At 59.7% G+C, this 56,330-nt stretch carries 55 protein-coding genes and 5 pseudogenes (1 of these 60 only partly in view); 27 read left to right on the plus strand and 33 right to left on the minus strand.

Annotated features, from left to right (window positions below):
• From LB559_RS05750 to ampH (LB559_RS05760), 3 genes are all read left to right on the plus strand, one after another.
• Positions 1-533: the end of a M23 family metallopeptidase gene (locus LB559_RS05750; RefSeq protein ID WP_224673411.1), read on the plus strand. Its footprint begins 607 nt before the window's first position; 533 of the gene's 1,140 nt are visible here — the last part of the coding sequence; its start codon lies off the left edge, out of view; it ends in the stop codon at positions 531-533.
• Positions 534-594: 61 nt separating this feature from the next.
• Entirely contained in the window at positions 595-1,743 is a 1,149-nt protein-coding gene (gene ampH, locus LB559_RS05755; protein WP_224673412.1) for a D-alanyl-D-alanine-carboxypeptidase/endopeptidase AmpH, read from the plus strand.
• Between the two features lie 45 nt (positions 1,744-1,788).
• Complete coding sequence (ampH, locus tag LB559_RS05760; RefSeq protein WP_224673414.1) at positions 1,789-2,946, plus strand: D-alanyl-D-alanine-carboxypeptidase/endopeptidase AmpH; 1,158 nt, start codon at positions 1,789-1,791, stop codon at positions 2,944-2,946.
• 27 nt (positions 2,947-2,973) lie between these two features.
• Here the strand turns inward: ampH (LB559_RS05760) and LB559_RS05765 are convergent, their stop codons facing one another.
• Together LB559_RS05765 and LB559_RS05770 are read right to left on the minus strand one after the other, a co-directional pair.
• Positions 2,974-4,689: a ShlB/FhaC/HecB family hemolysin secretion/activation protein gene (locus LB559_RS05765; protein WP_224673416.1), complete on the minus strand. Its 1,716-nt coding sequence runs from the start codon at positions 4,687-4,689 to the stop codon at positions 2,974-2,976.
• Positions 4,690-4,798: 109 nt separating this feature from the next.
• Entirely contained in the window at positions 4,799-6,961 is a 2,163-nt protein-coding gene (locus tag LB559_RS05770; protein WP_224673418.1) for a serine hydrolase, read from the minus strand.
• Between the two features lie 474 nt (positions 6,962-7,435).
• Here LB559_RS05770 and LB559_RS05775 point away from each other — a divergent pair.
• The 5 genes and pseudogenes from LB559_RS05775 to LB559_RS05795 all read left to right on the plus strand — a co-directional run.
• A pseudogene (locus LB559_RS05775) lies at positions 7,436-7,697 on the plus strand (ATP-dependent DNA ligase); the annotation flags it as partial.
• A gap of 683 nt (positions 7,698-8,380) precedes the next feature.
• Positions 8,381-8,830: a hypothetical protein gene (locus tag LB559_RS05780; RefSeq protein ID WP_224673656.1), complete on the plus strand. Its 450-nt coding sequence runs from the start codon at positions 8,381-8,383 to the stop codon at positions 8,828-8,830.
• A gap of 148 nt (positions 8,831-8,978) precedes the next feature.
• Positions 8,979-10,127 (plus strand): alpha/beta hydrolase family esterase, encoded by a 1,149-nt coding sequence (locus LB559_RS05785; RefSeq protein ID WP_224673420.1) that lies wholly within the window; start codon positions 8,979-8,981, stop codon positions 10,125-10,127.
• Positions 10,128-10,329: 202 nt separating this feature from the next.
• The gene (locus LB559_RS32835; protein WP_263498974.1) at positions 10,330-10,470 is read left to right on the plus strand and encodes a hypothetical protein; all 141 of its coding nucleotides are present in this window, start codon (positions 10,330-10,332) and stop codon (positions 10,468-10,470) included.
• 12 nt (positions 10,471-10,482) lie between these two features.
• Positions 10,483-10,701 (plus strand): hypothetical protein, encoded by a 219-nt coding sequence (locus LB559_RS05795; RefSeq protein ID WP_224673424.1) that lies wholly within the window; start codon positions 10,483-10,485, stop codon positions 10,699-10,701.
• 780 nt (positions 10,702-11,481) lie between these two features.
• On the opposite strand, the gene LB559_RS05800 is transcribed toward LB559_RS05795, so the two are convergent.
• Both LB559_RS05800 and LB559_RS05805 read right to left on the minus strand, forming a co-directional pair.
• Entirely contained in the window at positions 11,482-11,745 is a 264-nt protein-coding gene (locus LB559_RS05800; protein WP_013525235.1) for a hypothetical protein, read from the minus strand.
• Positions 11,746-11,868: 123 nt separating this feature from the next.
• Positions 11,869-12,060 carry a hypothetical protein gene (locus LB559_RS05805; RefSeq protein WP_063170631.1) on the minus strand — a complete coding sequence of 64 codons (192 nt, stop codon included), beginning with the start codon at positions 12,058-12,060 and terminating at the stop codon, positions 11,869-11,871.
• Positions 12,061-12,549: 489 nt separating this feature from the next.
• Between LB559_RS05805 and LB559_RS05810 the strand changes: the two genes are divergently transcribed.
• Positions 12,550-12,774, plus strand: coding sequence for a hypothetical protein (locus tag LB559_RS05810; protein WP_127369446.1), 225 nt, complete (start codon positions 12,550-12,552; stop codon positions 12,772-12,774).
• A gap of 171 nt (positions 12,775-12,945) precedes the next feature.
• Positions 12,946-13,164 (plus strand): glycosyl hydrolase 108 family protein, encoded by a 219-nt coding sequence (locus LB559_RS32995; protein ID WP_318014154.1) that lies wholly within the window; start codon positions 12,946-12,948, stop codon positions 13,162-13,164.
• Between the two features lie 150 nt (positions 13,165-13,314).
• On the opposite strand, the gene LB559_RS33075 is transcribed toward LB559_RS32995, so the two are convergent.
• From LB559_RS33075 to LB559_RS05830, 3 genes are all read right to left on the minus strand, one after another.
• Positions 13,315-13,590, minus strand: coding sequence for a cyclic nucleotide-binding domain-containing protein (locus tag LB559_RS33075; RefSeq protein ID WP_338039908.1), 276 nt, complete (start codon positions 13,588-13,590; stop codon positions 13,315-13,317).
• A 3-nt stretch (positions 13,591-13,593) separates the two neighbouring features.
• Positions 13,594-13,818: a hypothetical protein gene (locus LB559_RS05825; protein ID WP_063173946.1), complete on the minus strand. Its 225-nt coding sequence runs from the start codon at positions 13,816-13,818 to the stop codon at positions 13,594-13,596.
• 143 nt (positions 13,819-13,961) lie between these two features.
• Entirely contained in the window at positions 13,962-14,531 is a 570-nt protein-coding gene (locus LB559_RS05830) for a hypothetical protein (protein WP_224673426.1), read from the minus strand.
• 160 nt (positions 14,532-14,691) lie between these two features.
• Here LB559_RS05830 and LB559_RS05835 point away from each other — a divergent pair, with 160 nt between their 5' ends.
• Together LB559_RS05835 and LB559_RS05840 are read left to right on the plus strand one after the other, a co-directional pair.
• Positions 14,692-15,054 (plus strand): hypothetical protein, encoded by a 363-nt coding sequence (locus LB559_RS05835; protein ID WP_224673646.1) that lies wholly within the window; start codon positions 14,692-14,694, stop codon positions 15,052-15,054.
• 124 nt (positions 15,055-15,178) lie between these two features.
• Positions 15,179-15,520 carry a hypothetical protein gene (locus LB559_RS05840; RefSeq protein WP_224673428.1) on the plus strand — a complete coding sequence of 114 codons (342 nt, stop codon included), beginning with the start codon at positions 15,179-15,181 and terminating at the stop codon, positions 15,518-15,520.
• Here the strand turns inward: LB559_RS05840 and LB559_RS05845 are convergent.
• Positions 15,514-15,789 (minus strand): hypothetical protein, encoded by a 276-nt coding sequence (locus LB559_RS05845; RefSeq protein ID WP_224673437.1) that lies wholly within the window; start codon positions 15,787-15,789, stop codon positions 15,514-15,516. The genes LB559_RS05840 and LB559_RS05845 overlap by 7 nt on opposite strands.
• A 458-nt stretch (positions 15,790-16,247) precedes the next feature.
• On the opposite strand from LB559_RS05845, the gene LB559_RS05850 reads away from it, so the two are divergent.
• Complete coding sequence (locus LB559_RS05850) at positions 16,248-17,114, plus strand: RNA ligase family protein (protein ID WP_224673438.1); 867 nt, start codon at positions 16,248-16,250, stop codon at positions 17,112-17,114.
• A 68-nt stretch (positions 17,115-17,182) separates the two neighbouring features.
• Positions 17,183-17,338: a hypothetical protein gene (locus LB559_RS05855; RefSeq protein ID WP_224673440.1), complete on the plus strand. Its 156-nt coding sequence runs from the start codon at positions 17,183-17,185 to the stop codon at positions 17,336-17,338.
• 328 nt (positions 17,339-17,666) lie between these two features.
• Here LB559_RS05855 and LB559_RS33000 read toward each other — a convergent pair whose 3' ends face one another.
• Together LB559_RS33000 and LB559_RS05865 are read right to left on the minus strand one after the other, a co-directional pair.
• Entirely contained in the window at positions 17,667-17,912 is a 246-nt protein-coding gene (locus tag LB559_RS33000) for a hypothetical protein (protein ID WP_013525243.1), read from the minus strand.
• A gap of 9 nt (positions 17,913-17,921) precedes the next feature.
• The gene (locus LB559_RS05865; RefSeq protein ID WP_013525244.1) at positions 17,922-18,155 is read right to left on the minus strand and encodes a hypothetical protein; all 234 of its coding nucleotides are present in this window, start codon (positions 18,153-18,155) and stop codon (positions 17,922-17,924) included.
• 76 nt (positions 18,156-18,231) lie between these two features.
• On the opposite strand from LB559_RS05865, the pseudogene LB559_RS05870 reads away from it, so the two are divergent.
• The 3 genes and pseudogenes from LB559_RS05870 to LB559_RS05880 all read left to right on the plus strand — a co-directional run bounded on the left by LB559_RS05870 (position 18,232) and on the right by LB559_RS05880 (position 20,061).
• Positions 18,232-18,950, plus strand: a pseudogene (locus LB559_RS05870) (SOS response-associated peptidase).
• A 67-nt stretch (positions 18,951-19,017) separates the two neighbouring features.
• Positions 19,018-19,260, plus strand: a complete 243-nt coding sequence (locus tag LB559_RS05875) for a hypothetical protein (RefSeq protein ID WP_013533304.1) — start codon at positions 19,018-19,020, stop codon at positions 19,258-19,260.
• Between the two features lie 516 nt (positions 19,261-19,776).
• Positions 19,777-20,061, plus strand: coding sequence for a hypothetical protein (locus tag LB559_RS05880; protein WP_224673442.1), 285 nt, complete (start codon positions 19,777-19,779; stop codon positions 20,059-20,061).
• A 95-nt stretch (positions 20,062-20,156) separates the two neighbouring features.
• Here LB559_RS05880 and LB559_RS05885 read toward each other — a convergent pair whose 3' ends face one another.
• Complete coding sequence (locus tag LB559_RS05885) at positions 20,157-20,447, minus strand: hypothetical protein (protein WP_224673443.1); 291 nt, start codon at positions 20,445-20,447, stop codon at positions 20,157-20,159.
• A gap of 512 nt (positions 20,448-20,959) precedes the next feature.
• On the opposite strand from LB559_RS05885, the gene LB559_RS05890 reads away from it, so the two are divergent.
• From LB559_RS05890 to LB559_RS05905, 4 genes are all read left to right on the plus strand, one after another.
• Complete coding sequence (locus LB559_RS05890; protein WP_224673446.1) at positions 20,960-21,463, plus strand: DUF488 domain-containing protein; 504 nt, start codon at positions 20,960-20,962, stop codon at positions 21,461-21,463.
• Positions 21,366-22,370, plus strand: a complete 1,005-nt coding sequence (locus LB559_RS05895; protein WP_224673449.1) for an alpha/beta fold hydrolase — start codon at positions 21,366-21,368, stop codon at positions 22,368-22,370. Before LB559_RS05890 ends, LB559_RS05895 begins: the two co-directional genes overlap by 98 nt.
• Positions 22,371-22,410: 40 nt before the next feature.
• Entirely contained in the window at positions 22,411-22,941 is a 531-nt protein-coding gene (locus LB559_RS05900; protein ID WP_224673458.1) for a DUF1003 domain-containing protein, read from the plus strand.
• A gap of 965 nt (positions 22,942-23,906) precedes the next feature.
• Complete coding sequence (locus tag LB559_RS05905) at positions 23,907-27,296, plus strand: DEAD/DEAH box helicase (RefSeq protein ID WP_224673477.1); 3,390 nt, start codon at positions 23,907-23,909, stop codon at positions 27,294-27,296.
• Positions 27,297-27,372: 76 nt separating this feature from the next.
• Here LB559_RS05905 and cyoD read toward each other — a convergent pair whose 3' ends face one another.
• From cyoD to LB559_RS05960, 11 genes are all read right to left on the minus strand, one after another.
• Positions 27,373-27,783 (minus strand): cytochrome o ubiquinol oxidase subunit IV, encoded by a 411-nt coding sequence (cyoD, locus tag LB559_RS05910; RefSeq protein WP_013525252.1) that lies wholly within the window; start codon positions 27,781-27,783, stop codon positions 27,373-27,375.
• The gene (locus LB559_RS05915) at positions 27,780-28,466 is read right to left on the minus strand and encodes a cytochrome (ubi)quinol oxidase subunit III (protein WP_082826763.1); all 687 of its coding nucleotides are present in this window, start codon (positions 28,464-28,466) and stop codon (positions 27,780-27,782) included. Before LB559_RS05915 ends, cyoD begins: the two co-directional genes overlap by 4 nt.
• Positions 28,463-30,466: a cytochrome o ubiquinol oxidase subunit I gene (gene cyoB / locus LB559_RS05920; protein WP_224673647.1), complete on the minus strand. Its 2,004-nt coding sequence runs from the start codon at positions 30,464-30,466 to the stop codon at positions 28,463-28,465. Before cyoB ends, LB559_RS05915 begins: the two co-directional genes overlap by 4 nt.
• 2 nt (positions 30,467-30,468) lie before the next feature.
• A complete protein-coding gene (cyoA, locus tag LB559_RS05925) occupies positions 30,469-31,491 on the minus strand; it encodes a ubiquinol oxidase subunit II (RefSeq protein WP_224673479.1) in 1,023 nt (340 codons plus the stop codon).
• 519 nt (positions 31,492-32,010) lie between these two features.
• A complete protein-coding gene (locus LB559_RS05930; RefSeq protein WP_224673490.1) occupies positions 32,011-32,880 on the minus strand; it encodes an MBL fold metallo-hydrolase in 870 nt (289 codons plus the stop codon).
• 522 nt (positions 32,881-33,402) lie between these two features.
• Positions 33,403-35,034, minus strand: coding sequence for an ABC transporter ATP-binding protein (locus tag LB559_RS05935; RefSeq protein WP_224673493.1), 1,632 nt, complete (start codon positions 35,032-35,034; stop codon positions 33,403-33,405).
• Positions 35,024-35,803, minus strand: a complete 780-nt coding sequence (locus LB559_RS05940) for an ABC transporter permease (protein ID WP_395316769.1) — start codon at positions 35,801-35,803, stop codon at positions 35,024-35,026. The genes LB559_RS05935 and LB559_RS05940 overlap by 11 nt, the downstream gene beginning before the upstream one ends.
• A 101-nt stretch (positions 35,804-35,904) precedes the next feature.
• Complete coding sequence (locus LB559_RS05945) at positions 35,905-36,951, minus strand: ABC transporter permease (protein ID WP_063173936.1); 1,047 nt, start codon at positions 36,949-36,951, stop codon at positions 35,905-35,907.
• 88 nt (positions 36,952-37,039) lie between these two features.
• The gene (locus LB559_RS05950; RefSeq protein ID WP_224673495.1) at positions 37,040-38,647 is read right to left on the minus strand and encodes an ABC transporter substrate-binding protein; all 1,608 of its coding nucleotides are present in this window, start codon (positions 38,645-38,647) and stop codon (positions 37,040-37,042) included.
• 120 nt (positions 38,648-38,767) lie between these two features.
• On the minus strand, positions 38,768-39,121 hold the full coding sequence (locus tag LB559_RS05955; RefSeq protein ID WP_023809364.1) for a Rieske (2Fe-2S) protein: 354 nt from the start codon (positions 39,119-39,121) through the stop codon (positions 38,768-38,770).
• An 11-nt stretch (positions 39,122-39,132) separates the two neighbouring features.
• Positions 39,133-40,215, minus strand: a complete 1,083-nt coding sequence (locus tag LB559_RS05960; protein WP_023809365.1) for an amidohydrolase family protein — start codon at positions 40,213-40,215, stop codon at positions 39,133-39,135.
• A 134-nt stretch (positions 40,216-40,349) separates the two neighbouring features.
• Here LB559_RS05960 and LB559_RS05965 point away from each other — a divergent pair, with 134 nt between their 5' ends.
• The 3 genes and pseudogenes from LB559_RS05965 to LB559_RS05975 form a co-directional block, all read left to right on the plus strand.
• Positions 40,350-41,207: a LysR family transcriptional regulator gene (locus tag LB559_RS05965; protein WP_224673497.1), complete on the plus strand. Its 858-nt coding sequence runs from the start codon at positions 40,350-40,352 to the stop codon at positions 41,205-41,207.
• A 205-nt stretch (positions 41,208-41,412) separates the two neighbouring features.
• The gene (locus LB559_RS05970; protein WP_318014156.1) at positions 41,413-42,369 is read left to right on the plus strand and encodes a hybrid-cluster NAD(P)-dependent oxidoreductase; all 957 of its coding nucleotides are present in this window, start codon (positions 41,413-41,415) and stop codon (positions 42,367-42,369) included.
• Positions 42,370-42,591: 222 nt separating this feature from the next.
• Positions 42,592-42,768: pseudogene (locus LB559_RS05975) on the plus strand (peroxidase); the annotation flags it as partial.
• Between the two features lie 323 nt (positions 42,769-43,091).
• Here LB559_RS05975 and LB559_RS05980 read toward each other — a convergent pair.
• The 8 genes from LB559_RS05980 to LB559_RS33080 all read right to left on the minus strand — a co-directional run bounded on the left by LB559_RS05980 (position 43,092) and on the right by LB559_RS33080 (position 48,560).
• The gene (locus LB559_RS05980) at positions 43,092-43,595 is read right to left on the minus strand and encodes a DoxX family protein (RefSeq protein ID WP_224673499.1); all 504 of its coding nucleotides are present in this window, start codon (positions 43,593-43,595) and stop codon (positions 43,092-43,094) included.
• Between the two features lie 55 nt (positions 43,596-43,650).
• On the minus strand, positions 43,651-44,130 hold the full coding sequence (locus LB559_RS05985) for a tetratricopeptide repeat protein (protein ID WP_027162031.1): 480 nt from the start codon (positions 44,128-44,130) through the stop codon (positions 43,651-43,653).
• A gap of 28 nt (positions 44,131-44,158) precedes the next feature.
• Positions 44,159-45,130: an MBL fold metallo-hydrolase gene (locus LB559_RS05990; protein ID WP_027162032.1), complete on the minus strand. Its 972-nt coding sequence runs from the start codon at positions 45,128-45,130 to the stop codon at positions 44,159-44,161.
• A gap of 94 nt (positions 45,131-45,224) precedes the next feature.
• Entirely contained in the window at positions 45,225-45,452 is a 228-nt protein-coding gene (locus LB559_RS05995; RefSeq protein WP_127385793.1) for a DUF680 domain-containing protein, read from the minus strand.
• A gap of 59 nt (positions 45,453-45,511) precedes the next feature.
• Positions 45,512-45,757 (minus strand): DUF680 domain-containing protein, encoded by a 246-nt coding sequence (locus LB559_RS06000; protein ID WP_127385792.1) that lies wholly within the window; start codon positions 45,755-45,757, stop codon positions 45,512-45,514.
• Positions 45,758-46,038: 281 nt separating this feature from the next.
• Complete coding sequence (locus tag LB559_RS06005) at positions 46,039-46,881, minus strand: anti-sigma factor family protein (RefSeq protein WP_127366928.1); 843 nt, start codon at positions 46,879-46,881, stop codon at positions 46,039-46,041.
• A complete protein-coding gene (locus LB559_RS06010) occupies positions 46,878-47,420 on the minus strand; it encodes a sigma-70 family RNA polymerase sigma factor (RefSeq protein ID WP_027162036.1) in 543 nt (180 codons plus the stop codon). Before LB559_RS06010 ends, LB559_RS06005 begins: the two co-directional genes overlap by 4 nt.
• A gap of 726 nt (positions 47,421-48,146) precedes the next feature.
• Positions 48,147-48,560: a GNAT family N-acetyltransferase gene (locus LB559_RS33080; protein ID WP_164768090.1), complete on the minus strand. Its 414-nt coding sequence runs from the start codon at positions 48,558-48,560 to the stop codon at positions 48,147-48,149.
• 132 nt (positions 48,561-48,692) lie between these two features.
• Between LB559_RS33080 and LB559_RS06020 the strand changes: the two are divergent.
• Together LB559_RS06020 and LB559_RS06025 are read left to right on the plus strand one after the other, a co-directional pair.
• Positions 48,693-49,056 (plus strand): annotated as a pseudogene (locus LB559_RS06020) (saccharopine dehydrogenase C-terminal domain-containing protein); the annotation flags it as partial.
• A 779-nt stretch (positions 49,057-49,835) separates the two neighbouring features.
• Complete coding sequence (locus LB559_RS06025; RefSeq protein WP_224673501.1) at positions 49,836-50,036, plus strand: cytochrome ubiquinol oxidase subunit I; 201 nt, start codon at positions 49,836-49,838, stop codon at positions 50,034-50,036.
• 553 nt (positions 50,037-50,589) lie between these two features.
• Here LB559_RS06025 and LB559_RS06030 read toward each other — a convergent pair.
• The gene (locus LB559_RS06030; protein WP_224673503.1) at positions 50,590-51,486 is read right to left on the minus strand and encodes an ankyrin repeat domain-containing protein; all 897 of its coding nucleotides are present in this window, start codon (positions 51,484-51,486) and stop codon (positions 50,590-50,592) included.
• Positions 51,487-51,648: 162 nt separating this feature from the next.
• On the opposite strand from LB559_RS06030, the gene LB559_RS33085 reads away from it, so the two are divergent.
• Positions 51,649-51,936, plus strand: coding sequence for a helix-turn-helix domain-containing protein (locus tag LB559_RS33085; RefSeq protein ID WP_224673506.1), 288 nt, complete (start codon positions 51,649-51,651; stop codon positions 51,934-51,936).
• A gap of 2,319 nt (positions 51,937-54,255) precedes the next feature.
• Here the strand turns inward: LB559_RS33085 and LB559_RS06040 are convergent.
• Positions 54,256-54,636: pseudogene (locus LB559_RS06040) on the minus strand (pyridoxamine 5'-phosphate oxidase family protein); the annotation flags it as partial.
• Between the two features lie 80 nt (positions 54,637-54,716).
• Positions 54,717-56,075, minus strand: coding sequence for an FAD-binding oxidoreductase (locus LB559_RS06045; protein ID WP_224673508.1), 1,359 nt, complete (start codon positions 56,073-56,075; stop codon positions 54,717-54,719).
• Positions 56,076-56,330 lie beyond the last annotated feature (255 nt).

Here is a 56,330-nt window from a genome sequence, read left to right on the forward strand (position 1 = left end):
ACACGCTGGTCGTGGGCGACCTTAAGGTTCCTGCGAACTACCACATCTATGGCAAGCCTATCCTTGCCGTTGCCGAAGGCACCGTGGTCGGGACGCGCGACGACTTGCAGGACCAAGTGCCCGGTGCGCTGCCCGCCAACTTGCCGATTGACGAGGCCGACGGAAACTTCGTCGTGCTCGACATCGGCTCGGGCTTGTTCGTCAACTACGCCCACATGCGGCCGGGGAGCATTAAGGTGAAGCTCGGAGACAAGGTGCAGCGCGGCGATCAGATTGGCGAAGTCGGCAATACCGGGAACAGTCAAGCGCCGCATTTGCACCTGCATGTCATGGACAGCGCCTCTCCGTTGGCCTCGGACGGCCTCCCCTACGTGTTCGACAGCTTTACCATCACCGCCGTCGGCGAGGCCACCGAGGATTTTGACATGGCGGAAGCGACCGGATCGCCGATGACGCTCACGCCGCGCGTCCCGCCCCAGAAACTGGAAGACGTGCTGCCGCTTGACCTCTCTGTTGTTGACTGGCCACAGTGATCGCCTTGTAAAAGGCAGTGGACAGTCCGCCCTGATTTCCGAAATGGTGAGCTCGAAGCCGATGACCGCCACCCGCACAATACCCTTACGTCTTTTCCTTGCCGCTGCCGTCCTTACCTGCGCAAGTCCTGCAAACGCCGATCGGCTGCTGGACGAATCGGTCGAATTCACCGGTACATTCGCTTTCGTGAGCTCAGGCGCGCCGGGCCTGGTGATCGCCGGCGTTCGCAACGGCGAGACGGCGTTTACCGGTTTCGGCGAAACGGTCCGCGGATCCGGCATAGAGCCGAATGCCGACACAATGATGCGAGTGGCATCCATTTCGAAGGCATTTTGCGGAGACGCTCTCGCCAGTTTGTTGGTAAAAGGAGAGATCGGCCTGACTGACCCTGTTCAGACGCACCTGCCTGACGGTTTCGTGGTGCCGGAGAAGGATGGGCGGACCCTAAGGATCATCGACCTCGCGACACAGACATCCGGCCTGCCGCGCGAGATGGCCCAGGCAGGTGGAACACCCAACGATCCCTACGCCGGCCACACAAAGGAAGCGATGATCGCAGCCATGCACGGGGAGCCGTTTCTGTTTCCTCCCGGAACTGGCGCGCTCTATTCGAACCTGGGCTTCGACCTCCTGGGACTGGCGCTCAGCGGAGCGGCTGGCAAGCCGTACGCTACCGTCTTGGAGGAGCGCGTGTTGCGGCCACGCGGCATGGTGGACACGGTCTTCAATCCGCGACCTGGTGACGAGGGCCGGCTGATGCAGGGCCACAATTTCGACGGCACGCCGCTTCCCTTCGTGCCGACACCGATGACGATGGAATGCGCCTCGGGGCTTTATACGACGCCCAACGATATGCTGAAGTGGATCGCCTGGCACTTGGCTCAAGGCGGCTCCGAGGACGATGCACGCCGCATTATCGACCACGCCAGCCTAGTCAGGAGGGATGGGCTCTCTCCGGCGCTGGGCCTCGACGACGGTGGCGCGCCGATGGATGCGATGGCACTCGGTTGGGTTGTGGTAGAGGCTGACGGCAACCGTCCGCTGGTGCTTCACAAATCCGGAGGGCGACAAGGCATGTTTACATATGTTGCCATCGCGCCGACGCGCGGCGTCGGCGTCTTCGCGGCGATCAACCAGTTCAACGCCGGGGGCTTTGAAGCAATGGTGCACGCAGTAAACGAACTGATCTATCAGCTCGCGCCCCGCTGACTGCGCTCTCGTCTCACAATCAGATTTCTCGTCGAGGACATTCCAATGACCGGTTCAGGCCACAGGCGCTTGCTCATCCTCTGCTTCACGGCAGCCTGCGTCCTTGCGGCTCCTCACGTCGCCGCCGCCAAAGATCGTCTGCTTGAGGAAGCCGTGGGATTTGCCGGCGGCATCGCCTTCCTGGGCTCGGGCGCTCCTGGCCTCGTGATCGCCGCGGTTCGCAACGACGAGACGGCCTTCGCTGGCTTCGGCGAAATCCGCAAGGGCTCGGGGCAGGTGCCCGACGAACATACGCTGATGCGGATAGCCTCGATCTCCAAGACCTTCTGCGGCGATCTGATGGGCTCGATGATTGTGGATGGCGTCATCGGCGCGACCGATCCCCTCGCCAAACACCTCGGGAAGGACTGGACCGTGCCTGGGCTCGAAGGACGAACGCCGAGGCTCATCGATCTGGTGACGCAGGCATCCGGCCTGCCGCGCGAGGTACCGAACCAGACAGGCGGCACGCCGGACGACCCGTTCGCCGGCAATACCTTCGACCTCAGCCGCGCTGAGCTTGCGAAGCCAGAACTCTATCTTTTCCCTCCCGGCACGGGTGCCTTTTACTCGAACTGGGGTTACGATCTGCTCGGCCTCGCGCTGGCCAATGCCGGTGGCAAGTCCTATGGCGATCTGCTGGCCGAGCGGGTGCTCACGCCCCGCCAACTGACCGACACCAAGCTCAACCTGGCGGAAGGCGATGCGGCGCGGACCATGCAGGGCCATTTCTTCGACGGCACACCGTTGCCCCTCGTTCCTTCGCCGGAAACGATCGGATGCGCGGGCGGGCTCTACACCTCCGCCGCCGACATGATGAAGTTCATGGCCTGGCACCTTCGCAAGGATGCGGCCGGCGATGCGGAGCGTACCGTCGACCATGCGGGCTGGCTCTGGCGCGACGGTCTCTCGCCGGTAATCGGCATCGACGATGCGGGGCCGATGGGAATGATGACGCTTGGCTGGGTCGGAGTTCTGGCCGACAAGGACAAGCCCATGATGCTCAACAAGACCGGCGGATTGCAGGGGCAGTTCAGTTATGTGGTGTTGGCGCCAACGCGCGGTGTCGGTGTCTTCGCCTCGATCAATCAGTTCAGTGTCGGCGGGTTCAAGGCGATGGTCGCAGCAACGAATGATCTCGTCGCGCAACTTGCGCCAAGATAAGGGCAGTTCAGGCGGGAGCTACGCCACCTAATACGAGCTGATTAGCTGGAACAAAAAACGCGTGCCGGTATCAGTCAGACCTCGGTTATCTCTGAACGGTACCGCAACAAGCGCCCTTGCATTGAGGTGTTGCCCAAATGCAGCCTTTGCACCTATTCCGGCCGAGCCGAGTTCCGCCTCAATGTAATCCACGCCCGTATCGTGGTTCCAGACCGCACCGTAATCGACATAAGCAAACACGTTCAGATTTGGGATCGGCAAAGCCTCCGGGAGTTCGATGTTGCGTCCCAATTCCAGCGAGGCCGCTATCCCGCTATCGCCTGAAGCGGCCGAGCCATCGAAAGCCAGGCCATAGGGATCGCCGCCGAGCACCAACTGGACCGACGATGGCACCGCCGTCGGCGCATATTGCGCAGCCACTCTGAGGTGGGCGACGGCCAGCGAAGCGATCTCCTTGGTAAGGTCGAGGTCGCCCCGAAAATACCTGTAGTCATCAGGAACGCCTGGACGCGGTGCAAGCGGATCGGTGCTGCTGCTCGCGCCAAAGCCGTCGAGGCCTTGGCCGAAAGTACCTGTCAGCGTGATGGCGCCGTTTTCCAACTCACCGGTATACTTAAGGGAGGCCGCCAGCCATCGGAGGTCCTCATCCGTCTGCGTTTCGCCGCCCAACGCCAGCGAGTTGTCCTTGAAGTTCAATTCAAGGCGGCTAAACAGGCTGTGGTCAATTGTCCGCAGCAGTGGGTAGTTGGCATACGCGCTGCCGAACCTAGAGGCTATGTCGAGATCGAGAGGCTTGAGGTCGGCGCCCGGCTGGGAAGAGACATAACCGATGCTATAGCCTACATGCAGTCCGTCATACCCGATCGGGACATCGTGCGAAGCCAGCACGAACTTCAACTCCTCGGGACTGTCCGGAATGGTCACCAGGGCGATGTTCGCCACATCGAACAGCCTAAGCGCATCGTTGAAGGTGCCGGTGCCGGTCAGCTGAAATGGGCCGACGGCATTGCTGCCGAGATTGTCGACTATTGCGTTTGCGCCGGCCCGCTTGAAGCCAATGTCGAGTTTCAGATCACCGCCGGCGGAGGGCGTTTCGGGCCGAATGAAAGTGCCTTCGATGGTCAGGCCGCCAAGATCGCTCATCAGCAACAGCACGCGCTCGGCCTCCTTGATCCGGATTGGCCGCATGGCGACGATGCGATCGATGTAAGGTTTCAAACGCCGCTCAATATCAGGGATGGCGCTGTTGATGGTGACCCGGCGCACATAGGATTCGTAGAGAACGATGACGACGTTGCCGGATGAAAAGTCCTGCTCGGGAACGACAGCCCACGAGAAATATCCGGCCTTCTGGTAGATCTCGTCGATCCGCTCGGCGATGGCGTAAAGGTCGGCGGCGCTTATCTTTTTGTTCCGCTGCGCGGCCCACGCTTGCTCCAGCGTAGCGCTGGGCACCGTCACCGCGCCTCGAACGGTTATCGACCTCAAGGTAAACATTGTTTTTTCGGCTTGTTCCGAGCTCGTTGCCTTGCGTGCATCCGGAACTGACAGGTCAATCGTGCCGGGCTTCCTCGGAGCGGAATAGCGTCGGATGATCTCGTTCTGATCCGAAACCACCGAATCGATCCGCTCGGGGATCGTCTGGCTAAGGCTCGGTCCGACCATGAAGGCACTGGTTGCAAGACTGATGGACACGCGACGTACTGCGTCGAACCAGTGGGACAGCGCCTTGCGAAGAGGCATCAATCAAACTCGCTGACATGTCGTGGCAGGGAAAATCAACGGTTATTCGAAACTTGGTTTAGCAAATTAGCAAATATGTCGGGGTCCGTCATCCCGCGATGCACACCCGTCAGTGCCCCAACAAAGCGCAGACCGCCTGAGCCTGAACCTCCCGCAAGCGGTCGAGCAACGCGCCAGCCGGCTCAGCGATGTTCAGCGTGGTGGTGACCGAGCGCGTCCCGTCGGCGGTTGACGCCGCCCACTGCGTGTAGCCCGGGAAACTGCCGGTGTGGCCATAAACGACACCGCACGGCGTGGTGTAGCGGAACAGTCCGAGACCGGCCTCGTTCGTCCCGGGTCCGGGCGGACTGGAATTGCCGGCCACGAACTTCATCTGTTCAATCTGCTCGGCAGCGCCGAAGAACTTCAGTCCGAGATCTGCCCGTATGAACATCGACAAATCATCAGGCGTCGACACGATCGCGCCCGACGCCCACGCACCGCTCGGGCTGACGAAGGTCGTGACATCTTTCGGCTCGGATCCGGGCGCGACGACATAGCCGTGGATGGCGGGCCCAGGCAGCGCGATGTCGCGCGTGGGGAAACTCGTCCGGGCGAGGGCGGCAGGACCAAACGCGATGTTCTTCAGCAGCGTCCCGTAGGGCATTCCTGTGACCGCCTCGGCGATCAGCCCGACGACGACGTTGTCCGTGTTGGAGTAGGTATACTGGGTGCCGGGCGTAAACTCGAGCGGGTCGTTGCGGACCCAGCCGATGATCTCAATGGGCTGCACGTAACCTTGAGGATTTGTCGCGACCTGCTCGGCCAAGCCCTTGGACTGCAAGTAGTCGGGCAGGCCGCTGGTGTGGTTCAGCATCTGGCGGACCGTGACGGCCGACCATGCCGCCGGCAGATCAGGCAGGTGCTGGCCGATGGTGTCGTCGAGTCCGAGCCGGCCCTTCTGGACGAGGTGCAGGGCAATGGCGCCGTTGAATGCTTTTGAGATGCTGGCGATGCGCATGTATTGGTCGACCCCCAGCGCCTCACCCGATATGACATCGGCGCGCCCCGCTGTGAGTACGGTCATGCGACCGTCGCGGTAGAGCGTGGCGATCGCCCCGGGAGGTCCATCCTCTGCATCGAGGAGCTCCTGTAGGCCGGCCTGGACCTTTGCATCGGCCGTTCTCAACTGAGCCGCGGTTAAGCCGGTCGAGCGTGCCGGGCCTTCGCTATCAGGATGTTTTACATAGAGATCCGGATTCATCTCTTCAGAAGACACGATGACCTCGTCATTGACGCCCGAGTCAATATAATCATCGGTAATTGAAAAGCCTGCCAGAAGCTGTTTGTCCGTGAGAGGATACCAGGAGCCGAGTTCGTGCGAGTAGGCGGCAATGGCCAGCATCGCGAGTTCGCGATTGCTATACAGGTCGACTTCATAATCTTCGACCAATTTGCCATCCGAATATTTCTTATATCCATTAATGTAAGGATCGCGGGAATTGTCGCCTCTATACTTATCCACAATGTCGCCGACGGTGACCTTAGACTTGTTTCCGTGGAAATAGATCTTGCGGAGGAGAAAACCCCAAGCAGCTACCCCATACTCTGGGGTTTCATAAATGGCAGTTTGGTTGCCGTACCGGTCTGGCAGAGTGCAACCCACATATCCTCTCATGCTGTCTCGCTGCCATTTCGAGATGTTTATGGCGCCGGGATTGTTTGTTCGAAGGGCCCTCCGAGTAAGCGCATTTGAGGAACTATAGTCAGCGTCCGGCAGGCTGCTAAAGAAATTGCCGATCCCGACCAGACTTCTGAAGTTGAATTCAGTAGCTTCAGAATATTTCGCATCGTCGCGAAATGGCGGGGCTAGACTGCGCGCCTTGTTCGCTTGCCAAAACGGCAGCCCGAGTGCACTACCGGTCTGCATCCCCACTGTGCCGTCAACGGGCATTCCATATGTGCTCTGGAAGGACTTCACAGCGCTTGCTGTCTGCGAACCAAACACTCCATCAATCGCTGAGGCGTAAACAGATTTGTCCGTGAGTACGCTCTGTAGAAGCGCAACCCTACGATCAAGAACGTTGCTTCGTGTTTGCTGAAAGACCGGACCGACGGGTTGACGCTTGTCGCTGATGCTGAAGTTGCTGACCCATTCGCTCGACCCGGAATAATCGTCAGATGCTCCGCATTTCAGGGGATTCGCTGCGCTAACTTCATCCGGGCTTTCAAAAGCGAAGGCCGGACCGGAAGGCAAGAGGGCCAGGAGCGCAATGCCAAGCCAACCGCCCATCCCCGGCCTGAAACAACCGCCTATCATTTGGCGACTTCACCGCATGCGTTGACTGCATCGGTCTTCGACATGCATCCTCCGATCTTCGGCGAATGTCAGTTCGCCTCCTTAACCGACCTTCTCGTCTCCCGAGCACCTTTTCCATATCATCCAAAGAGTGGATGACGGAAGGTGAACTCGATTCTGATCTGGCGAATCTTTGTCAGAAACGCCGCTATCGCCGCGGCAGCCTGCAACTTCAGCGCCGAGAGCTTCCGCTTGTCCGACGTGAACTCGGAGCGAGCCATGTTTACGAGCTCGTATCGGCGAGAAACAGTCCTTTCCGGCGAATGGTTGAGCCGTGCGGTCTCCGATTGGAGCAGACCCTGACATGCGGAATTTCGATCCCCTATCAAGGGGTGCGCTTACGCACCTTCGGCGACCAGCGCGCATTTGCAGCCAAGTGGAGTCACTTGGCGTCGCGAAAGTGCGGCTGTGTTGAACGATGCCGGCCTGTCTGACTTCGCCGAGCTGCGCAAGGCGATCACACGACGGCAGCACGACCTCTACTTTGTCGCCTTCGACCTGCTGCACCTCAACGGTCATGACCTGCGCGACATGGCACTGGAGGAACGGCGTGAGATCCTTGAAAGCGTGATCCCCGCCAACATCCGCATCCAATTCAGCCAGGCGCTGCCCGGCGAGGCCAATCCATCACCTGATCGATGAAGCCGGTCTGGAGGGGATGGCATCAAAGCCACGCCAGATCGGCGCCAAAAGGCATGAAGCGTGAAGCATGTGCGTGGCGAGGCAGACTCTTGCCATGCATCGCTGCAGGACTTTCGGGAAGAATGAGCAAGCGGGGAAGCGATTTTCTCTCCCATTGGATATCGGATGGTGATCGATATGGCTGTGGACGCAAAACGGGCAGCGCGAGCCAGGGCATTCCGGGCCAGGAGATCGATGAAGAGATCGGCCCGATCTTCGAAGACATCATGCAGGGTTGCGGGGCGCCACGCTTCGCCGCTGCGAGGAGGACTAACGCTCGGCAGCCGAGGGTTCGACAAGGTGTTGCTAATATGCAGCAGCGGCGGCATCTCTGACGGCCACCGCCTGGAACCGCTTCTCACGGCTGGCTGTAGACGTCAAAATGAGAACGAAAAACGGGAGGTGACGAAGATGGATAAGCGAGAAAACAGGATCATTGAGACGTGTTGCCTTATAGCCGTTCCGGTATCGATGGCTCTCACTATGGTACTTGCTCAACTGATCCTTGGCTGAACCCAAGGCACCGACCAGGCAAGACATGAGCCGTATTAGGCGACCGCTAAACCGGCAGGCGATCTGGCAACGCTAGCTATCGTTCCTCAGGTGGTTTCAGGATTACCTGAACATCGCGGGCAAAATCTACTACGAAACCCACTTGCTCCGCTGATGCGGATGCAAGCATTTTTCAGCGAGGTCGCGCTGGACCTGGTCTGCGCGGATGGATCGACCCTTTCTGTCCTCGTCAACGCCGCGGAGCGGCGCGGCGAATCGGGCAATCTGCAGTTCATCCGCATCACCGTCTTCAATGCGTCCGACCGCCGCCGCTATGAACGAGAGCTTCTGGAAGCGCGCCGCACTGCAGAGCGGGCCAACGCCGAACTGCTTAAACTCAACCATACACTCGAACGTCGCGTGGCCGAGGCGGCCGAGGCGCGCCTGAAGAGCGAGCGGGCACTTCACCAGGCGCACAAAATGGAGGCGGTTGGCCAACTGACCGGCGGCATCGCCCATGATTTTAATAACATGCTCTCAGTCATTGTGTCGTCGCTCGGGCTACTCGAGAGGCGGCTTGCAAACGGCGAGGACGTTTCCCGGTTTGTTTCCTCCGCAAACTTAGACTAGCGCTGGGCCTCTGAGTTCGCCTCACCGAGCGCGCAATTCAATCTATAGGTTCACGGACGCAACGGCTTGTTCTTGTGCATCGCAGCAACGATATTGCTGCATGTGCGTTGTGCAGGACCGTGCCATTCCGGCGCACAAGGACACCGACGTGCGAAATATATCCGATACGATCGCTCGCCTGAGCGCGATGCACGCGCGGCCAGCAGCTGGATCCGGAGAACGGAACGACGCTCACTTGTCCGAAATTACAGGGTTCGGGTCCAATCCCGGAGCCTTGCGCGCGAGGCTTTATCTTCCGAAGAACCTGGCCCGGCAGGCGGCGCTGGTCGTCGTGCTGCATGGCTGCACCCAGAACGCGGCCAGCTATGATCATGGCTCCGGCTGGAGCGAGCTCGCCGCCGAGCATGGTTTTGCGGTGCTGTTCCCCGAGCAGCAGCGCGCCAACAACCCCAATCTTTGCTTCAACTGGTTTGTACCAGGCGATATCAGGCGCGACAGCGGCGAGGCACTGTCCATTCGCCAGATGATCGAGGCGGCAGTGGTTACGCATGGCCTCGATCGCAAGAGGATCTTTCTCACCGGTCTGTCCTCCGGCGGCGCTATGGCGGCGGTGATGCTGGCGGACTATCCCGAACTGTTTGCCGGCGGCGCGATCATTGCCGGGCTCGCCTATGGAAGTGCCTCGACGATCTCCGCAGCCTTCGACCGCATGCGCGGCCATGGCGGTCCGTCCCAAGCCGACCTCCAGCGGCTGTTGCGGGCGGCCTCGCCGCACAAGGGTCCGTGGCCGCGTATTTCGATATGGCAGGGCTCGGCCGACACGACTGTTGTGCCTACCAACGCGGATGCAGTCCTGGCGCAGTGGCAAAGCGTGCACAATCTCGGCGAAAAGCCAACACGCATAGAGAAGGTCGACGGCCAGACGCGGAAGGTCTGGAGCGACAGCAACGGGCGCGAGGTAGTCGAGACGTTCACCATTGCCGGCATGGGCCATGGAACGCCACTGCAAACTGGCGGCGGCGATGGTCTCGGCAACGCAGGGCCTTTCATGCTGGATGTTGGGATTTCCTCGACACGCCATATCGCCCGCTTCTGGGAATTGACGAAGCCGGACGTGCGACGCAAAGCCAAAGCCGAGGTCGCTTCAGGCGCCGCATTGCAGTCCTTTGCACCCACGGAAAAACCGCGGGCAGTCCGAATCGATCCTACTCCGGAGCGAGCCAATGCGCGCGGTCCGGCAAGTGGGATTTCCAAGGTCATCGAAAATGCTCTGCGCGCGGCGGGGTTGATGCGCTGAATTGTTGTGGCGGAGGAGCTCTTTGTCTGGACCCTGCTGAACCAAGAGCCCACCATCGATAAGGCAGTGAACCCCTGCTTACCCAAGACAGCGGCGTCGTTTGGGCCAAGGCTATTTACCATCGGCCCTGGAAAGCGCTCTTGAAACAGGCCGGCCTGTCGGATGTGACGCTCATGAGCTGCGGCATACCTACGCCAGCACGATGGTTCGAAATGGCGCTCCGTTGATCATCGTGGCGCAGGCCCTTGGTCGCAGCGACACCCGAACGGTGGAGAAGCACTATGCTCACCTCGCCCCGTCCTATGTAGCGGACATCATTCGCCGACTAGCACCCGACATTTAGAGGACAATCCAAATGGCTGAGGTCGCAATTGCCTGCTCACTTGCTGTGATCGCGTGCTTCTGCGCGATGTGCATAATCGCGTTTTTCATGCTGGCGAAGTCCGCTACCCATCCTTCTTACCTTGAACAGAAAGATGACGCCGCTCGGCGCTTGGCCGAGCCATTAGGTCCAACCGTGCGAGAAGCTGTGGCCACGGCGATGGCAAAGGCACGGCGCTCCGAAACCTATTAAGCTCAACTCGACCTACGCCATTGCCGTGAGGCGCTTGCCCGCGCGCTCGTGCACGAAGGTGGCCATGTGAATAATAGGACCGGACCGCCCCACCTTCCGTGGCGTTACAGCTATTCAGAGCGATCGACAGGTCCACGCATTTGCGATGCCGCTTGGGCTTCGAAAAAGCTGACCGGCTTATCCGACGTCGCCCAGACGCAAATTCCGTAGGCAATCCCGAAGGAGATCAACAGGGCGGGCAAGATGGGTAAGCGGTGCATGGATCGGCTGGGCCTCTTTGTTGCAGACCCGCCCACAACCTCCTGCAACCCGATCGGTTCGAGATAAAATATTTACCGTCTTGGCATGGTTTACGGATGGTTTCGCAGGCCATCGCGGATGCTTGCCACTGTGTCTGCTGGCGAAGACAAAAAAAGCCCGCTGCCGGGAGGAGGTGGCAGCGGGCTCGATTTTCGAATGTGGCGCGGGAGGAGGTGCGCCTCATTCAGCGCCGGCATCGCATCTGGGAGGAGTAGATGGCCGACAATCAAAATCTACCCGCTGCCCAGCGATTTCTGCAATCGTGGATCGTGCATAGCTGCTGTGCAGATTTGCTTGTGCCGACACACGTGTAGCATCAGGCCTCCGAATTGGGCAATTTTGTAAGCTCAGCAATCGAGGGAAGGCCGGTCCCGATCCTTGGAGGCGACACCAAGGCCATTCGCGACGCAGAGGAAGAGGACGTGTTCGACAAGATCGCCGCCCGGCCCCGGCAAAAGTTTGCCAGCGGGTCGGAACCTACTACTGCTGCTCCGGCATTTCAGTATTTTCCTGAGGGTCTTTTTTCACGCCCGGGCTGGGTGACGTATCCACTGGCGCATTACCGCCCTGGTTTTGCACAGGAGCACGCTTGAACGGTGCCGTCTGCCAAGAGCCGTTCGATAAAGGCGTGAGTACAAAGAATGCCATTAGGCCTAGGAAAATGACGGCAATAACCGCCACGCCCCAGGCCATGAGTCTTCGCGTGCCGCGTTGTTCTTCCCTGCGAGATAGATTGTCCACCATTGCTCCGGCCTCTCGTGAAGTGGCGCCTGTTGCGAAAGCATCTCCCTCCTCGAACTTCGCTATTGCATCAAAGTTCCGGCCCCGGTGCAGCATCCGCGAAAGAGCATTTTTAAGCTTAGCGCTCTAACGGCGTCGCCGGCGCATTGGGGGAATAGGCTTCGGGTTTAGCCTTAGCCACTGACCGGCGGCGAAGTTCCTCGCGAATTCCTCGGTCTCGAAAAGATGCTGGGTGATTTCGCCATTCTCGACGAGTTCTACCGCCCACTGGCCGTCGATGTGTTCGATACGAACACCAGCCCTTTGGTCATCGTCCACGGCCCGCACTCCCACACACGACGAAGGCACCAACAAATCATAGCGCCCAAAGCGCTTCAACGTTCGAAATGTACAAAGCGAAGGAGAAGTCCTGTGACCGGCGTGGTGCGCACACTTCTGGAACGCTGGCAACCGAAGGGTCGATCACGAAGACGGTCATAGGCGAAAATGCGACTGACGCGGCATCCCTGGATTGCTCGGTCGCGCTCGGTAGGCTCGGCCTGGAGGTCACTGTTACCGGCGTTGCAGCAAATCCTACGGCTGGAATGCCGTCGTGCGGATGCTAAAGGTTTAGTTGTATCCGAGCATGTGACGCAATCCGACAATCGGTAGATAGACGGTCCAAATCATACCGATGGCGGTGGCAACACCAAGGCCAATCGCGGGAGCCCACGCCCTCCATTGCATCTGGAGCCGCGCTGCCAATTCAGTCAAACTGTCTTCCATGGACGAATACTTCCCAAGTCGATTCGAGGGGCGAAAATGCCAATGAACCCCAAGACTGCCGCGCTTGCAATCGCTGCTAGTATTTGCATCGCTGGTTTCGCCTACTCCAGCGGTCACAAGGCCGGTCGTGTTTCTCAACTAAAAGACACCGTCACGGCCTACAACCGCCGCATCGGGATTGACGACAAGGCCAACAGCCTCGGCCGCGTCGATCTCTGCCTGGAGCTTGGTGGCCTACTTGATGAGTGCCAGCGGCTAGACCGCTGATTTGCTTAACCGGCTGATTTCAGCCGTCCACCTCCATTGCCAATTCAACAACTGCCCATCAGGGCGGAAAGGTACTAGCCATGGACCGCAACTTCGCGCGGGCGCTTGCGCTCGTTCTGAAATCTGAAGGCCTCTGGGTGGACAACCCGGCCGATCCCGGCGGCGCCAACCATGAAAGGCGTCACGCTCACCAACTTCCGCCGCTTTGTGAAAGCCGATGCTACCAATTCCGACCTGCGTCAGATCACTGACGCCCAAGTAGCGATGGTCTGTCGCCGGTTCTACTGGGATTCGACGGCCGGTGCCAAATGTCGGCGATGTGGTCCTCGATGCGTTCGACCGCGCGCAGCCGGTAGATCAGCCCGCATAGGATGTGCGCCATGCGGGTGAAGGCCTCGCGGCGCCCGACATTGGTGGCCCATTCCCCGTAGATCGCCGCGTCGATCAGCGTCGAGCGCCAGAACGCGGCGGCAAAGCTAGGGTGCTGTTCACAGATGGCGCGCAGTGTGTCGTGGCGCATGAAGCCGACACGCGATGGCGTCAGGGTCGGAAGGTGCAGTCCATCACCGAAAGATGTAGTCCGTGCAGATTCGGAATGTCGCCGGTCACGAAGAATGATGTGATCTGCCGCTTACCCTCGCCGGTGTGTTTGGTAGAGCCGACCAAGCCGTCGATAAGGACAAACGAATGCGAGGGCCGATCGCCATCACGGACAAGGTCATGATTGGCCTGGAATTCCTTCTCCTGGATCGGGATGCCTCTCAGGACCGGCCTCGGATGGAATCTTCCATGTCTCTGCCTGGCACGTGCCGGCAATCCTTATGCCGAGCCGCGTTCCGGCAGCTCGTTCTCTTCCGCCACCTCTTTTTGCACGTCTCGGCGCGAGCGTTCCGCCTCGTCGGAACTATATTCGTCATCGGTCCGCTCGAGTTCGCGATCGATTGTCTCGCGAGACCCCTCCACCGGATCCTGTTGCGGAGATGTTTTCGGGCCGGTTTCGATCTTGCCTTCGCCGGGAACGGTGCGGTCGGAAGACTTCGACATCTTCGGTTTCCCTTCGTCTGTTGTACTGCCTTCACATTCCGGTTTCCTGCCCCAACAGGATCGTCGATGATTTGTTCCGAGGCAGGTCCCCGCTGGTTTCTTTTGCTGCCACGCTCCGGTTGCGACGCTTCGATGCCAAAGCTTTATTGTCGAGACCAACCACCCATGGCGTGGGTCGCACTGACCGCTGCGCTCGCCAAGCTTGGCCGGTTAGACGAAGCGAGGGCCGCCGCCGCTCGTGTGCTTGAGCGGTGAATACCCAAGGGCGTCATAGATGAACTGATTGAGGCCGTACCTGGCAGCTTGCGGAAGTTCAGAAGGGCTGTGTCATTCGCCCTCTGGGCTTCGAAGGCGAAGAACTCAATGAAGGCCATGCAAACGAGTTCGGGATAAGCGTAATGGGTAGAACCATTGCGCTGTATCTCCATAAAGAGCGTCGGCTCGTCGTACCCTGCCTGCCTAAGGTAGTCGGAAAAATAGAGCGACCGCCCGCACTGGAGATCGAGGCCGAAGTTGTCTTCCCACTCGTTGGTGATCTCTTGGATGGTAGACCGTGCCGCGCCACAGATGGCGGAAAGGCCGCTTTGCGTGAGATAGGCCATGCCATTTTCAAGCACGCCCATTTCGATGCCGTTGACGTCTTTTTCAACCTCGATTCCGAGGTCGAGAGGAAGCTGTTTATAGGTGGCCGGAAGTCGAGGTGAACTTGCCATTAACCCGTTGATTGCTTGGCCGCAACCCTTGATTCGAGTCACGTAAGGTACACAACTATAGCGATTCCTAATACAGGAGCTTTACTTATCCCCGGAGCGCCCGCCCGCCATTCCCCTACGGCTGGGTAGCGCCATCTGGACTCCAACAAGCAAGAGTCGCATTCTTCGATGGGGAGAGGGTTATGGGCCTCCAAAACAGAAGCCTATAAGGCGGCATAGGCGTTCGCTGTTAGAGCAGCGGGCGCTGATCCCGGTTTTGCTTTGCGGTGTTGCCGGGGCAAGCTATCTCATACCGCCGCAAGCCGAACAGCATCACCTTCCCACAGTGCATCGTCTGGGTAGCCCTAGCTCGCCAAGTGGATGCAACATTAAGGGCAATATCAGCGAAACAGGCGACCGTATCTATCACATGCCAGGTCAGCGCTACTATGACGAAACGGTCGTTAACCCGGCCAAGGGTGAGCGCTGGTTTTGCTCTCAATGGGATGCTTGGTGGGCTGGCTGGCGAAAGTCGAAGGTATGACGGGAACTGAGGCTGCGGAATCGGCAAAAACATCTGTAGGTCGGCGCGCAACAGAATATTAGCAATCGGGAACATACGGCTCCTGCGGAAGTTTCTCGGCTGAAGGGACCTCAGGGAGGTTGCTATGAGAAAACTGTTCCTTGCTTCCGTGATCGCCATCGCCTGCGCCGCAGCCACGGTCGCGCCTGCGGATGCACACTTCGGTTCTGGCATCGGCTTTTTTGGTCCGTTCGGCGGCTTTGGTCCGTTCGGCGGCGGCCCGTTTTACGGCGGTGGCCCCTTCTACGGCGGAGGTCCGTTTTACGACTATGGCGGCCGCTACTACGGCCCCCGCTATCCTGGCTACGTGGTCCGCTACCCGCATCGCTACTATTTCCGGCATCGTCACCATTGCCGCTTGAAGTGGGTTAAGCACTGGCACCATCACCACCGGGTGCTGGAGCGCGTTCGGGTTTGCCGTTACTGACAAGCCGGATTGGCCTGCCGCCCTTCGTTGGCCTTGGCATAAGCATTCGCCTGCCCCATGCCGGAATGCTTCGTCGGGTCGGGCAATAGCTGAAACCGACGCTTGCTGTTCGCAATTCGAGCAGCGCATCTAGGCGCGAGATCAGCGGCCATCGCTGGCGCATCAGCGCCGTACCGCTCGCGCAGCGCCTCCAGGTCGAGCGTGCGGAATGATTGCAGCGGGCGCAATGCGCCGTCATGCCGCTTTCGATCAATGAACCAAACGTCCATCCCATGGCGTGAACATAGCAGGAACGGGAGCGGCGATCAACGATATCTCAAAGTGGCCGGCGCGCTTTGGCGGGGTGCTTCGGAGATGGACGCCGGCCTGGCGGGCGGGGTTGGCACGCCACATGGTGGTCGACACGGTCGGATACCAAGCGACGGTGACAGAACCGTGCCGACCAATCTGGGCACGAGGGTGGGCCTAGTGCCCAAACTTTTACGCTACTCGCAAAACGACAGCGCAGCAATTAAACCTCATGGACTAGTTCGCGCAGTACGATCTTCGAAAAGTCGGAACTATTCTTTGAATCCCAGGTTGGCACAGTGGCGGTCGATTCTCAGGATGTAGCCGCCCAAATTGCGAACCCGTCGTGCTTGGCCAACGCGGCGGGTTCTGCGCGTGTCATCCCTTTGCAACCATTTTAGCTTAATCTAATTTAAACTCGGTCAGTCCGAGTTCGCATATGTTGAAGTTCATCCGGCCAATGTTCCCCACGCTTGTCGAGGTGCCGCCGACAGGGGACAACTGGATTCACGAAATCAAGTACGATGGCTATCGGACGCAAATCATAATCGAGGACGGCACGGCCCGAGCGATCACCCGAAGGGGCTACGACTGGTCATTGACGTACAAGACGATAGTCGAGGCGGCGGCAACCCTTTCCCCCAAGTCGGCAATCATCGACGGCGAGGCAATCGTCCTCAACGGGAAGGGCGTGTCGGATTTCCATTCGCTGCGGTCCGCGATGCGATGGGCGCCGGATCGGATTATCTTCGTCGCCTTCGATCTACTGCACCTGGACGGGGTCAACCTGCGCCCAGCACCTCTGCTGGAACGTCGGGAAAAGCTGCTCGAACTCGTCGGGCCTGCCAAGGGCGTGATCCAGTACAGTCACCATGTGCATGGCGGCGGGGCTGACTTCTACGCCGCGGTTGATCGCATGGGCGTGGAGGGCATGGTGTCGAAGCGGCCGGACAGCGTGTATCGGTCAGGCGACACCGAAGCGTGGCTGAAAACCAAATGCTACGAGGAAGTCGACTTTGAAGTGGCAGGCGTGCAGCTAAAACCGGGATCGGCACCACTCGCTTTGATGGCAACCCGCGATGCGGAACGCCGCTATGTCGGATCGGCTCACATCGCGCTGACCAAAGCCATGCGAGAACGCCTATGGGCCAAGGTGCAGGAGGGGAAAGGCACGCCACCGAAGGGAGCCGACAAGCCAGACGCCGAATGGATCAAACCTGGCCTTGTCGGACGAGTGAAGACCCTTAAGCGCGAGGACAAGCTACGCCATGCGACGCTGCGGGCGATCCACGAGGCGAAACCATGACGCCCCGGCCGCTCCACCATGTGAACGTCGAACCCAACTCCCCTGTGGCAGTCGATCAGCGTGCAGCCTTGAAGCTCGTCCGAATGGCCATCGAGCAGGTATGCCCTGCCGGCGTGCTGCCTAGCGAGGAATGGGTGACGGGCTACTATGGCCCAGAGCCGATCTATGAAGGCGAGGCATTGGCCAAGGCGATCATTGAGACCGTGGAGCGCCTGACGAAGTAAGCCCGCCGCTGAGGACACAATTACAGCGGCGGGCCTTGCACTTGCACCAGAGCTTGGATTTGAGGAGGGGAATCTCAACCAAGCACATTTCCAACTTCGATCTCAGAAACAGGTTCCAGCCCTACGAAAAAGATTAATCGCGGGTGGCCCGCCACCGGGTCTCGGAGCCAGTGGCGGGCCTTGCTTGGCTGTTTCAAGGAGATTTCCTTACCAAGCGCATTCCGAACTTCGACTGCGGACGCATGTTCCTCCCAGGTCGGTGCAAGAGTTTATGCCCCCGCTGGCAATCGACGCATTGGCCAAGGGACGCCCAACAGGTCAACAGACCTTAAATCGGCTTTCCAGCGCGCAACATGGCCCGCGCAATTGCGAGTTGCGTTTCCAGCCTGGCGTTCTCTTTCTGAGCCATATTGTCGGCCGCTATGAGCCGTTTCAGCGCCCGCAATGTCTCGCCTCGCGTCCATCCCGCCTCCAGCATGCAATCGACAATCACCTGAAAGCCTGGCTCCATGGCCTCCTGGCAGTCGATGGCTCGGTCCTGATAATCGTCCTGTCGCTTGGGCGGATTGACCATATCTGATTCTCAGTTGGCGGGGCCTTTGGGCTTTGTCTCGGACGTAGATCCGTCGAGGAGATCGAGAAATGAGTGCAACGCCTTGACCATCATCCGAGCGCCGTTTTCGCTCAGGGTGAAGGATCGCTTCCCCTCGGCAGTCAACAGCCCGACAAGGCAGACCTCGGGATTATCGCGGTCATCGATTTCGATTGTGACGCCCGAGACCGCTGGCAGCATTACGTCCTTTGGCTTCTTCGGCATCACCACAACCTTGACTCGTTCTCACTCCGTTCCCATTTTGGGCGGGCCTCGATCCTTGTCAATGAGACGACCCTGAATGTGTGGACGCGTTTTTGTAAAATCGACCATCCCGGAGATGGTGCGGCGCTTCGAGTTCGCGCACCCTGGCGACGTTGAGCGTTTGGGCAACGGGTTCCCGGTCTGGAATGGCGCGCCCAGCCTGACCTATCCAAGCATTGTGCGTGAAGAGCTTTACACGAGCATGGCCGGTTTCGTTTCTGCGAAGTGGGGCTGGTTCCCGGCTGGGCGCGCGATGGCGGCGGGCGGCCACCGCCTGTCAATGCGCGGTGCGAGACGATTGCCAGCAACGGCATGTTCCGAAAAGCATACGCCGCGCGCCGTTGCCTGGTGCCCGTCGACGGCTATTTCGAATGGCAAAAGCTCGATGTTTCGGGCACGAAAAAGCAGCCTTACGCTATCGCAATGACGGAGGACGAGCCTTTTGCCATGGCTGGAGTATGGGAAGAATATGCCGACAAGGCGACCGGCGAGTTGATCCGGACCTTCGCTGTCGTCACCTGCGAGCCCAATACGTTGATGGCGACGATCCATGATCGCATGCCAGTTATTCTGGCGCCTGCCGATTACATGCGCTGGCTCGGACCGGAACTGGATCCACGCGACCTCATGAAGCCATATCCTTCGGAGCTGATGAAGATGTGGCCGATCGACAGGAAGGTCGGAAGCCCGCGAAACAACACGCCGGACATCATTGACGAAATTGGCGTGGGACCAAACGACCTTTTCGACGTTTGAGCCTTTACACTGAACGGTCGCGGTAGGAATATTGTCCTCAGGTGGGCGACTCTCAAAAGGTGTCGCAATGGCTAGGTCAAAACCCTCAAAGCAGTTATCACAGGCTGAAATCGAGCGCTTCCTGGTGGCAGCGGAAGCGCTGCACCTAAGCATCATCAAGCCGTTCATATCGCCACATTGCGACCACTACAGGCAGACGCGCGTCCTGCATGAGGTGCTGTTGAAGGCCGTGCGGGACGTCACCGGGAAAGAGGTCGAGTTCATCCGGTGGAACACCACTGGACCGATGCTGCCCCCTAAGGCTGGGTAAGCGCCTGGCGGCCGGGGATCGATCAGGCCGAACCCGCAGAACTGACAATGCCCGCGATGCGGATAGCGACGGCATCAAGTCCGCCGTCGTAAATTCTCGTGAGGACGTGTTCCGCAGTTTCAGCCCTTTGGGCAGTGCAACCGCGAAGGTCGCCACCGCCCAACCTCGCCGGCCTGTTGGCGACGCAATCCCAAACTCCCCACAATCCGTCGCGCTCAACATGACAATAGAATCTGTGCTTGTGATTTTCCACGCAAGGTAAACCCCCCCGCATCCCCATTGGGGTCCAATCTATCCAGGAACGTGGTTAATGGGCCCGCATTTGCCGATCGCACTGTAGGCTGGCCGCAGTGGTCCGTCGCCCCGCGGTGGACTCCTCACTGCACCGGCCACGACATCAGCGCGGTCAGACGGCTGCCGATGCGAAATCGGCGAGATGCGGGAACAGAGTTCAGACGCCGACGTTTTTTTCCCAGGTCATGCGATTTGCGCGTGTAGAACTAAACGGAGGAAAAAATGAGCATCAAAATGCTTACGATGGGCGCGATGGCGCTCGCAATGATGACGGGCTCAGCGCTGGCTGGCAGCAGCACCACTTCCGCGCTCGATGATCCTGCAAAGATGTCACCTTTCTTCACGGATGCCGGCATGAAAACCTTGAGGTCGGAAGCGGATTTCAAGACCGCATGGATGTCCATGAAACCGGATGAACAAAAGGCGGTGCTGAAAGACTGCGGCGACACCGCGCTCAACAAGTCGCACGCTGATTTCTGTGCCATGGCCAAGAAGATGGGCGGCTGAGAATAACCGCTCTAGGCATTGTTCCCGAAACGTATTTGGCCCGTCCCTTAGGCACGGGCCTTTTTCTGCGGGCCATTCCCTTGCGAGCCATGTTGCTAAGCGCTCCCGTCGGTCTCGCTTTCCTCGTCAATCATCCGGACTGGCAGATAAGCATTCGTTTCCAGCCACTCACGCAAGACGATCTGAATGAGCTCCGACCGGCCGATTTTCATTTCAGCGGCAATGGAGTTCAGTGCGTCCTGTGTTGCTGGCTCTAGCGGGAGGCCGGCGACGTTCCGGAGCATCAACGCAGCGCGCCGAAGCATGATCTGAAGATCCGCTCGCGACATGTCGGCGATGCTATCGGCGGCGTTCTCCAGTTCTTTGGCGAAGGATGATAGGGGCATGGCTCTCATCCTAAAGACAACAGCGGAATAATACACAGCAATTCAATTGAACAACGGGTGTATCGGGGAACGCCGCAAAATTATCTTGGTTGGATTGGCAGCAGGGATCACGGTTCACCTGGGCGGGCATCAATGGATGAGACGGTGATCCGAATATGCAGGCGGAACCTGTCGAAGAACAGCATGACCGCGAAGCCGTGGACCTCAGCTCTGTCATTGAACGCGTAACTGCGAGGGTTATCCACAGGTCGCCAAGATTGGTAAAACGCTCCGAGCTTCGTTAAGGTTTCGTTAACACTCTGAGAGCATCGTTCGCGTGGGTTCTGAACCCCTAATCGCCTACGAAGCCCGCTGCCTAACCCCAAGCCCCCCGCCCAGGCAGCGGGCTTACTTTTCCAAAGAGAGCCACGTTGGCAGACAGCGCTCACCGGTTCAATTGAGCCTGAAAGCGTGTACGAACGGCGAACAAAGACAGCTTTGGGTCCGATTCGGCGGAGCCGTTCGCCAAAGGCTTGGCGGAACTGCAAGAGCTTAGCAGCCGGCATCGCTGCCCAATCATGTGCGCGGAAGCCGTCTGGTGGCGGTGCCACCGCCGCATTATTTCCGACTACCTGCTCGGAGAAGGCGAACGCGTCATGCATACTCTTGGGGCCGGTCATGCCGAGGAGGCCAGCCTGACGCCAGGCGCTGTGTGCGCAATGATGGAACGATCGTTTATCCCGGGGAGCATCTCCTCGGGACGCAAGCATGGATCATTGCAAGATCGCGGCCATGGCGATCGCCAGGCGTTGAAAAGCCTTCCGCGCCAGGCACAGGGTCTGGCGGAACAAGCTGTGACCTCGAAGGTTGGGTCACGCAGACAGCTTCTAAGGCACGCGAATGGCGTTGGACAGAGACGGGGCGAAACTAGCGGCCGGATTGTCCGTCGCTGCATTAGCGGCACTAGCGGGATACAACGCCATCCGCGCCAAACGTGCGATCGCCAGCCTGACATGCGGACGTATGATGGCAATTGATGGTCTGCGCCTGCATTTTATCGAAGCCGGAACCGGCATGCCGCTGCTTCTCCTGCATGGCAATGGATCCATGGCGGAGGATTTCAAGTCGAGCGGCGTCTTCGATGAGGCGGCAAAGACCTACCGGGTGCTCGCATTTGACCGTCCCGGCTTTGGGCGAAGCTCACGTTCGCGCACCCGGCGCTGGTCCGCTTGCGACCAAGCCGACCTCATACATGCCGCCGCCGGCAGATTGGGTATTAAGAAATATCTCGTGCTTGGACATTCCTGGGGAGCCTGGATCGCCCTCGAGTTGGCGCGCAGGCATTCTTCATCGGTCGCCGGCATTGTGCTTGTCTCAGGCTATTACTATCCGCCACCGCGGCTGGATCTTGCACTGGCCGCACTCCCGGCATTGCCGGTGATCGGAACGGGGTTTCGCCACACCTTGTTGCCGCTGCTTGTGAGGCTTGCCTGGCCTTGGGCAATGGAAAAGATATTTCGACCCGCTATGATCGCCAGCGACTTCGCCGCATCCGCCAAGGATGCCGCCAGCCGCCCTTCCCAACTGCGGGCGGTTTGTTCGGAGTCAGCATCTATGCTGGCCGCGGCCCTGTCGAAGAAGGCCAGCTATAAGGACATTTCCGTACCGACCGGCATCCTGGCGGGATCTGGAGACCGGTTGTTCGATGCGGAACGGGATGCACGGCGCCTGCATGCCGAAGTTGGTGGGTCTCTCCTCGAGGTGATTCCGGGCGCTGGCCATATGGTTCATCAGAGCGCCCCGCAGGCAGTAGTCGGTATGGTGCACACGATTTCAGCACGGCACGCCCTTTCCCAATCGAACCGTCGGCAGCGACGTAAGCTGCGTGCCGACGAGTTCAAGCCAGGTCCGGCTCCGCAAATGTTCCAGGCGGGCGACAAGTGACGCCGCTTGCACGAGATCGTCGTTCAAACGAGCTTTCCAAATGAGCGACCAACGTCCAGCCAACATGCATTCGGTGCTCCACCAGAACATAGAGGCACTGGTCGAGCACAGGCGACAACAGGAGGAGCACCAAAGCGTTCAGGTGCGGATTGCCGGCGCTATTTCGCGCTTCGCGGGGAGCATGACTTTCGTCTATCTGCATCTCGCAATCCTCGTCGCCTGGATCCTTGCAAACCTAGGCGCGATACCAGCCATCCCAGCTTGGGACCCAACTTTCGTGATCCTGGCCATGGTCGCTTCCGTCGAGGCAATCTTCCTGTCTACCTTCGTGCTGATCAATCAGAACAGAATGGCCGAACACAGCGAGCGCCGAGCGGAACTGGATTTGCAGATCAGCCTCCTTAACGAACATGAAACCACGCGGCTGATCGAGATGGTGGCTGCCTTGGCGGTGCGTCTGAATGTCTCCACCCCGGCCGACAAAGAGCTGCGGCAACTGGCAGAGAATGTCGATCCCCGAAAGGTGATGACCCAAATCCAGCAGGCTTCTGAAGATCAGCAGGAAGCTTGATCAAAGCGACCGCGCCGGCAAGCCGCCGCAGCGTACCAACCCAACACGAGCTTACAGCGAGAAACCATTCGCGCGGCTGCTGTAGGCCTGCAATCGTCCTCATCGTCTGGCACTTGGCTGTCGAAGCACCAAGCCCGTCTTGGCGTTGTCCAAGGCGACCTCAGGACGTCAATCGATCGCGGCAGCGTATCAGCGGCGATAGCGAGGTACACTGGGGAGCCGAAGGTGTTCCCAACAGCATAATATGATCACCAAGCCCTTCTTTCTGCCGCAGATCATAACGGCCGTACCTCAACTCTTAAATGCTCAGCAAGGTCCAGAAACTCACATCCAGGATTCGGATCTTGGCCCGAGCTGCTGACTGGATCGCACGCCGGCAAGTCTTACATGCCGTATCCTGCGCCGTGCTTGTGGCTCTTGGCCAATTATTTTCGCCTCACCAAAACTCCCGGAACATTCTGTCCATCCTGCGTTGGGCCGCGCCGGACAATCCCTCTTGCACAATCGCCTGTTGCCCGGCATCGGAAGCTGGATCCCCACAGCTTCAGCCCGCCTCGGCTCCCCACCCGAGGCGGGCGGCGCGGAGTTGATGCAAGCATAGAGACGCCTTCACCCCATCAGAGCTGGCCGTACTGAGCCGCGTTTTGGCGCGCAGCAACCCCAAAAAACGAGACCGAGACCAAGAGAGAACGGAGTGCATCGCGCATCCTGGCTTACTACCAAGCTGGGATAACGGACGAGGACGAACTCGAACAGCTTTCTCGACAATCCCTCGCGTGGTTATCGTCATTTCGGCAATTCAGCATGTGCACATATTAACTCCGGCGGACGGGCCACCGCGCGGCATGGCCCGACGCACAGAGCGTTCTGCCGGCGTCGAGCGTGATTCACAGCCGCCAGTTCTTAGGGCAGCTAGGAAGCAATGCATCAACGCCGCACCGGCTGCCCCGTCCTGGAACACTTTAATGCGCGCCGCCAGGAACGGGGTCGCTGTGCTGACGTTCTTCTGGGGACAAGGTGAGATTTCAGTGAACAGGCATATTTCGCGGACGGATGTCGAACAAATCGATCACACGGATGACAGCGGGTTTACGATAGAGCACGGCGTCCCGCCATCTTCAGCTATCGCGGCAGCGCTGGCCGGTGGGCTGGAGGCCAGCCGGCACAAGCACATTATCCATATAACTGCCTCGGAACGCAGCGCCGACGAGATCGTCGGGGCTTTGCGTCAGTTCCTGCCGCACGCGGAGATCATCTTGCTGCCGTCCTGGGATTGCCTGCCTTACGACAGGGTGTGGCCCACACGCGCCAATATGGGGCGGAGGCTTCGTGCGTTGTGTCACATGGCAACGAAGCCCGATCGTGCGCGCATCGGTGTAATGTCGATCGAAGCCAGTCTGCAGCGGGTGCCGCCCGCCCAGGTCATTGCTGGCGGTTTCGCAATTCTGGAGGTGGGACAAAAGTTCGACCGGGATGATTTCAGAACAAGGTCCGAAGCTTTTGGCTATCTCGTCGACGAGAGGGTCGACGAACCGGGTGAAATAGCTTTTCGGGGCGATCTCATGGACATCTTCCCCGCTGGCGCGGAGGACCCCGTTCGCGTCGTCCTTGGCCCAGACAGCTGCATTCGAGAGCTCAAGACCTACGATCCGATCAGTCAGCTCAGCGACCAGGTTCGAGACTCGATTGCTGTCGGACCGGCATCCGAGCTGATGTTTAAAGCTCGTGATCATCCTGAGCTGACAGCGATGCGCGCGACGTCGATGGAAGAGCGCCTGGTCGCATTATATGGCGCGATGCCATCTGTCTTCGACACTGCGTCGAGCGCCTCGATCTCCTTCCTCGAAGGGATCGACGGGCAGCCGCTCGACAAAATTCTGGACCTGATCGAGGATGCACGCCGTGCCAGGCAGGAGGCTGCCGGGCGCGAGAAACCTTTGCCGGAACAATTCTATCTGTCGCGTGAAGAGTGGGATGCTTCCGTGCGCAACCGCTCCACGAGACTTGCCGTTTCTGCCGAGCGAGTTCCCAAATTCTTTCGCCAGGCCCGGCCCGGGTACGAAATCGCTGAATTCGTGACAAGGCAGACAAGCGCCGGGGCCAGGGTGGTGTTGACCGGCGATGCCTCTGAACTGCAGCGAGCAGATCGCCTGCTCAATAGAAAGCTAGGCCGGAGGGCTGAGGAAGCGGTCGACTTACCGCAAATACTTTCGGCCGCGAGAGGCTCTCTTCTCAAGGCTGGCTTCGTCCTCGATGAAGGGTTTGTCGACGCGCAATCCGGTATCGCGATGGTCGCCGCAGCCGACCTGTTTGGCCCTGCGTTGAAGGCGGATGCCGGCATGGCCGCAAGCATACTCGAACCCGAGTTGCGCATCGGCGACGTCGTCGTCCATGAAGACCATGGCCTGGGCGTGCTCGCGGCGGTCGAACAGGTCGACTTGGCTGGTCAGCACCAGGATGTTGTCAGGCTGGAATATCATGGCGGGGCTTCCTTGCTGGTTCCGGTCGACGACTTTGGGAAAATATGGCGCTACGGCTCGGAACCGGAGGCCGTGTCGCTCGATCGCCTCAACGGCGAGGGCTGGCCCAAGCGACGCGAGGCTGCGTTGCGCGAGATCGACAGGCTGGCCAAGCGCCTGGTGGGCCTTGCCGAGATGAGGTCCAGCCAGCCCGCCGAGATCATCAAGTCCTCCCGCGCGGACTTGGCCCGTTTTGCGGCGAAATTTCCCTATACCGAGACTCCTGACCAGGCCGCCGCCATCCGCGCTGTGCTCGACGACCTTTCCTCGGGGAGAACAATGAACCGGCTCGTCTGCGGTGATGTTGGCTTCGGCAAGACAGAGGTGGCTTTGCGTGCTTGCGCCGCCGCCGCCCTCTGCGGGAAACAGGTTGCGGTCATAGCGCCGACAACCGTGTTGGCACGACAGCACTATGAGACGTTCAGCCGCCGTTTCGCAGCAACGGGCCTGCAGGTCGCCCACCTGTCAAGGATGGTCGGGGCAGCAAAGGCAAAAGCGGCAAAGGAGGGCCTGCGGAGCGGCCAGGTTGCGATCGTCGTGGGTACTCAGGCCTTGGCGTCCAGGAGCGTCACATTCGCCAATCTTGGACTGCTGGTGATTGACGAGGAGCACCGGTTCGGCGTCAAGTTGAAGCTGGCCCTGCGGAACATGGCGCCCTGCCTTCACACGCTGAGCATGAGCGCCACGCCGATACCGCGGACGCTGCAATCGGCGCTGTCGGGCATCCAGGATGTCAGCGTTCTAAACTCTCCGCCCGCCAAAAGACGTCCCGTCCGCACGATACTGGCGGCGTTCGATCCAGCATCGGTGCGCGCGGCCCTCTTGCGTGAATTTCACAGGGGTGGACAGAGTTTCTTCGTGGTTCCTCGCATCGAGGACATTGGCCCGGTCTCTGACCAGCTGAACAGGCTGGTGCCGGAACTCGGCATCATGACGGCGCACGGTGAAATGAAAGGGAGGCAGCTGGACGAAGTCATGGTCGGATTCGCTGACGGTGATGGCGACATTTTGTTGAGCACCGACATCATCGAGAGTGGGCTCGATGTGCCTCGAGCCAACACCATCATTGTCTGGCGCCCGGACCGGTTCGGTCTGGCGCAGTTGCACCAGCTACGGGGTCGGGTCGGTAGAGGAGCGATGCAAGCGGCTGCGTTTCTTCTGACGGAACCTGGCGTTGAGCTGGCCGACGGCACCAGGGCCCGGCTTTCGACAATGCTTGCGCTCGATCGGCTTGGCTCCGGCCTGGCAATCAGTCAAAGGGACCTCGACCTGCGCGGCGCCGGCGATCTCTTCGGCGAAGATCAGGCTGGGCATATGAAACTGATCGGAGTGGGCCTCTACGAGCACTTGCTGGAGCGGGCGGTCTCGGCGGCTGGAGAAGGGGCCGACCCCAACAGGCAACTTGCCAACATCAACGTGCCTGCAAAAGGGGCTTTTCCCGAAAGCTATGTAAACGAGCCTACTGTCCGTGTTGGCCTCTATGCGCGGCTCTCTCGTATTCGTTCTGACTTGGACCTTGATGCATTCAGCGAGGAGCTCGAGGACCGCTTTGGTGACATGCCTGGCGAAGTGGCCGTTCTGCTGGAACTTACCAGGTTGCGGATAGCAGCGTCGGAACTGGGTGTCGGCAAAGTCGATGTTGGGCCCGAAGCCGTCGCGATCACCTTGCGCAACAAGCCGTTGGCGTCCCAATGGCGGGACCGGAAAGCGTTGGGCCTGGAGTACCGAAACGGCCGCGTGATTTTCAGGCGGATCGAGCCCCGCGTCTCAGGCATCGATGCCGTTCGCTTGGCGCTAGATGCCATACGTGCAGTTCAGCCAAAGCACGAGGTCTGACGAGCCTTTTATCTCCACCCCGGCGGTACAATGTACCAGCTTCATATCACCTCAGCCAAGACTAGCAGGGCGAGGTTTAAGGCATCGTTCCGGCTTGATGGGCCGTCATGGCGGCCATGTTCTCGTTCAGGTGGGCCATGATCCAAACCGAGCCCAGGACCACCAGCGCAACGATCAGCACGCCGAAGGCCAAGGCCAGGATGTTGTTGGTGTTGTCCGGCCCGGTGGTCAGGTGCAGAAAAAAGACTAGATGCACACCCATCTGCGCAACAGCGAGCACCACCAGGGCCGAAATCACCGCCGGCTGGTAAATCAGATCGGTTTGAGCCGCCAGGAATGACGCGATCGTGAGCAGGATGGCCAGGCCGTAGCCGATCACATAGCCCAACAGCCCTCCAGCCACTTCGTGCTCGGTTATACGTTCCTCGCCCGGTGCGGAATCGCGGCGGTCCTGCATCTCGCCGGGCCTGCTCTCGGTGTCGGTCATGGCGATGCTCCCAACAGATAGACCAGGGTGAAGATGGCGACCCAGATGATGTCGAGTGCGTGCCAGAAAAGCCCGAAGCAGTGGAGCCGCCGCAAAATATCCGACCGAAAACCCTTGACCCATAGCTGCGCCATCATTGTGCCCAGCCAGAGCAGCCCCAGCCCGACATGGGTGCCGTGGCAGCCAACGAGCGCAAAGAAGGCTGATAGAAATGCGCTGCGCGAAGGCCCCGCCTGCTCGCCGATCATCGCCGCGAATTCCTGTACCTCCAGAAACAGGAAGGCTGCCCCGAGCAATCCGGTGACGAGCAGCCAGGCCTGCGTGGCAGCCATCGATCTGCGATGGGTCGCGAGTGTCGCCAGGCCACCGGTGAAGCTCGACGTGAGCAGAAGGCCCGTCTGCACCGCAACGCGGGTGGGCTCGAACAAATCCTTGCCGGTCGGTCCGCCGGCGGTCGCCTTGGCAAGCACGGCATACGCCGCGAAGAAGGCCGAGAATATGATGATGTCGGACAGCAGAAAGATCCAGAAGCCATATGCCACGGTGACGAATTTCGAGGCCGGGCCGCCTTCACCGTGGCCGGTCGCGGAGCGCACGCCGTGTCGGCCGCCCTGACCAAGCCGATAGGGGTCTCGGGCCTGGGTGCCCGCGCCGAAGTCGCCGGGTAGCGCGTGATCGCTCATGCCGGCCGCTCCCAGCGCCGCAGCCGGGCTGACTGTGCGGCCTTGTGGTCATCGTCGATGCGCGCGACCTCTTCGGCGGGAATCTCATAATCCCCATGATCGCGCCAGGCGAAGACGACGAAGGTCGCGTAGGCGCCGATGAAGCCGACGATCGCCAGCCACCATATGTGCCAGATCAGCGCGAACCCGATCAGCGTGCTGAAGAAGGCGGTGACGAAGCCTGTCGGGCTGTTGCGCGGCATCTCGATAGGCTCGTATCCTTCCTCCGCACCGGGCCTCTTCTCCTCCCTTGCCCGTTGCTTGATGCGCCAGTAGGGCTCTTCATCCTCGACGTAAGGCAGCCGCGCGTAGTTGAAAACGGGGGGAGGGGAAGACGTCGACCATTCCAGTGAACGCCCGTCCCATGGGTCGCCTGTCTCATCGCGAAGCTTGTCGCGATGTCGGATCGAAACGGCGAGTTGCATGATCTGCAGTGCGGCGCCGGCGATCATCACCAGCACGCCGAACACGGCCACCACCAGCCATGGCGCCCAAAGATCCATGTCGATATGCTGCAGGCGCCGCGTCATGCCGAGCAGACCGACGATATAGAGCGGCACGAAGACCAGCATGTAGCCGGCCAAGGTGACCCAGAATGCGGCCTTGCCCCAGCCTTCGTGCAAGCGGAATCCGAACGCCTTGGGAAACCAGTAGGTGAAGCCGGCGAACGCGCCGAACAGCACGCCCGAAATGATGACGTTGTGGAAATGCGCGACGAGGAAAAGGGAGTTGTGCAGCACGAAGTCGGCCGGTGGAACGGCAAGCAGAACGCCGGTCATGCCGCCGACGGTGAAGGTGGTCACGAAGCCCAGCGCCCAAAGCATCGGCGTGTCGAAGCGGATGCGCCCGCCATACATGGTGAAGAGCCAGTTGTAGATCTTCACCCCGGTGCCGACGGCGATGACCGACGTGGCGATGCCGAAGGCGGCGTTGACGTCTGCTCCGGCGCCCATGGTGAAGAAATGATGCAGCCAGACCATGAACGAGACGATGCAGATGAACATCGTGGCCGCGACCATCGAACGGTATCCGAACAGCGGCTTTGACGAGAATGTCGAGAAGACCTCGGAGAAGATGCCGAAGGCGGGAAGCACCAGAATGTAGACCTCGGGATGGCCCCAGGCCCAGATCAGGTTGACGAACATCATCTGATTTCCGCCGGCTTCGTTGCTGAAGAAATGGAAGCCGAGATAGCGGTCCAGCGTCAGCATCGCCAGCGTGGCGGTGAGGATCGGGAAGGCTGCGACGATGAGCAGGTTGGACGCGAGCGAGGTCCAGCAGAACATCGGCATTCGCAGGTAGCCCATACCAGGCGCACGCATCTTGAGGATGGTCGTCACCAGGTTGACGCCGGTAAGCAGCGTGCCGACGCCGGAGATCTGGATCGACCACAGATAGTAATCGACACCGACGCCCGGCGAGTAGGTGGTCTCCGACAAGGGGGCATAGGGCAGCCAGCCGGTGCGCGCGAACTCACCGATGACAAGCGAGATGTTGACCAGCAGGGCTCCGGAAGCCGTCAGCCAGAAGCTGACGGAATTGAGTGTCGGAAAGGCTACATCGCGTATGCCAAGCTGCAGCGGTACGGCGAAATTCATCAGGCCGATCATGAAAGGCATCGCCGCGAAGAAGATCATAATCGTGCCGTGCGCGGAAAAGATCTGGTCGTAATGCTCCGGCGGCAGGTAGCCCGGCCCGTGGATCGCCAGCACCTGTTGCGTGCGCATCATGATGGCATCGATGAAGCCACGCAGAAGCATGAGCATCGCCAGCACAATGTACATCACGCCGATGCGCTTATGGTCGACCGAGCTTATCCACTCGTTCCACAGATAGGGCCAGTAGCCCTTCACCGTTATCCATCCAAGCACGGCGACCCCTGCCAGAAAGACGCCGAGAGCCGCGACGAGCGGGATGGGTTGATCGAAGGGAATGGCCGACGAGTCGAGCTTGCCCAGCATCGTCATTCCGCCCCTTCTGCCTGTGGATGATGCCCCGTCGGCGGCGCCGCCGCGGGCAATGCCTTTGGGCTCACCTGTGGCTCGCCGCCGGCGGCACTTTCGGCCGGCCCCGGACCCGGGGGCAATATCTGCTGAGCGACGGCATCGAACAGCCCGGGCTGAACATGGCCGAACGTGGACGGCGGCACGTTGGTGCTTTGCCGGGCGAGCTCGCGGTAGGTATTCGCGTTGAGCACGCCGCCGCCGCCACGCAGCGACGACGTCCAGCGGGTGAAGGCATCGACTGAAACCGCGCTCACGCTGAAGTTCATGTCCGAGAAGCCGTCGCCGCTGAAGTGCGCCGACTGGCCGAAAAAGCTGCCCTCGCGGTCGGCCTGCAGATGCAACTCGGTCTGCATGCCGTTCATGACGTAGACCATGCTGCCAAGCTGGGGCACGAAGAACGTGTTCATCACGCTGGCCGAGGTCAGCTTGAAATGAACTGGAACGCCGGCGGGGATAACCAATTGATTGACAGCGCCCACGCCCTGCTCGGGATAGAGGAACAGCCATTTCCAGTCGAGCGCCACCACCTGGATGTCGAGCGGCGGCTGCGCGGAAGGGATCGGTTTGCGCGGATCGAGCTGGTACGATCCGTAATAGATCAGCCCGCCAAGGAAAAGGATGGTGAGCGTCGGGATCGACCAGACGATCAACTCGATGCGCCCCGAATAGGTGAACTCCGGGTCATAGCGCGCGTCGCTGTTCGAGGCGCGGAATTTCCATGCGAAGGCCAAGAGCGCAACAAGCGTCGGAACAACGATCGCCAGCATCACCGCCAGTGAGTTCAAGAGGATCGTGCGGTTGCCCGAGCCAATGGGTCCTTGCGGGTCGAGCACACCCCCCGCGCAACCGGGCAAGAATGCGATTGCCGGGATCCAGAGCAGTTGCCGCCCCGGCTTGGGGCTGGATGGCAACAACACTTGCTCGGCCACCAATCCTGGAGAGGACGCGTTCTTGGGGCACGCGCTCTTGGCACTTCTCATCTGAAGCCTTCCTCTGAACCAACTTCAAGGCGCGTGGCCGGGGTGCCGCCCTCCGCCGGACGAAGGACCTAACTGGCGCTTCCCAGGTTTGTTCCTCCTCGCTGGCTCGTGCACAAACTCCAATTCGGCGGCACGGCGATGGAGCACAGCTAAGTCGATCACCCCATCAAGCTGGTGGAGCCGGGACCGCTCCACGGTTTTGGCCCATGAGCGAATCGACGCCAGTCATGGCTAGTGACGACCGGTGGGGGCCCGAACTTCTTGCCGATCGCCGCGCCGGCGGAGAGGACACGTCCTTCGGGGTGCTCGTTTTCCATCTGACGTCTGCTCCTGACGCGGGATTTTTTCGGGGCTGGCCGCAAGTCGCCCAAGCGTGCGACGCCTAACTGGCGCCTCCCGGGAATGTTCCGCTTGTCAGTGTTTGGGCGACATGGGCGCGACCCGAGGGGGAACTCTACCTGCTCGAGAGATGGAGTTGTCCAACGTGACCATATTCACAACGACGGCGGCTCGGTTACCTCAGCTATTTGCAGCCATCGCTGGCTCGCGTACGAATTTTGATTTCGGCGGGACGGCGAACACCGTGAAGCGCTCAGCCAGACTGTCAAGAGCTTTACGCATGCCCACTCCAGCGGCAGCCGCACCGTGTCCAGTGATGACCATCTGAGGGTTCAGGGCAGCCAGACGCTTCACAGATCTTTCCGCCGCATCCCAGTCCGGCGTGAAGTAGCGCGGCGGACCGTGCATCTCGAGATCCTGGACGGCGACCTCATAGACCGACTCCTGACCGGTGGTGATGAAAGCGTCCCCTACGATCAGCGAGCGGTCTTCCTCGCGCCAGAGCGAAATGTGACCAGGGGCGTGCCCGGGTGTGTGCAGCCATTGCCATCCGGGCATTCCGGGGACCGATCCGTCGGCGGGCAAGAGTTCCAATCGGTTGCCAAGATCGATCGGCCCGCGTGGAAAGAGCGGCGAAAGCAGCGCCATCAGTCCGCCCCCGACCCAGGGATCCGGTGGCGGATAACATTCAGTTCCGTCCAAATAGGGTCGCTCGAGTCGATGCGCGAAGACGGGCACCTCCCACCTATTCGCGAGGTCCAGAACCGTTCCCACATGGTCAAAATGGCCGTGTGTCAGGATAACCGCGGCAGGCCGTGCGTTGGTGCCAAACCGCTTTTCCGCGACCGCAAGAATACTGCTTCTCGACGTCGGCAACCCCGTATCTATTAGCACCCAGTTCCGATCTCCGCTGCGCGGTGCGCCGAAGAACACGACATTGACGATTGCCAGCCGCAAATAACCCAGGTCCGGTGCGATGCTCCAGGCACCGTCGCCATGATCTTCGCGCCTGGCGTGGTCGATCTCGGAAAGTCGAATCTGAACGGTCATGATCCCGTGCCTCGGTTGTTACTGCGCGTTCATCGGCGGCGGTGGTACATGCCGAACTTGGGCACGGCCCCCTTGTTCCTTCCTTGATCCTCGTTCGCCACCCGGATTGCAGACAGTGCGACTAACCCGACGTTATTTATTAACTGGTTACGAGGCGGTTCGCCCAAATTGAGTCAAGAAGCTAGGCCACCCATTCGCTGGCTGCATTTATCTTACACCCCTTGGCAGCTTTGCTGCCCAATCTTGGTCATTGAGAGATTAGCAGCCGCTTCCAAAAAGCAGACATCACAGGGACTGCGTCGTAGCTCCGATGTGCCTCAGAGCGCTTCTTTTAAGCAAACAGAAGCTGCCGTTCGTGAGCTAATACCGAGATCTCCTGGGTCGCCAGCTTTCTTAGCGACGAAACGGTGAAATGGTTGGCTCCGTTTGTCGGGCTGGCCAGCCCGATTGAAGCGGAGCACGATCATGCCCTTCAAAGCACGTGGAAGGATGCCAGGGGCCTAGGTGGACGGGGTCCCCCTCTCAGACTTTCCGGCTGGCCAGCAGCCTTGTAAGCCAGTCCGGATCCATTTCCGGTACGGACGACAAAAGCCGTTCGGTGTAAGCGGCATGGGGAGGTGTGAGAACTTGGCTCTTCAGTCCCTGTTCAACGACTTTGCCCTGGTGCATGACAACGATTTGGTCGGCTATCGCCCTTACGGTAGCAATGTCGTGGGTAATGAAGATGTAGCTCATTTCGAGTTCACGCTGCAGGCGCATGAGAAGCTTGAGGATTTCCTCTTGGACGATCTGGTCGAGCGCGGACGTGATCTCGTCACAGATGATAAGCTCTGGATCGGCTGCCAACGCCCGGGCAATGCAGACGCGTTGCTTTTGGCCGCCCGATAGCTCGCCAGGCAGGCGTTCCAGAAAATCCTCGCTCGTCTCGACCATGTGCATAAGTTCGCAGATCCGGCGATCCTTCTGCGCGCCCTTTAGGCCGAGGTAGAATTCGAGCGGCCGAGCTATGATTTCTTCGACCGTCTGGCGCGGATTCAGGGCGTTGTCGGGCATTTGGTAAATCATCTGCATGCGGCGCAGGACCTCCTTCGGCCGCGTCTTCAGGCTCGTGGAAAGGGGCTGCCCGGCAAAAGAAATCAAACCTGAAATTGGCGGCAAGAGACCGGTGACGACTCGCGCGAGCGTCGATTTGCCCGAACCGGATTCGCCGACCACAGCCACGGTTCTTCCGCGCGGAACCTTGATGGAGACATCCTGGAGCACCTTGACCTTTCCTGCATAGGCCGCGGTAACGTTGTCTATCGTCAGCAGATAGTCATCGGCTGGAACTTCGGGCTTGTCGAGCTTGCGTACGGCCCAGAGCGTTTTGGTATATTCTTGGCTGGGCGAGGCCAGCATCTGGCGTGTATCAGCCTCCTCCACGGTGCGTCCGTGGCGCAGAACCATGATACGATCCGCCATTTGCGCCACCACCGCCAGGTCATGCGTCACGTAGATTGCAGCGGTGCTGAATTCCTCCACGATGTTGCGAATGGAAGCTAGAACTTCAACCTGCGTGGTCACGTCGAGCGCGGTTGTTGGCTCGTCGAATATTATGAGGTCCGGACGACAAGCCATTGCCATCGCTGTCATTGCCCGTTGCAACTGCCCGCCGGAGACCTGATGAGGATAGCGAAAGCCTATGGTCTCCGGTTCTGGGAGTTGAAGGCGTCGATAAAGATCGACGGCGCTCCGGTTCGCCTCTTCCCGGCCGGCAATTCCATGCGCCACCGCTGTTTCGACGGTTTGTTCCAAGAGCCGATGTGCCGGATTGAAAGAGGCAGCCGCGCTTTGTGCGACATAGGCAATGCGGGAGCCCCTGAGGCGACGGCGCCCTTTTTCATTGACTGCCAGAAGATCAATCCCGTCGAACAGGACCGAGCCTTGCATGATCCGGCAGCCCGGCTTGGCATAACCCATTGCGGCAAGGCCAATGGTGGACTTGCCGGCGCCTGATTCGCCGATCAGGCCAAGAACCTCGCCCCGCTTCAGCGTCAGATCGATCCCGCGGACAATCGGATGCCAGCGCTCGTCCGAGAACCCCTCCACATGCAGATTGCGGATTTGAAGTAGATCCTTGCCTTTTTCGCGTGAGCCTGGACCGCTACTTTTCATCCCGCAACCCGCTTGTTGCGTGCAGGAACCAGTCCACAACGAAATTCACGGACACGGTAAGGAGAGCAATCGCGCCGGCCGGAAGTAGCGGGGTGACGTCGCCGTAGGTGATCAGGGTCGCGTTCTCGCGCACCATTGATCCCCAATCGGCCGTCGGCGGCTGAATACCGACGCCGAGAAACGACAGCGCCGCGACTGTCAGGAACACGAAGCAGAATCGCAAGCCGAACTCGGCGACCAGTGGCGGCATGACATTGGGAAGGATTTCCTTGGCGATGATCCATTTTGGTCCCTCACCGCGTAATCGTGCCACCTCGACATATTCCATCACCGCCACGTTAAGCCCGACGGCGCGAGAAAGCCGAAAGACCCGGGTGGAATCGAGAAGCGCAATGATGACAATCAGGCTCGTGATCGAAGAGCCGAAGATCGTCAGCAGCACCAGCGCGAAGATCAGACTCGGGATTGACATCAGCACGTCCACCGCACGTGACAAGATCTGGTCGAGCCACCCCCTGTACAATGCGGCAAGAAGGCCGAGCGAGACGCCGACCGCGAAGGACAGCAACGTGGTCGCGACCGCTATAGCGATGGTGTTGCGCGCACCGTAGATCAAGCGGGTGAGCATGTCGCGGCCGAGCTGATCGGTTCCCAGTTTGAACTCCTGGCTCCACGGCGCGAAGGCTTCGCTGAAAACCTGCGTCTCGCCATATGGGGCTATCCAGTGCGCGAAGACCGCAACAAAGACGTAGCCGAGGATCACGACGATGCCGAACCACGCGCTGAACGGTGCCTTCTTCAGCGCAGTTTTCGCCCGGGTGGCACGCGAGCGCCTCAGCCTCTGAAGCTCCGCGACAGATTCGGATCTGGTCATCGTGGGTGCAAGAGCCTGGGATTGGTGGCGATGGAAATAATGTCGGCTAGCAGGTTGAGAAGGATATAAGTCGCGGCGAAAATCAGGGCGCAGGCCTGGACAACCGGAACATCCCTGGATTTTACCGCGTCAACCATCAGCTGGCCGATGCCGGGGTAAACGAACACGACCTCGACCACGACCACTCCGACGATGAGATACGCCAGATTGAACGCGACCACAGTGACGATCGGAGCCCAGGCATTGGGCAGGGCATGCCTCAGCACGATCACCATCGGGGACATTCCCTTGAGGCGCGCCATATCGATGTAGGGGCTTGACAGCATGTTGATGATGGCCGCTCGGGTCATGCGCATCATGTGGGCCACGATTACAAGCGTAAGGGTGATTGCCGGCAGGGCGACTTTCCAGAGATGCTCCCAAAATGGCGTCTGATCGTTCACATTCGACAATGTCGGAAATTTGGGAACCGCATTGAGCGCCCAGTTCAGCGAGACAGTGAGCCAATGAGGCAGCGTTTGAGCGAAATCGGATCCGATGAACGTGTCGCGCGAGATCACCAGGTAGGCGAGCATATAAGCGACGAAAAATTCCGGGAATGAAATGGTTGTCAGTGTCGCGACATTCACCAGCCGGTCGAACCAGCCGTTGCGGTACAGCGCAGCCAGAATGCCAAGCCCCAAGGCCAGGGGAACGGCTATCAGCGCCGTCACTGCTGCAAGGAACATCGTGTTGTAGAGGCGGGGTGCGATGATCTCGGCCACGGTACGCCGATATCCGGTGCGGCTCGCAAACGAAGAGCCGAAATCGCCATGGAGCATCTGGGCGACCCAAGCGAAGTAGCGCTCGACAGGCGGACGATCGATGCCGATCTCCCGCTGGAACGCGGCGACCGTTTCGGGCGTCGCCGACTGCCCGAGCGTGGCCTTGGCGAAGTCGCCTGGGAGCATCGCGATCGCAGAGAAGATGATGATGGACACGATAAACAAAGTGACCAGACCGAGGCCAAGGCGCTGCAGGACCGTTCTTGCGACGGGGTTCATGTGCGTGGCGTTTCCCTTTGGGCGGCAACCCTGCACTCGGAGCCAGCTGACCGGAGCCTCAAAACCATCGCGGCTCCGGCCCGCCATCTCATGCCGTGGCGATCCACCAGCGTTCGGCCATTTTCAGTCCATCGTTCTCCCAGTTGGGCGCCACATCACCGTGTGCGAGCTTTTTGGATTGGGCGCTGACGAAATTGTTGAAGACCAGCACGATGCTGCCGCCGTCATCGTGGGTTAGTTGCTGCATCTCGGCATACATCGCCGCTCGTTTGGCTTCGTCCGTCTCGGCGCGTGCCTGGACAAGCAATTCGTTGAAGTGGGGATTTTTCCAGAACGTTTCGTTCCAGCTGGAGTCCGCGGCAAAGGCTTGCGTGAACATCCAGTCGGCGGTTGCCCGACCGCTCCAATAGGAAGCGCACCAGGGTTTCTTCAGCCAGACATTGTCCCAATAAGCGTCCTCGGCCTCACGCACGACATTGACGTCGATGCCGCATTGGGCTGCCGTTTCGCGAATGAGCGAAGCCGCATCCACCGCCCCCGCAAAGGCGGCATCGGCCACCGAGAGGTCCACCTTCAGGTTCTCCATTCCGGCCTTTTTCAGGTAGTGCTTGGCTTTTTCCGGATCGAAGCTGTGTTGCGGTTGCGGATCCTTGGCGAATTTGATGGCCGGCGCGATCGGGTTGTCGTTGGCCACAGTGGCGTGGCCAAGAAAGATCTTGTCGACGATTTCTTGGCGATTGATCGCCCATTTCAATGCCATTCGCACGTCCGGATTATCAAACGGCGCCATCGTGACATTCATCGGCAAGGTATAGTGCCCGTAGCCAGTGACCTCGACGATTTCCACCTTGGGATTGCGTTTCAACATGCCGAGCGTCTTGAGGTCGGCGCGGCCGATATAGTCCACCTCCCCCGTGGATAGCGCCGCCATGCGAGCGGCGAGATCTGTGATGGCGATGAACTCCACCTCGTCGAGATAGGGCTTGCCATTCTTGAAGTAGTTTGGATTGCGCTTGAGCTTGGCCGAAACGCCGGGCTGGAAATTCTCGAGGACGAAAGCACCGGTGCGAACGCCTGAAGCCCAATCCGCCTTGCCGTCCTTGGCCGGCATGATGACCAGATGGTAGTCACTCATGATGTAAGGGAAATCGGCGTTGCCGCTCTTGAGCGAGAAGACCACCGTTTCCGGGCCGTCCGCCTTGACATCGGCGACGGAGTCCAACAGCGACTTCGCCGCCGATTTGGTGTCCTTGCCCATGTGATATTGCAAGGAGGTCACGACGTCATCCGCCGTCACGGTCTTGCCGTTGTGAAAGGTTGCGCCTTTGCGCAGCTTGAAGGCCCAGGTTTTGGCTCCATCCGAAGTTTCAAAGCTCTCGGCGAGGTCCGATTGGACATTGCCTTTGGCGTCGACCTCAGTGAGGCTGTTGGACAGCGAGCCCGAAAATGCGGTTTGTGTGAACGTGTCGGGGTAGCCGGCCGGATCGATCGAGTCCGTCGTCGCGCCATGAGCCATGCCGAGCTTGGCGAAGCCGCCCTGCATCGGTTCGGCCCGCGCCGTGCTCACGAACAGCCGGTCGGCGGCGGCAACGGTCAGGCCCGCGGCCAGCCCAAGATGAATGAAGTCGCGGCGGGAAACCTTGCCGCCTCCGATCAGGCTTTGCGCGATACCAAGCTTGTATTCAGATTCTGACATTTGACTCTCCCATTGCGGAGTTCCCCGCGTTATTTCTCGTCAAGCACCGGCGAACAAATCTGCTTATTGGCTCCGCCACCTTTCCTTCGAATTTTTCCAATCCCAATCGGCTTGCGCCAATCAGGCCGTCACGTAAATGCCGCCGGCTTCGACGGTGACTGGAAATGTGCGCGCGCGAACGGAGGGATCGACCAAGGCCGCGCCTGACTTGATGTCGAACTCCCACCCGTGCCAGGCGCATCGAACGATCTCGTTTTCGCGATGATAGATGAATTGCGCCTGTTCAACGGGCGCGGTTGTGCCGCATTGCGGCCCCTCGCAAAGCGGAGCGCCGCGGTGCGGACAGACATTCAGCAGCGCGTGGAATGAATCTCCGATGCGGAAAATCCCGACCGAAAGGCTGCGGATCTTGGCGATGAACGGAGACCCTGTTTCGATCTCGTCGACGCGGCAGATATATGTCTTCTCGGGCATCGTATGCTTCCTCAGGCGGCATTCGCGGCTTGCGCGCGGGGGATGCGTTTGTAGACTTCCAGCGCGTTCAGTCCCATGATCTTGCTCTTCCATGCAGGAGGGATTTGCAGCGTGTTGGCATCGTCGTAATCCCAGTGCGGATAGTCTGATGCAAACATCAGCGTGTTTTCGCCGTCCATCGCTTCGAGCGTGGACCAGAGATGTTGGATGTTTGCAGGCTGCTCCAGCGGCTGCGTGGAAAAGCGGATGTTGCGCCGGCAATATTCAGACGGCAGCATCTTCAGCCATGGCGTCTCCTTGCGCAGCGCTTTGTAGTCGGCGTCCAGGCGCCAAAGGACCGATGGAACCCAGGCGACGCCGCACTCGATGATCACGAAGTAGAGGTCCGGCCATTTCTCGAAGACGCCATGGGCGATCATGCTTGCCACGTGCGACATCGCCGACATGTGCAGAATGGCATGCGTTTCCCAGAAGAATGTCGTCGGAGCAGGAGCAATGGCAGTTGAATTCACGCCGCCATGCCCGCCCAGATGAATGGCGAATGGCAACCCCACTTCCGCGCAGGCTTCGTAGATCGGATGGTAAAACGGGTCGCCATACGGCTTGACGGACCCCTGGGAGGCGAGAACCTGGACCATGCGCGGATGGCTGCCAAGACGGCGTATCTCGGCGGCAGCGAGCTTCGGATCCTGTGGCGCGATGATGATCGAGCCCATGAACCGATCGTCTTTCGGCAACCACTGATCGATCTGATAATCGTTGTAAGCGCTGACCAGAGCGCTGGCATAGTAGGGGTTAGCCAGGGTCGACGCCTCGATAGGCTCATCGCCGGTCAGGATCGCCACGTCGACTTTGTATTTGTCGAGGTGCTTCTCTTTCATGATGAGATAGTTGTCGGCTTCCGTTTTCGGACGGATGTCCTTGCGGGAAAAGTCCTGCGGGTGGAACCAGGGCCGATGACCATGCGGAAAGGCCCCAACGGGCCCTGTTTTCTCGCCCTCGATGAACATGTCTTTCCACAAGCCGGAGAGATAGGGCTCCAACACAGTAGCGCTTGACCAGTAATTATGACAGTCGCAGTCGACTATGAACACTTCTTCCGCTCCGTATCCGTATCTCGTCCCGGCGGCGCTGCCGGCCGCTGATCTGCTACAGCTTCCGCCTTGAGTATTGTTTGATCAAGCTTATGATACGTGGAATATGATCGAGTTTTTCGATTGGAGATTTCATGCAACTTGATCACATCGAGACCTTTCTGGACATCATCGAATCGAGAAACTTCAATCGCACCGCGGATCGGCTAGGATTGACCCAGTCGACGATCAGCACCCGCATCAAGAACCTCGAGAGCGCAATCGGGTCCGAACTGTTCCAGCGCGGACGCGCCGGGGCGGAACCGACCGCCGCAGGACGCCGGTTCGAAGCTTACGCAAGATCCCTGCTGTCCACATGGTCGCGGGCTCGCCACGATGTCCGGGCGTTCAATCGTTTCGAAGGCACCTTGCGCGTCGCCGCGCAGGTCGGGATGACCCGCTCGGTTTTGCCGGGTTGGGTGGAGACGCTGTGTCAGGCTCTTCCCAAATCGTCGATCCATGTCGAGTCGGATTATTCGAACCAGATGGTCAGCGACCTAAGCATGGGAAATCTCGACATCGCAGTGCTTTACGCCCCGCGATACCTACCCGAAATCTCCTATGAACATTTGATGGTTGAGGAATATGTGATGGTTTCCACGGTAGCCAGAACCCTCTCCGAGGTCGATCCTGAAACCTATATTCGTCCTGGCTATACGGTCCTGCTGGAGAAGGCCCATGCCGAACTGCTTGGCGAGTTGGCGATCTGTCGCCTTTCCATGGGATCAGAAACCTTGGCGGAGATGATGCTACGGCGCGCGGGCGGGACCTGCTATATGCGAAGTGACGATGCGCGCAGGTTTGCCCTCGAACGCCCATCGTTCATCGTCGAAGGCGCTCCGACCCTGCATCAGCCGGTACACACGGCCATCCTGGCGCGCCGCAAGCACGAACCGATCATCCGCAAGGGAATCCGCGCCCTTCACGTTGCCGTGATGTCACTGGATATGTGATCGAAATAATCGATCATAACTCGCGAGGGAGGCTCCTGTTATGGCGGGCCCGGAAATGGCATCTTGGCTCTACTTCAAACCGAGATGAATGATGAACGCACACGTTGGGACCCCCGGCCTCCTCCCGATGATGCGTCATCGGCAATGGGCACAAACGACATCGCAGCTCGTACTCTGCCGTCGTGTAATCGAGGAGACGCCCGATGTGAAAACTTTCGTTTTCACATCCCCGACGGATCGGATGTTCTGCTTCAGCGCGGGCCAGTATGTGCTCGTGCACCTCAAGATCGAGGGTGCCGCGGTGACGCGCTCCTACTCTGTTTCCTCACCACCGACGCGACCGCTCGACCTGCAGATCACGGTGAAGCGAACACCGGGCGGCATGGTTTCGAATTGGCTCCACGACAATTTGGGGGCGGGCGACGAGATCGAAATCGAAGGGCCGCTCGGCTCATTCAATCTCGATGACCTGCCATATGAAACGCCGCTCTTCCTTTCGGGCGGCAGCGGGATAACGCCCGTGATGTCGATGTTGCGTGCGCTTACCGACCGCGCAACCGACCAGGATATCTCCTTCATTCATAGTGCCAGAACGCCAGGTGATATAATCTTTCGAAGGGAATTGGACGCACTTGCCTCTCGCTTCCCCAACGTGCGGGTAACGTGCGTTTGCAGCCAGGAAGATCGCACCTGGAGGGGGCCAACTGGCCGAATAGACAGTCAGATGCTGCTGACCCTCGTTCCCAATCTCCACAGGCGCACCGTTTTTGCCTGTGGACCCGAAGGGTACATGAAGACGGCACGGGCCTGCCTTCACGCAATAGGCTTCCCGCCGACGCAATATCACGAGGAGAGTTTCGGAGGCAGCAATGGTTCGCGGTCGGAATTGGCTTCAGCGATTTCGTCTTCGGTCCGTTTCGCCCGCTCGGGCGTGGAGCATCACTGCGCGCCCGGAGAGACCCTGCTTGAAGCGGCACGGAACTGTGGCATCTACATCCCAACCGCCTGCCAGCAGGGCGTTTGCGGAACGTGCCGAATAGCCAAACTATCCGGCGAAGTTGCCATGGACGATCTAGGCGGGCTGAATGCTGAAGATAAATCGGCCGGCTATGTCCTGGCATGTTGCAGCCGCCCGCAAGGAACGGTTTTGCTCGACGTTTAACTCGGCGTTGTTGACCTTTGAAAAGGCCGCCTTGCGCGCGCTTGGCCTCGAGGGTCTGGTCTCAAAATGTTGCCGCCGCCTTCGAAATGGGAGCAGAGCCGCCCCCTTCCTCCAGGTTTTCGGGTCTACCACCCGCGCACCCGTGGCACCGTTCGACTTATTCCAACCCTTACTGAGCTACAGACGCGAATGTCAGCTTTAGGGCTCGAAACGTGGCAGCGCATTGGCCGGCCGCTAGGCAACTACGATCGGTTGCTGGACTTCAGCCGCGCGGTCACCGGCACATTGTTCTTCGTGCCGGCGACGACATTTCTGGAGAACGTTGCGACCCGGGAAGCAGTCACCTCGACCGCTGGTCCGGCCCTGTCGGACGGATCTATTCGGAGTCATCGTAAGTAGGTCCGCCAGACCATACAGTACGAGGAAACGGCTTGGCGACCCGTACAGAGAACGCTGACCTTCAGCGACTAGCACATCGTTATCTGTCAACTGGTTACGAGGCGGTTCGCCCAAATTCAAGAAGCTAGGCCAGCCATTCGCTGATCGCATTTATCTTACACCCATTGGCAGCTTTGCGCCTCAAATCGGCCGATAGGGCGGCCCTATCCGTGCCGTTAAGCGGACGTCGATGAACGGCACGCCACGAACGGCATGCGCCATCTGGTCACCCGAGGCGTTTGTGGCGTGCCGAGTTGATATGAGACCCAGCGTCTTGGTCGAAATTAGAACGGGAGCTTGATATCGCCCACCGACAAAGGGCTACCGGCCGCTATGAGCGCGGCAACCGTCTCTCTGTCCTGTTGCCGGCGCCTCATGAGTCCGTTCAGCACCCTTTCGAGAGATATCGCGCCGGCTCCGGCGATGGCGAGGACGAACATGCCGCCCGCTATGGCGAGATCCTTTTCGAAATGCAGCAATTCGTTCTGGCTGGCGAAATTGGTGTGGAACAGGGCTGCCGTTGCCAAACAGAACAGTCCGAGCGCGACCGCGCCCAGACGCGTCAGCAGGCCCAGGCCGATCGAAAGACCGGCTCCCAGCTGCAGCGCTATGGTGGCCATCAGAAGCGGCAGGCTGACGCCGAGGGCGGCCATGGCTTTTGCGGCACCGTCGAAATGGATCGCCAGCTCAACGCCTTCATGCACGAAGAGCAATGAGAGCAGCAGGCGACCCGTCAGCAGGGTCAAGTCGGTGAGATGTAGTTTCAAGGCGATTTGTGTCGTTGTCACGATTGGCTCCAGATAGGAAAGAGGGCAGGCGCCGCACGACGGCGCCCGCCTGGCTTCATTGGGTCACTTTGGTGTCGATGGCCTTCTGCAGGTCTGCGCGTTCCTCGCAGCCTGCCGGGCAGAGCTGGGTCAGCGATGCCAGCTGCTCCCTAGCTTTGGCCATGTCGCCGGTCTCGACATAGAGTTCGCCGAGATATTCGCGCGCCGCCTTGTGGTCCGGCTTCAGTTCGAGCGCCTTGGTGTAGTAGGTCAGTGCCGTCGTGTAATCGCCGGTCTTGCGCAGCGTGAAGCCGAGCAGATTGTAGACGTCGGCCTGCTGCGTGTCCTGCGCCAGGTCACGAAGATCGGCCAATGCACCCTTATAGTCCTTGGCATCGATCTTGGCTTTTACTGCGGTGAGGTCGGGCGCGTCGTCGCCTTCAATGTTGTCCACGGCATAGGCCGGCACGGTGACGGCGACCGGAACGGCAGTCAGCACGGCAACGGCGCCGAGCAGCCCGAACAGGTTGTGCCTGTTGAAGAGGGAAGGTTTCATTGTCTTTCTCGCTTTGGGATTGCCGCGCTTAAATTTGCACGGGGGTGAAGCCGTAGGCGTTGCCGTCCTTGACGAAGGTGCCGGTGCCCGGGAACGGGAAGTGCGAACCGGAGATGCGGATGTTGTCGGCAATCACGCGATCGATCAGTTTGTGGCGCGTGGTAATGGCCGTCGGCCCATCCTGGTCGTAGGTGCCTTGCCAGTCCGGATGCGGCGCCAGCAGTGCCGGCACATACATTGTGTCTGCCGAAATCATGATCTGCTCCTTGCCGGAGTTTGCGAGGTAGACCGAATGGCCTGGCGTATGACCGGGCGCGGCGATGATCTGCATGCCAGGCGCCACTTCGGCGCCGTCCTCGACCAGCTTCCAGTTCTTCCATTTCGGGAAGTTTTCGGCGATGCGCTTGCCCGCCGGCTTGCGCCCTTCGGGCAGCTTTGCCAGTCGGCCGGGGTCGGTCCACCACTTGTATTCCGTGGCGTTGACGATGAGCTCGGCATTGGGGAACACAGGCGCGCTGGTCCCCTTTTCCATCAGGCCCCAGACGTGGTCGGGATGGAAATGCGAGATCATGATGGTGTCGATAGTCTTGTAGTCGATGCCAGCGGCGGCCATGTTGGCCGGCAGATGGGTGGCATTGGTTTGCCATTGGCCGACGCCCGAACCGGCATCCATCATAATCACCTTGCCGTTCATCTTGAGGACGACGACGGTGAGCGGGATAGGCATGAAGTCTGTCGTCAGGCCGGCCTTGGCAAGGGCTGCCTTGGTGTCCTCGACGGAGACATCCTTGATGAAAGCTGGGTCGTGCGGCTTGCGCCAGATGCCGTCATAGATGGCGGTGATCTCGATATCGCCGACCATGTATTTGTAGAAGCCAACGGCCGGCTCGACTGCTGTTTCGGCGAAGGCAGGACGGGTGAATTCCAACCTGCCGGCGAGGCCGAATGCGGCAGCGGCAGTTGCGGACCCAAGCAACGTGCGACGTGTCATGTTAAACATGATGATCTCCTGTGTTAAGAGGTGGGGGTGGCGGAAAGCCAAGCGTGGCCCTCCGTCCTGATTGCCGAACCTATCGGTCCTGACCGGATGAAACTCAGTTGCCCCAGGTGCCCTGGCCGTACTGCGCCGGCACGCTGGCATCGGCACCACCATGGATCTTCTTGACCTCTCGGATCGAGCTGGTGTGCGAGGTGTCGATTTTTGAAGCCGAATGGCTGGCGACCGGCTGGCGGGAAGTGTTCGAGCCGTAGTGGTCGCTGCCGGCGAAGGCCGTGCCACTGGCAACGAGGATGGCGGCAGCGGTAAGGACGATCTTTTTCATTGAAACAGTTCCTGATCTTGAGGATTGAGAGAAGTTGTTGTTTGGAGGTTGAGGCGCGTTCAGCGGCCCCAGAGTCCGTCGTTGTTGTGCCGGTTGATGATGTCCTGAACCGACCCCTGGCTCGGCCCGGTCGTCACCTTGGAGTCGACGCTGTCCTGACGCGGCGTGGAGGGAATGGAAGCAGTAGCGTTGGTGTCGACGCTGGTGGCCGGCTGGTTGGAGTTGTTGGCGCCATGGTCGCTGCCGGCAAAGGCAGCGCTTGAGGCAAGCAGCATGGCAGCCACGCTGAGAGCGAGCTTGGTCATTTTGGTAGATCCTTGTTTCGTTTCTTGGTTGCGTGCCGGGAAATTGGCCCCGCTAACAACAAGACTCGCCAAGACATCCCTTTATTCCCGGGTTGCGCGAAATTCTTTTGGAGGTCCCAAAATCAGGGACGGCGGCTGTCGGGAACTGGGCCAGCCGACGCTGCACGCGCACGTCCGAGGTCGGCACCATCTGGTGCCGTGGGTCTGTCTGACCGCGAAGTAGCCGAGCCAGCGGTGACGTCGCACTTGATATTGGCTGAAAAGGTCTGGGCGGTCGGCTATCAGCCGGTCACGGTGGCGGCGCGGAAGCGCGCTACGAAATCGTCCAGCTCCGGCCGCTCCATGTCGGAAATCGCCCAGTAGGAGAAGGCGCCGTCGCTCCACTGCACCAGCGAAAAACCGCCCTCAGAGAGATCGACAGGGTCGGTCACAGCTCCGGCATTTTGAGGCTCGGCGACAAGGGTGATCAGATGCTCGCGGTGGCGATAGACCAGTGCCGGCACCGCCCGGCCGCCGATGACCTCGACCCTGCCACCGATGAGTGCAAATCCGTCCTTGGCCATGTCCGGCGCCGGCGGCGAAAGACCGAGCCTTGCGTCGAGCCAGGGCTTCACCGTGTGTCGGTCCGACGAGACGACATCCACCGGGCTCATCGCCAACAGGCTGCGCTGGTGGCCGCTGGCTACCCCTGCGGCAAAGCCATCGGCTACGCCAGGCTGCATCGCCCATTGCGTTGCACCGCTGGCCAGCACCGCGCTGAGCATGATAGACGCCGCCATGGCGCGCCAATCGAATGAGCCGAAGTTGCGCGCCGACCACCCCGTTCGATTTGCCTTCGCTGGTGCCGTCGGCGCTTTGGGGCGCAGTACCTCGACATTGCCGGCAGCAGCCATGGCTGCGATGCGCGCGCTGAAGGCGTCGCTTACTTGCGGCTTCGGAAGTCCGGCCACAGCCCCTTGCAAGGCCATGACGCGGGCATGTTCGGCCGCCAGCTTGGGGTCGGCGGCTATGCGCCGCTCAACGGCTATGGCCGCGGCGGCGTCAAGCTCGCCATCGACCAGCGCGTGCAGCATCAGGTTCATGCCTGCGGCATCCTCGGGCAATCCGTCGTTGTGCGCGCTCATTGCGCCCTCCCAAGGCCAGAGATCAGCAGGCCACGCGCCCGCGCCAGCCGTGACATCACCGTACCCATCGGCACGCCTAGCATGGCCGCGATATCGCGGTAGGCGAGGCCATTGATGTCGCGCAGCACGAGGGTTTCGCGAAACGGCTGCGGCAGGGCGGCGATCGCGGCTTCGAGTGCTACGGTATCTGCCTTGGCGATAAGGGTCGCCTCCGGGCTCTCGCTGTCGGGTGGATCGGCTGCGTGAGCGGAGCTCACCTCGTCGAGATCGGCGAGATCGCCCACCGAGACGATGCTGCGCGGGCGGTTCCGCGCCAGCCATGTGTAGCACGCATTGCGCACGATGGTGAGCAGCCAGGCGCGTGCATTGCCGCCGGCATAACTGGCGATGCTGGCATGTGCCTTCATGCACGCGTCCTGCACGACATCCTCGGCGTCGGTGGCATTGCCGGTTAGCCAACGGGCCAGCGAAAGCGCGTCGGCGAGATGAGGCATTACCACTTCGCTGAAGCGGTCGGCCTGCGCATTGCTGCTTAGCATTGGTGTACCGTGATATGCGCCTCGCCTTGAGTGCCCAGGAAGCGAAGATGGTTCTGTCTTGCAAGCGAACCCAGCGGAAGTATTTAGGGTCGCCGGCTGCGGTGAATGTGAAGGCAACTGTTTCATCGATGTCAATCACACACTGGACCGCAACGATTCATCCACCCCGATGCGTTCTCGCATCCGCGGCGTCTGAGCGCTCTCGATCCCGACTGGGCAGGACGTTTAAGGCAGACAGGCTGGGAGCCGCAGGCGGCCAACGCGTCGCCTTCACCTGGGAATGCGTCGACCATTGCCGTCGCGGTCGTCAGTGTGTGGGGTTGCAGGGGACGTTCCTTCAAGGTCAATCAGCAGCGTATGCATGGAAGACCAGGGCGGGCGGCGTTTTATTCCCGGATAGCGAAAAATCTTCTTCGCAATGTAAATTGGTCCGCCCGAGCCAGCTTTTCAACGCTCTTTAGCCTGCGATATCAACCTTCCAGCTCAGCCGATCAGAGCCGGTCGAAATTCGGGCATTGCCAGAGCAAGGGTTTTGTCCATCACTTTAGCCAATTTCCGTCTAGCCGAGAATGAGGCGCATGGCGCAGCGCCTGCTTGCCGGCATCCCGTGTTCGATCTCCCGACGCAGTATTTGACGAAGCCGGTCTCCCGCATGCGTCTCGCCCAGCACCTGAAAGCCCAGCTTCTGATAGAAAGGCGCGTTCCAGATCACATCCCGAAACGTTGTCAGGGTGATCGCGACAAGGCGGCGCTCCTCGCATCTGTGATTGCCTTTTCGAGCAAGGCGCGTCCGATACCTGAGCGTTGTCGGTCAAGGCGCGCAGCTAGTTCCCAGATGTGCAATGTGTCGTCCTGGATCTCCGCGCTCAGGAATGCGACCGTCCGGCCATCCTGCTCCACCGCTACCCAGCACGTGCCCTTGGCGATAAGTTCACGGTGACGCTCGACGGTTTGGTTTTCGTCATCGGCAATCCAGGCCAGCTCCGCAACTTCGCGGTAAGCGTCACCCTCCGACTGTTCGATATCGGGTAGTGCGTCCGCGTCAGCTACCTGCGCTAAATGGTGGTCATGGAGTTGCCGTCGTGGCTTCCAGGGTTCTGCAGAGAATAACGTTGGAGTGTCCCTCCGGCCAATCTGCAAACTCAGCTACACGCACAAAACCGGCCTTTTCATACAATCCTGGCGCCTGGAAATCGTGGCTCTGCACCCAGATCCGCCGAACACCCCTAATGGCAGCCTCGGCGGCGAAGGCGTCCAACAACTTTCGCGCATATCGTCGACGGGATAGATGAACTTGGCGTGCTTCTTTAGGGCCATTCAAGAAACGCGTTTTGGTACGGTTCGCAGCTCGCGATTGAAGACACGACAGCTCGTGCCCCATCACAATGCTACTGGGCTTCAGGTCACGTCGGCTGTGCTCGCAGGCATGGTCTGGGCGCTTGAAAACCCCGAGGCCGGCATCGTGGAAGTTGAAGATCTGGACTTCCGGCGCTGCCTGGAGATCCAGAAGCCCTATCTTGGCTCTCTCGTTGGTGTCTATACGGACTGGACGCCTCTGGATGGCCGGCCTGGGCTCTTCCCGGAGGACATCGACACATCCGATCCCTGGCAGTTCCGGAATGTGCTGGTTTCATGATAGCCGCCGGGCAGGGCAGCGGCGAAACGGGTTTCTGCTCCGGCAAAGCTGCCGACATGGTTCTCTCCCGGCGCGGAGGCAATTGGCGTGGACCGACGATTCCGTACGGAAGGTCTCGTCCAACTCGAGACGTTAGAGTTGGCAATAAGGAAATTGACCTGATGGATCTCACCACACGGCTTGTCGTCGCGATCGGGCTTGGCGCGCTTCTTATCGGGGCGTTCATTCTCATATAGCCGAATGTGACGTTTCAAACGCCTTTCACGCGTTACATTGCCTGTCGTGCGGCAATTCTGGCGGGACTGGACGGCAGCATCGATTTCTCGTCCTGCCGTCGCTTGTCCGTTGGTCGGATCGCCCTGTGCCTACCCAGAGAAGCGCTTTGACTAAGCGAGCTGCAAGCCCACCGAAGCATGGATCGCCGCAGACGGTTCCCATCGCCCCCGGGGGTCGTTGCGCAGCTAAGCAGCACAAGCACGCAAGCTAGGTGCGTGCTCTATCGCCTCTGGCGCGGTCACGCCTGAGAGTTGCAAGCCGTACGACGCGGCAGAACAGCTGGTTTCAAAATCCGGCATCGACACCGTCGCCAATTCCCATAGCTTGACCACGGCACTGAAAACGCGCTCCCGCCACAGCCGCCGCTACTACGGAAGGTGATGCGATTCTCGCCGGCTCGCCTGCATCCAGAGGGACGAGGACTTCGATCCTGTATTGCTATCGCGACTGCAGTTCGGCTGGGTCATCGGCTGGCACATCCTGCTGCCGGCTATTACTGTAGGATGGCCGCGTTCATCGCGATGCTGGAAGGCCTCAATTTCTTGACCGGAAGGGACATCTATCTCCGCATCTCGACGTTCTGGATCAAGATATTCTCGATTGCGTTCGGAATGGGCGTCTCACCGGTGGCGATGGCCCAGGACGGCTTGAAGGCGCGGATCGAGGAGATCATGCCGAAATTGAAACGGCGGAAGGGTGAATGAGACGGCTTGCAGTTGCGCGCACGCGTACGCGTCCACCGAATGTGACATTAGCGCAACCTGATTGAGCTAACGAACACGCGAACAGAACAGTCGCTTGACGATCAAGGCAGACTGCGACAGCGTTTGCCGTCCGGGGGTAAGCGGCGCACGGCTCGTCGAGAGCTAGTAAAAAGGGGCAGGGGGCCTTTCTCGACGAGCCTGCCTCGGACATACCCGCTCGCTAAGGGAGATCGGCGACAAGGTGCGGGTCGAGGAGATCACGCCGAAGGTGAAGAAGCGCTGACGTCGTCCTAACTTCAAATTAGCCCGGAGAGGTGGAATAGCCTGGCAACTCGCACGCCAAGGCCAATAATGGTTTGGCCATCATTGGCGGCGAAATCCCAACCGAAAAATGCTGCCCAGCCAAAAAGCAGGATTGAGAAGCGCATTAGCACATTCTAAAATAGATAAATTGAATAAGCGTTAAAGGCTTCTTTTGCGCGCTGGCATTGGCAGGGCTTCCCCAGTGCGCTTTTACAAAGGGGCGATACTGGGGAGGGACCAGGGTAGGGGTTCAGGGCAGCGGAATCGGCTTGTCGCTGAGTGTGCGCAAGTACGCGATCACGTTGACCCGTTCGGTCTCGTCCGGGACACCGGGCGTCTCCATCTTGACGCCCGGCGTTGTGAGCATGGGCCCGAAGAGATATGTGTTCAGGTCCTCATACGTCCATACACCCTCCCAGCCCAGCAATGTGTCGGAGTAACGCATACTTGCCATGGATGCCTTGTCGCGGCCGACGACGCCCCACAAGTTGGGCCCCGTCTTGGTCTCTCCCTGTGGCTCGGCATTGTGGCAACCGTGACACACATGGGTGAAGTAGGTTCGGCCTTTCTCGACATCCGCATTTGACAATTTCATCGAGATAGGGGCTGGCGTTGGCAAGACGACGCCGTGCGACAAGAGATATGCGGCAACTTCATGTTGCCCCTTGAATTTTGCCATGTGGAGCGGTGTCTTGCCGTCCTTTGTCTTCGCATTCACATCGGCGCCGGCCTCGACCAGTGCCTTCACGCAATCGAGACAGCCGGATCTGACGGCGATGTGAAGGGCGGATTCACCGCCGCGCTGCGCATTTGGATTTGCGCCCCCCTGCAGCAACAGATTGATCAAGTCGACCCTGCGTTTTGCCAAAGCCGGCATGAGGGGAGGTCCCAAAAGCGGCGTCGGGGCAACGTTGGCGTCGGCACCTCGTTCCATGAGCAGTTTTGCCGCCGCAAGATGCCCGCCCCTAGCCGCAAGATAGAGCGGCGTTGCTTTTCCATCGCTCTCGTCGACGCCGGCACCGGCGTCGAGCGCTGCCGTAATTGCCGCGACATCTCCCTTCACGGCGGCGTCGTGAATGGCGGCGGCATGCGATACAATCGGGATGTGTGCAATCAGCAGTGAAATGAAAAGCAAGGACATGCGCATTCGGCACCCCTGTGTCAAACCGGAGGACGCGGCACGCTGCGAGAAGGGATGACTTTAGTCCGAATGCTTAATCGCGGCAATGTATTTCAGCAACTGCTGTCGTAAGCACATGAGTTGTCCGGATTAGGTAGCACGCGAGTTGTCCGGTTTTATCGCCAGCGAATGGAGGCTGGGGATGAAGCGGGCAGCGTGGCTAGAGGACCGGAGAATGCAGAAGTTTCGGGATTATTGAGCCGCTGGAATGGCGGCGATCTTTCGATGATGGAGGCAGGCGAGTTGCTGGGCATGTCGGAGCGGCAATTCCGGCGTTACCGCGAGCGTTACGAAGAGGCGGGGGAGGCTGGGTTGCTCGACCGGCGTTTGGGCAAGCTTTCGACGCGCCGGGTGCCGCGGAGGGGATCGAGGAGATGCTGGAACTTTATCGCCACCGCTACCTTGGCTGGAACGTGAAGCATTTCCACGAATACCTGCTGCGCGATCATGACTTCAACTGGGGCTACCCCTTCATCGAGACGCAGCTTCATGCGGCTGGGCTGGTGGAACGGGCCAGGCGGCGCGGTGCTCACCGGCGCAAGGAAGTCGTGCGAGGGGAACCTCTACAAATCCGACGGACCTCACGGTCGTCTCGAACACTGCACGAGACAGATTTGCGGGCATTCGGAACTTGCGTCGTATCCCGGCCTTCAACTCACCCCGCTCTGTAATAAAGCAGGCCATTGCTGCGTCCTTCCGTGAATCCAGCGCGAGCTTCTATGAAGCCGGAGCGGTTCTCAATTACTGCGGATACCACCCGAGGTTCGGTTTCTCCGCCGTCAACACTGGACGACAGGTTCTGGATTTTGAGAGCGTGCTCTCTTTGGATCAGGAGGCCGCCATTCCGTCCAACCCAAGCAAGTGGTTTGGTCAGACCAGACGGACCCTAAGCTGTCGTTCTCATTAGGTCGCGATTTCTAAGCAGTGCTCAGGAACGAGCGCTGGCTTCGGCAGCACGATTTTCTACGCGAGCCGATCCAGGTACATCTTGAGCGCCGAGATGGGCTGATGATCGAATTGAAAGACGTCAGCTCAGGCGAATTGTCACTGATTTCATCGCTGGTGTTCCTAAGCACCGCGGAGCGAGGCCATTAGCCTGTTTTCCTCATCGACGAACCCGAGGAGCCTTCACCCGAACTGGCAGCGCAAGTATGTCGAACGTGTAATGACCTCCACATACTACAGGCAGCCCCATGTGGTCATCGCGACCTATGCGCCTCTTGTCGTTAGACGCGCCTTGGCGTGGTCCAAGGACGTCGGTGGTGTCTTCCAGATGGTCAACGGCTGGCCGGTGCGCATTCCGCTCGTGGATTCGACTCCCACGAGTATAGAAGAGGTCCTTTGGCGAGCCTTCGATGTGGTTACGCCTGCTAACCATTTCGCCGTGAATGAGGCGAGGCGGGCTTCTTGCTCTACGTTGAAAGCCACTGAGGGTGAGCCCGCCGCCTATTGGGGCGCCGGCGGCGGACCCTGTGTAAGCGGCTACATCCTTTTGAATCGACCGCTCAGAGGGTCAATGTGCCACTTGAAGGTGAGTTCCCTTTAGGATTCTAGGCAGTGCGGTTTGCGTAGCGTCCAGATCGCCATGCGACTTCGATTTTCAAGCGCGACATAGGCCATCAGGCTTAGTTGTAGCAAGACCAGTGTACCGGTAGCATATGGAGCCTGGACATTAGGCCCACCCTCGTGCCCAGCTATGGTCGGCACGGTCGCTCAACCCGCTTTTGGTCTGCCTGATCGTGCCGACTACCGCCCCCAGGGCTGCCCCTTCCAAGGGTTTGTGCTTTGGTGGCGATTATCGGCAGTCGGACAGGAACGTAAGGTGAAACTAGCGAGGACTTTGCGCGGCTCCGCTACTGCGGGATTGCGCCTAGTTGCAACGGCCAGAACAAATCAAGGCCAAAAGCGAGCCGCTAGGCGCTACCCAGCCGTAGACTCAAAAGAATGGCCGGTGCGGGGACGCTTAGGTTGGAAAGCGTGGGCCGCACCGGCCATTGCGGGATAGCTCTTAGGGATCGTCCCCCGCGCTGCCTAAGTTATAGGCATATTAGCGATTGCTCAATTGAGACTGAAGTCCCTACCCAACCGTAGGGGGATAGCTAAATCCAGCTAGGGGAAAGACCGTTGCGCAGAAAACCAAAGGAGCCGCTAAGCAGTTAGACCGTTGCACGGCTGGCGATCTGTGCACATGACGCCGACCCATCCAACGTCTGTCCTTAAGCCGGTGAGGGAACACCTGAACCGCCAAGGGGCGGCGGACATGAAGGCGTACCGCCCGGCGGGCAACGCCTGAAATCCAACATCCTGTTGAATTGGCCCGCTGCCGAGAGGTGGCGGGCCTTAATCTTTGTGTTGAACGATGTAGCTATTGCTGACGGCGTTGCTCCCAACACCGCGCGTGACAACAACGGTGGTGTACCCGGCGGGCAGGGAACCGGTGACAGTCTCGTCGAGGGGATGACATCGTCCGACGATTTCCCCATTTGGCGCACCTGCGAGCCTGTCTTTCAGAGATGCCTTACACACGTCAAGCGACGCATATGTGGTCGGCGCGGCATCAATGGGCCTGCAGACGACAGCCTCGCCTGGGCTGCAAGAGAGTAAAAGCAGTACTGCTGCGGTTGCCGGATCCATTGTCGAAGCTCCACTGAGACGAGCCTCAACGCAGATCGACGGCCTTTGTTGCACAGGCAGCCCTGGCGGCGGCCCGCTGCCGAGAGGTGGCGGGGCTAATCCCTATTTCGCAAGCGAGTTGCCGGACAGCTCAAAAACCATCGGCTCGCCTCTGAAATCGGAATAGCGAATCCATCGAGGCGAAATCGTAAAAAGTTGTGCTCCTTGCTTTAGAAACTCCGCTTCAAGCGGACAGTTGGCAACGTGGACATCTCTCAACCGCTGTGATTCGTTAGCCTTGGCAGGTCGGGCCCGGCCTTCGATTTGGACCGTGACATTTTCATCCCAGCCGATCACCATGGCGATCCGGCTGTCTCGTTTGATATTTGCCAGCTTCCGACTTCCGGGAAAGCTGTCGAACACGATGTTGAGGTCGTCGCCCAACGTCACCTGTATGACGGCTGCCTCTGGAGACCCGTCCGGATGCACGGTGCTGATAGCCCCGAGCTTATGCCTAGGTGCCCGCGATCATGCTGACCCCAAGGGAACTTTCGATCAGTTCGCCCCAGTTTGTCGAAGGGCGCTTAATGTGTCGCGGCCGAGATGTTTTGGTTGACGCTGAAAAAGTTGGTCGGGTCGTATTTGCTTTTCACTTCCGCAAGCCGTCTGTAGTTTTCGCCGAATGAGGCGCGGATAACTTGGTCCGCGGGCTCGCTCTGAAAGTTCAGAAGGTGCATTCCGCTCGAATGCGGCTCGAACGCATCATACATGGCGCGTACCCAGGCAATATGCCTTTCGCTTTCGGCCGGATCCACCCACTGCGCGGTCATTCCTATGTTGTATTCCGCGCCGCGCTGGGCGAAGGCGGATTCAGCGCGACTGATCCTGCCTGGCGCGCCGCCATAGAACTCTACGATGCAGGCCGAAAGAGGCGACTTCATGCGATTTCCATGCTCGACAAGCAGGTCTATGATCGTGTCGGTAAGTTGCGGAACGAAGCTCGCCTTCCAGAAATTGTGGGTGCCGTCCGGGAAAGCGCCGTCAAGCAGCTTCTGCATCGTCGGGAAGGGCATTAGCTGGATGGCATCGAGCATTGGGGGACCGAAAGCTCGCAGCGGCGCCAGCACACGTGCGCCTTCTACCACGTCACCGCACCAGCATGCGATTACGCCGATCGCCGGCATGCCGTCCGGTGTCGTCAGCATGGCCGCGTAGGCAGTCAGTTCCTCCGGTGCCGTGGCCATGAAGTCACGATAGAAGCGCAACACCTCACCGGACTTGTCGCGTGCGTGAACGATCAGGCCGCCGAGCACTGAAGATATTTGCTGCGCCCGGAAGGTGAAGCAGGTGACGATGCCGAAATTGCCGCCGCCGCCGCGCAAAGCCCAGAACAGGTCGGGGTGTTCTTCCATGCTGGCCGTCAGCAGGTTGCCCTCCGCTGTCACCAGCTCAAACGAAATCACATTGTCGCAGCTCAGTCCGTACTTGCGCACCAGCCAGCCTACGCCGCCGCCGAGCGTCAGACCGGCAACGCCGGTCTTAGAGACGACGCCGACCGGCACCGCCAACCCATGCAAATGCGTCTCTCGGTCGAGATCGCCAAGCGTCGCGCCGCCCTGAACTCGCACGGTCTGGGTCTTGGGCTCAACCATCACGCCACGCATGGCGGAGAGGTCGATCACGATGCCGTTGTCGCAGAGCGCGCGCCCGGCGACATTGTGACCGCCCCCACGCACCGCGACAAGAAGGTCGTTTTTAGAAGCGAATTTCACTGCGTGGATTACATCAGCGACACCGAGGCAGCGTGCGATCAGTCCAGGGTGTCGATCAATTGCCGCGTTCCAAATACGGCGTGCCTCGTCGTAATCGGCATCAGCGAGCCGGATAAGGCGGCCAGCCAACCCCGAAGCGAACTCATCGATGAGGTCGGCGCCAATCGGCATGCCATTGCGACTTTGAAGCTGCGTCTCTAACATATCCTCCTCCTCAAGCGCGTAAGCTCAAGCCTCGCGGTGAGAAGTAGCATAACACCAGTTGGCGGGCCTGTGACGCCGAAAACACCTTCGATCCGATAAGTGGCGCTCGGTGCGGAATGGCCGCTTTTGCCAACTGGATTCTAGGAAGCTGCCAGTCGGCTCGCGGCCCCATGACAGTCACATCAAGCAACGGAGAGGCGCACGCCACCAGCCGAGCAGCTC

It is taken from the genome of Mesorhizobium sp. BR1-1-3 (assembly GCF_020165455.1).
Lineage (GTDB): Bacteria > Pseudomonadota > Alphaproteobacteria > Rhizobiales > Rhizobiaceae > Mesorhizobium > Mesorhizobium ciceri.

What these genes read in the sequence shown, in the direction of transcription:
- cyoA (WP_224673479.1), bottom strand. Translation starts at nt 31,491, where the DNA reads ATGAGAAGTGCCAAGAGCGCGTGCCCCAAGAACGCGTCCTCTCCAGGA.
- cyoD (WP_013525252.1), bottom strand. Translation starts at nt 27,783, where the DNA reads ATGACCGACACCGAGAGCAGGCCCGGCGAGATGCAGGACCGCCGCGAT.
- LB559_RS05905 (WP_224673477.1), top strand. Translation starts at nt 23,907, where the DNA reads ATGCGCGCCGCCAGGAACGGGGTCGCTGTGCTGACGTTCTTCTGGGGA.
- LB559_RS05955 (WP_023809364.1), bottom strand. Translation starts at nt 39,121, where the DNA reads ATGCCCGAGAAGACATATATCTGCCGCGTCGACGAGATCGAAACAGGG.
- LB559_RS33085 (WP_224673506.1), top strand. Translation starts at nt 51,649, where the DNA reads ATGGAGGCTGGGGATGAAGCGGGCAGCGTGGCTAGAGGACCGGAGAAT.
- ampH (WP_224673414.1), top strand. Translation starts at nt 1,789, where the DNA reads ATGACCGGTTCAGGCCACAGGCGCTTGCTCATCCTCTGCTTCACGGCA.
- LB559_RS06000 (WP_127385792.1), bottom strand. Translation starts at nt 45,757, where the DNA reads ATGACCAAGCTCGCTCTCAGCGTGGCTGCCATGCTGCTTGCCTCAAGC.
- LB559_RS06010 (WP_027162036.1), bottom strand. Translation starts at nt 47,420, where the DNA reads ATGCTAAGCAGCAATGCGCAGGCCGACCGCTTCAGCGAAGTGGTAATG.
- LB559_RS05985 (WP_027162031.1), bottom strand. Translation starts at nt 44,130, where the DNA reads ATGAAACCTTCCCTCTTCAACAGGCACAACCTGTTCGGGCTGCTCGGC.
- LB559_RS05965 (WP_224673497.1), top strand. Translation starts at nt 40,350, where the DNA reads ATGCAACTTGATCACATCGAGACCTTTCTGGACATCATCGAATCGAGA.
- LB559_RS05840 (WP_224673428.1), top strand. Translation starts at nt 15,179, where the DNA reads ATGAGAAAACTGTTCCTTGCTTCCGTGATCGCCATCGCCTGCGCCGCA.
- ampH (WP_224673412.1), top strand. Translation starts at nt 595, where the DNA reads ATGACCGCCACCCGCACAATACCCTTACGTCTTTTCCTTGCCGCTGCC.
- LB559_RS05810 (WP_127369446.1), top strand. Translation starts at nt 12,550, where the DNA reads ATGAACCCCAAGACTGCCGCGCTTGCAATCGCTGCTAGTATTTGCATC.
- LB559_RS05765 (WP_224673416.1), bottom strand. Translation starts at nt 4,689, where the DNA reads ATGCCTCTTCGCAAGGCGCTGTCCCACTGGTTCGACGCAGTACGTCGC.
- LB559_RS05845 (WP_224673437.1), bottom strand. Translation starts at nt 15,789, where the DNA reads ATGGACGTTTGGTTCATTGATCGAAAGCGGCATGACGGCGCATTGCGC.
- LB559_RS05770 (WP_224673418.1), bottom strand. Translation starts at nt 6,961, where the DNA reads ATGGGCGGTTGGCTTGGCATTGCGCTCCTGGCCCTCTTGCCTTCCGGT.
- LB559_RS05825 (WP_063173946.1), bottom strand. Translation starts at nt 13,818, where the DNA reads ATGTCGAAGTCTTCCGACCGCACCGTTCCCGGCGAAGGCAAGATCGAA.
- LB559_RS06005 (WP_127366928.1), bottom strand. Translation starts at nt 46,881, where the DNA reads ATGAGCGCGCACAACGACGGATTGCCCGAGGATGCCGCAGGCATGAAC.
- LB559_RS33000 (WP_013525243.1), bottom strand. Translation starts at nt 17,912, where the DNA reads ATGGTCAATCCGCCCAAGCGACAGGACGATTATCAGGACCGAGCCATC.
- LB559_RS05900 (WP_224673458.1), top strand. Translation starts at nt 22,411, where the DNA reads ATGAGCGACCAACGTCCAGCCAACATGCATTCGGTGCTCCACCAGAAC.
- LB559_RS05915 (WP_082826763.1), bottom strand. Translation starts at nt 28,466, where the DNA reads ATGAGCGATCACGCGCTACCCGGCGACTTCGGCGCGGGCACCCAGGCC.
- LB559_RS05945 (WP_063173936.1), bottom strand. Translation starts at nt 36,951, where the DNA reads ATGAACCCCGTCGCAAGAACGGTCCTGCAGCGCCTTGGCCTCGGTCTG.
- LB559_RS32995 (WP_318014154.1), top strand. Translation starts at nt 12,946, where the DNA reads ATGAAAGGCGTCACGCTCACCAACTTCCGCCGCTTTGTGAAAGCCGAT.
- LB559_RS05885 (WP_224673443.1), bottom strand. Translation starts at nt 20,447, where the DNA reads ATGCCCCTATCATCCTTCGCCAAAGAACTGGAGAACGCCGCCGATAGC.
- LB559_RS05995 (WP_127385793.1), bottom strand. Translation starts at nt 45,452, where the DNA reads ATGAAAAAGATCGTCCTTACCGCTGCCGCCATCCTCGTTGCCAGTGGC.
- LB559_RS32835 (WP_263498974.1), top strand. Translation starts at nt 10,330, where the DNA reads ATGGTTCGAAATGGCGCTCCGTTGATCATCGTGGCGCAGGCCCTTGGT.
- LB559_RS05880 (WP_224673442.1), top strand. Translation starts at nt 19,777, where the DNA reads ATGAGCATCAAAATGCTTACGATGGGCGCGATGGCGCTCGCAATGATG.
- LB559_RS05930 (WP_224673490.1), bottom strand. Translation starts at nt 32,880, where the DNA reads ATGACCGTTCAGATTCGACTTTCCGAGATCGACCACGCCAGGCGCGAA.
- LB559_RS06045 (WP_224673508.1), bottom strand. Translation starts at nt 56,075, where the DNA reads ATGCCGATTGGCGCCGACCTCATCGATGAGTTCGCTTCGGGGTTGGCT.
- LB559_RS05800 (WP_013525235.1), bottom strand. Translation starts at nt 11,745, where the DNA reads ATGGTGGACAATCTATCTCGCAGGGAAGAACAACGCGGCACGCGAAGA.
- LB559_RS05950 (WP_224673495.1), bottom strand. Translation starts at nt 38,647, where the DNA reads ATGTCAGAATCTGAATACAAGCTTGGTATCGCGCAAAGCCTGATCGGA.
- LB559_RS05875 (WP_013533304.1), top strand. Translation starts at nt 19,018, where the DNA reads ATGGCTAGGTCAAAACCCTCAAAGCAGTTATCACAGGCTGAAATCGAG.
- LB559_RS06025 (WP_224673501.1), top strand. Translation starts at nt 49,836, where the DNA reads ATGGCCGCGTTCATCGCGATGCTGGAAGGCCTCAATTTCTTGACCGGA.
- LB559_RS05990 (WP_027162032.1), bottom strand. Translation starts at nt 45,130, where the DNA reads ATGTTTAACATGACACGTCGCACGTTGCTTGGGTCCGCAACTGCCGCT.
- cyoB (WP_224673647.1), bottom strand. Translation starts at nt 30,466, where the DNA reads ATGCTGGGCAAGCTCGACTCGTCGGCCATTCCCTTCGATCAACCCATC.
- LB559_RS06030 (WP_224673503.1), bottom strand. Translation starts at nt 51,486, where the DNA reads ATGCGCATGTCCTTGCTTTTCATTTCACTGCTGATTGCACACATCCCG.
- LB559_RS05780 (WP_224673656.1), top strand. Translation starts at nt 8,381, where the DNA reads ATGCAAGCATTTTTCAGCGAGGTCGCGCTGGACCTGGTCTGCGCGGAT.
- LB559_RS05850 (WP_224673438.1), top strand. Translation starts at nt 16,248, where the DNA reads ATGTTGAAGTTCATCCGGCCAATGTTCCCCACGCTTGTCGAGGTGCCG.
- LB559_RS05935 (WP_224673493.1), bottom strand. Translation starts at nt 35,034, where the DNA reads ATGAAAAGTAGCGGTCCAGGCTCACGCGAAAAAGGCAAGGATCTACTT.
- LB559_RS05795 (WP_224673424.1), top strand. Translation starts at nt 10,483, where the DNA reads ATGGCTGAGGTCGCAATTGCCTGCTCACTTGCTGTGATCGCGTGCTTC.
- LB559_RS05830 (WP_224673426.1), bottom strand. Translation starts at nt 14,531, where the DNA reads ATGGCAAGTTCACCTCGACTTCCGGCCACCTATAAACAGCTTCCTCTC.
- LB559_RS05865 (WP_013525244.1), bottom strand. Translation starts at nt 18,155, where the DNA reads ATGCCGAAGAAGCCAAAGGACGTAATGCTGCCAGCGGTCTCGGGCGTC.